The following is a 55,586-nucleotide window of genomic DNA, read 5'->3' on the forward strand; positions in this document are numbered from 1 at the left end:
CGCTCGGCCTGAAAACGGCCCGATTGGCGTGGTCGACCGTAGAAATGGCCTGACCGACGACCCTTGGCCAGTCCGCAGGCTATCCAGAAAAGTGCCGGGATAGCTGCCCGGCATGCGTAATAAATAAACCCAAAAAGCTATTTGCAGGGAACCGGGCTTGTTCAACAACCGGTTCAGATCGCGGCTCGCTTCGCGATTACGATCTAACCTTAATCGTTAGCCATTTTGCTTAAGCTTCTGAAGTTCGCCAATGACAGTTCGTAATGCGCGCCTGTAGCGAAACAGATCACCGAATGAGAGTGACACCTCGTGACCGAGCTTCGCGTCTGTAACACCTGCTTTCTCAAGAATATCGATCACGGATTTGTTGATTTTCCCTCCGTTATGGACTACCGCATTTCTGAGAGCGCAAAGCTCAAGCATTCCATTAGCGGCCCACTCGTATTTGTCTTCAATTCTCGACTTCACCCACTCGGCTTTGCTCGTCAAGTAGTTCGGCGGGGGTGTTCCAGCTTCCGCTATTAGTTGATTTAGGCATTCGTCCGCAAGAACCGCAAGATTTACGAATAGGATCTTGACGATGTTTTCAGAAAGAATGCTGAAGACCTCTCCGTGGTCCTTTCCATCCAGGTTTATTGAGCCGTCCTTGAACCTTTTCGTAGGCAGCGATGACGTAAAACCGAGGTCAGATTGGTTCCACTGCTCTGCCGCCGAAAGGCTTTCAATCAGAGCCGTGAGATTCCCAAGTTTTATTGAATTGGCGAGATGCAATGAATGAGCAACGCCATAGACAGTTTGGGACCACTGAAGCATTGAATCGTCGATATCCATGTCGCTACCTTTCGAATTGAAATGGCTAACGTGGAGGTAACCGGCGCTGCGCGGCTTTATCGCGCAGCGTCCGGGTGAGCGCAGGGTTGAACGAAGCCGCTACGCGGAGTTGGGTTCCTGCGGTATCCCAAGACGTATCCTGCACATTCACCCCTTCGTGTCGAAGGGTGGATTCTGCGATATTTCGAGAGGATAGACCGGTATGCCAAGCAATTTTTCGGCGCACTTTGCCCGGCAGTACGACAGCCATCTCAAGCACCTGAAGTTGAAGGGGCTGCAGCCCAAGACGATTGACGCCTACGCGCGGGCGATTCGTCGCCCGGGTGCGTATTTCGATTACCGCGTCGATGATCTTTCGGAAGCGCAATTGACTGAGTACTTCAGCGACCTGATCGGCACGCATTCGTGGAGCGCAGTGAAGCTTGATCTCTACGGACTGAAGTTCTTCACCGTCCATGTGCTCAAGAAGCCCTGGGCGATGCCCCATTTGATCAAGCCGCCCAAGTGCCAGCGGCTACCGGACATTGTCACGGTCGACGAGGCGCAAAGGCTGTTTTCAGCCACACGGGTACTCTTTTGTACCGGGAGGTGCTGGGCGTTGATCTGCCTTGGCTGGCAGATCTGGATCGCCCCAAAAAGCCCAAGCGGGCGCCGGTTGTGCTGTCTTGCGGCGTGGTGGAGCGGCGATTGATGGTGATTTGTACCCAAACCAAGGGGGCTGCTCCCAGTGGCTTTGTCACGCTCTTGGCCTAAAACATAGTCAATTGACCAATTAAAGGAGCTGGCGCATGCAAACCGTTCCGCTTGCAAAAGCCAAGGCCGAGCTTTCTCATCTGATTGATCTGGCGTGCCAAGGTGAGGAGGTGGTGATCACCCGGCGCGGTCAGGCGGTAGTTCGTCTGGTGGCCGAGCAGCCGGCAAAGACGGCGGCAGACGTTTTTTCGACCGTGTGGGCGCTGGGGGGGCTGGAGATTGAGGTGCCCGCCGAGGTGGCTGTGGCGCTGGATGCACCTGATCTTGACGCATGAAATACCTGCTCGATACCCATATCGTGATTGCGCTGAGCAAAGGGCGGCCCGAGGCGCGGGCGCGCCTGGCGCAGTTGCCGGCGCAGGCTTTGCTCCTTTCGCCGGTGGTGTTGTGCGAACTGGAGTTCGGGATTGCCAAGAGCCAGCGGCCGGAGGTAAATCGCGCCGCCCTGTCGCTACTGGTCGCTCACTTGCCGGTGCCTGATTTGAATGCCGAGGTTGCGGTTCATTACGGACGTATCCGGGCGGCCTTGGAAGCGATGGGGCAGCCGATTGGCCCGAACGATCTGTTGATTGCCGCGCAGGCCCTGACGCTGGGGGCGGTGCTGGTGACCGACAATGTTCGCGAGTTTTCCCGCGTGCCGGGCTTGCTCGTTGAAAACTGGCTGGCCTGAATACCGGCTGCGTGATGGGGGCGTAGCTATTCCGCCATAAAAAACGGCCTCACACAGAGGCCGTTTTTGCCTGCAGGAATGCCCTGGCCTTAGTCGGCGTAAGCGTCCATCGGCGGGCAGGCGCAGTTGAGGTTGCGGTCGCCGTACACATCGTCGATGCGGTTGACGCTCGGCCAGAACTTGTTGGCTTTGACCCAGTCCAGCGGGAAGACGGCTTCTTCGCGGCTATAGGGGCGGTTCCACTCGCCTTCGCTATCACCCAAAATCACGTCCGCCTGCGAGTGCGGGGCGTTCTTCAGCGGGTTGTTGTCGGCCGGCAGTTCGCCAGCTTCAATGCGGGCGATTTCCTTGCGGATGCTGATCATCGCGGCGATGAAGCGGTCGAGTTCGGCCTTCGATTCGGATTCGGTCGGCTCAACCATGATCGTGCCGGCGACCGGGAAGGAGACCGTCGGGGCGTGGAAGCCGTAGTCCATCAGGCGCTTGGCGATGTCGATTTCGGCGATGCCGGTGGCGGCCTTGATCGGGCGGATGTCGAGGATGCACTCATGCGCCACGCGGCCCTGGCGGCCGACGTAGAGCACCGGGTAGTGGTCCTTGAGCTGGGTGGCCACGTAGTTGGCGTTGAGGATGGCGAACTGGGTGGCTTTCTTGACGCCTTCGCCGCCCAGCATGTTCAGGTACATCCACGAAATGTTGAGGATGGAGGCTGAACCGAACGGAGCGGCCGAGACCGCGCCCTGGCCCTTGTTCACGCGGTCGGCAGCGCCGGTCGGGGTGACGGCGTGGTCGGCCATGAACGGGGCGAGGTGGGCCTTGAGACCGATCGGGCCCATGCCCGGTCCGCCGCCGCCGTGCGGGATGGCGAAGGTCTTGTGCAGGTTCATGTGGCTGACGTCGGCGCCGATGAAGCCGGGCGAGGTCAGGCCGACCTGGGCGTTGAGGTTGGCGCCGTCCATGTACACCTGGCCGCCGTACTGGTGGATGATCGCGCAGATGTCCATCACCGCCTCTTCAAACACGCCGTGGGTGGACGGGTAGGTCAGCATCAGGCAGGCGAGGTCCTTGGCGTGGGCTTCGGCCTTGGCCTTCAGGTCGGCGACATCGACGTTACCGTTGTCGTCGCAATCGACGACGACGACCTTCATGTTGCACATCTGGGCGGTGGCCGGGTTGGTGCCGTGCGCCGACTTCGGGATCAGGCAGACGTTGCGGTGGGCTTCGCCACGGCTGGCGTGGTAGCGGGCAATCGCCACCAGGCCGGCGTATTCGCCCTGGGCGCCGGAGTTCGGCTGCATGCAGATGGCGTCGAAGCCGGTCACGGTCTTCAGCCAGTCGGTCAGGCTGGCGATCATTTCCAGATAGCCGGCGGTCTGCTCGGCCGGGGCAAACGGATGAATGCCGCCGAATTCCGGCCAGGTGACCGGGATCATTTCGCTGGTGGCGTTCAGCTTCATGGTGCAGGAGCCGAGCGAGATCATCGAGTGGTCGAGCGCCAGGTCCTTGTTCTGCAGCGCCTTCAGGTAGCGCAGCATTTCGTGCTCGGTGTGGTGGGTGTTGAACACCGGGTGGGTGAGCACGGCGTCGGCGCGCAGCAGACCCGTCAGCGGGCTGTTGGCGGCAGCGGCGGCGTCGAGGGCGGCAAGATCAAACTGCTGGCCGGTGAGGCCTTGCAGCAGCGCGGCGACATCGGCGGCGGTGCTGGTTTCGTCGAGCGAAATGCCTTGCACGCCCGGCGCCACCGGACGCAGGTTGTAGCCGGCGACGGTCTTGTCGGTGCGAATCTGCACGGTGTCGAAGAAATTCACGGTCGACACGGTCACGCCGGCTTTTTTCAGGCCTTCGACCAGAATACCGGTCAGGCGGTGGACGCGCTGGGCGATGGTCTGCAAGCCTTGCGGGCCGTGATAGACGGCGTACATGCCGGCCATGTTGGCGAGCAGCACCTGCGAGGTACAGATGTTGGAGTTGGCCTTTTCGCGGCGGATGTGCTGTTCGCGCGTCTGCAGCGTCATGCGGTAGGCGGTCTTGCCGCGCGCATCTTTGGAGACGCCGATGATGCGGCCCGGCATCGAGCGGACGTTGGCTTCGCGGGTGGCGAAGAAGGCGGCGTGCGGGCCGCCGAAGCCCATCGGGATGCCGAAGCGCTGGCTGGAACCGAGGGCGATGTCGGCGCCCATCGCGCCCGGCGATTTGAGCAGCACCAGCGCCATCAGGTCGGTGGCGACGGCGACACAGGCGCCCTTGGCCTTGAGGCTGGCGATCACGTCGGTGAGGTCGCGCACTTCGCCGTTGTCGCCCGGGTATTGCAGCAGGGCGCCGAAGAATTCTTGATCTTTTTGCGCGTCGACCGTGTCGATCACCAGCTCGAAGCCGAAATAGCCGGCGCGGGTCTTGACCACGTCGATGGTCTGCGGGAAGCAGTTGGCGTCGACCAGGAAGCGGTTGGACTTGGACTTGGAGGCGCGGCGGGCCATGGTCATCGCTTCGGCGGCGGCGGTGGCTTCGTCGAGCAGCGAGGCGTTGGCGATTTCCAGACCGGTCAGGTCGACCACCATCTGCTGGAAGTTCATCAGCGCTTCCAGGCGGCCCTGGGCGATTTCGGCCTGGTAGGGCGTGTAGGCGGTGTACCAGCCGGGGTTTTCCATGACGTTGCGCAGGATGACCTTGGGCGTCAGCGTGTCGTAATAGCCCATGCCGATGCAGGAACGGGCGATCACGTTCTTGCTGGCGATGGCCTTCAGTTCGGCCAGCGCTTCGTGCTCGCGCTTGGGGGCGGGCAGCGGCAGGTCGGCCGGCAGGCGGATGGCCGCCGGGACGGTCTGGTCGATCAGCTGTTCGATGCTCTCGGCGCCGATGGCGGCCAGCATCTCGGTGGCTTCGGCAGCGCAGGGGCCGATGTGGCGGTGAATGAATTCGTCGTGCTGTTCCAGCGCGGCAAGCGGCAGGGTCGAGGAAGGCGTGCTCATGGAAATTCGGTCTCGCAAGGTGGGGCGGTAAAGGTCTGGCTAAACGGCGGGCCGGCGCGGGGGCTCAGTCTGTTTGCTGTGGTCGCGGCCTGCGCGGCGGTGTTGGCGCCGGTTCGGGCCAGCCAGCGGCGGCCGGGCAGCAGGCGCGGCCTGCCGTGGCCGGAAAAATCCCGGTGTATCGGTGATGTTCACGGTCCGCCGGGACTTTTGGCAAAAATGCAGGCAAAAACGCGGGCGAAAGCGCCGGTAAAAGCCTGGGTTTAGGCGGCGTCGGCGACAGCCTGGTAGCCGGCGGCGTCGAGCAGGGCGTCGACGTCGGCCAGGTTGTCCGGCTTCAGCTTGAACAGCCAGGCGGCGTAGGCGTCGGCATTGACCGCTTCCGGCGCGTCGGCGGCGGCCTGGTTTACTTCGGTGACGGTGCCGGCAATCGGGGCGTACACGTCGGCAGCGGCCTTGACCGATTCAACGACGGCGATTTCCTTTTCGGCGGCGTAATGCGCGCCGACTTCCGGCAGTTCGACAAAGACCAGATCGCCCAGCGCTTCTTGCGCGTGGTCGGTGATGCCGATGGTGACGGTGCCGTCGTCATTGACGAGAACCCACTCGTGCGAAGCGGCGTACTTGAGGTTGGACGGGACGTTGGACATGGTTTTCTCCTGAATGGGTGAGATTTTGTGCAAGCCTTGCGAGCTTATTGAACCGCTTTGCCGTTGCGGGCAAAGACCGGCTTGGTGACCTTGGCCTTGAGCAGTTTGCCACGGATATCGACGCTGACTTCGTCGCCGATCTGCACGCCGAGCGGCAGGCGGGCCAGCGCAATCGACTGTTGCAGCGTCGGCGAGAACGAGCCGGAGGTGATTTCGCCGTCGCCCTGGGCGGTGACCACCTTCTGGTGGCCGCGCAGCACGCCCTTGTCGAGCAGGATCAGGCCGAGGAACTGCTGTTTCTGGCCATTTGCGGTCAACGCCGCTTTACCGACAAATTCGCGGGCGTCTTTCATCGCGACGGTCCAGGCCAGACCGGCGTCGAGCGGCGAAACCGTCTCGTCCATGTCCTGGCCGTAGAGATTCATCCCGGCCTCCAGGCGCAGGGTGTCGCGGGCGCCGAGACCGCAGGGGGCGACGCCGGCATCCTTCAGCGCATTCCACAGGCCTTCGGCCTCAGCGGCCGGGAGCATGATTTCGTAGCCGTCTTCGCCGGTGTAGCCGGTGCTGGCGATGAAGTACTGGTCGACTTCGGCGGCGAAGAAGGCCTTCAGCCCTTCGGTCGCGGCCTTGGCCTGCGGCAGCACCTGCCAGACCTTGGCGCGGGCGTTCGGGCCTTGCACGGCGATGATGCCGAGATTGTTTTCACCGTCGCGGCGCTGGCTGATGCTGACATCCAGCTTCCACTCGGCGGCCTTGGCCTGCATCCAGGCCAGATCCTTCTCGGCGGTGCCGGCATTGACCACGATGCGGAACTTCGTGTCAGTCAGGAAATAGATGATCAGGTCGTCGATCACGCCGCCGGCGTCGTTGAGCATGGCCGAGTAGAGCGCCTTGCCGGAGACGGTCAGCTTGGCGACGTCGTTGGCGACCAGGCGCGAGAGGAAGGCGCGGCAGTCGGCGCCGACCAGATCGACCGGGCACATGTGCGAGACGTCGAACATCCCGCAATCATTACGCACGGCGTGGTGTTCCTCGATCTGCGAGCCGTAATTGACCGGCATGTCCCAGCCGCCAAAATCGACCATCCGGGCATTGAGCGCGCGGTGCGCGGCGTTGAGAACCGTTTTCTTCAGCATATCCATCCTTTCGCGGCCTGAAAAAGCCATTTGGGAAACGAAAAAAGGGGTGAAACGGAAACATCCGGAGCAAGCCGGATCTTTTCGTTTCACCCCTCTGTCCTCGATACCTGAGAGATTTGCCCCATCGGTGGGCGCTGTTGACGCCGCTCTCCAGAGTTTTACCGGCATGCCGGCAGTTGTGCGGTCCTTTTGCCTGAGCGTTTTCGGGTGAAATTGCGCCTTCGGCGGCGGTTGACCGTGGCGGTCTCCGCGCTCTCCCACAGAACGGGGCGCACTATAGCGGCAAAGCCGGGGGAGGGCAACCGCCCGCGCAGGCGGAGCTTGCCCGAGCACAATGGCCAGTGGCGGGCAGGGAAAAAACAGCGACTTTCACGGTCGACCGTGGCTGTCGGCCAAATTTTGCCAAAGTGATGGCCCGGCTGACGTGCGCTGTCCTGCGCACGCATTTGTAATAGACTGGCGGCATTGTAAAGAGCGGGTGGCCGGTTTCGTGGCCCCCGGAACAGAGGAGTGATCATGCAAGCGACAGCGTTGTCTCCGTGCATCATTACCGACAAGGTTGCGGCATCCCGCGATTTTTATCTGCGCCACTTTGCCGCCCGGGTCACCTTCGATTGCGGCTGGTACGTCAATCTACAGTTCGGTTCCGGCGCCTCGTTGCAGTTCATGGCGCCGCAGCCGGAGCAGCCGCCATGCAACCCGGCCGGGTTGACCTACAACTTCTGCGTTGCCGATGTCGATGCCGAATTCGCTGCCTTGATGGCCTCGGGCCTGACGCCGGTGGTACCACTCGAAGATCACCCCTGGGGTGACCGCGGTTTTGCCGTGCAGGACCCGAATGGGGTGGTTCTCTACATCTATTCCGAGCGCGAGCCGGCGGCGGAATTCAAACCCTATTTCCGCGACTGAGTGCAGCGTTTGCGGCATGGTTTACGGTCACTGGCCCGTATGCCGTTTTCCCCTTGGGGAGCGTTGGTGGCGGCGGGCTAGGCGATGTCGAAGAGACGCTCGAAGTTGGCGATCTTGAGGATGCCTTTGACCTTGGGGGGGCTGTTGATGATCCTGATTTTGCGCGGCAGCTTTTCAGCCGCAGCCCGCAAAGTCAGCAGCAATCCCAGCGCCGAACTGTCGATGTAGTCGAGTCCGGCGAAGTCGAGCGTTACTTCGGCGATCTGCTCGTTCAGCAAACCCTGAAATGACTTCCTGAATTCGCCGTGGGCCAGGAAAGTAAAGTGACCGGCGATCCGGATGGTCAGTTGGTGATTGCTGACCTGGCTGGAAATGTCGATTTTCATGGTGAGGGGGGAGTGGGTTATTCCAGGTCGGGAAAGATTTTTCTGACTGCAGCGAGCAGGGTGTCAATCCGGAATGGCTTGATAACGTAGCCATTCACCCCGAGGGCCAGTAATTCCTTGACCAGTTGGGGGTCGCCCTCGGCTGTGACCATGATGATGGGAATGTCCTTATGCCTGGCCCGGATTGCGGTGACCAGTTCGCTACCATTCATGCGCGGCATGTTCCAGTCACAGAGGACCAGATCGAAGCGTTTTTTTGCCAGCCAGTCGAGTGCGACCCGGCCTTCGCTGGCGCCCATGACTTCAAAGCCGTGGTTTTTCAGAGTCAGCATCAAAATGTGGCGAATGACGTTCAGGTCGTCAACGATCAGGGCGCGCAGTGGCCGCTGTTTCATCTGTTCGCACTCATGGCTGTTCGGGCGCCTGTGGGGCCGATGGAAGGAGCTCGGGTTTGACTTCGATTCCCAGCATGGAAAAGACCGCGCGCGCCGTGCTGACAAAATCGCGCATGGTTTCGGTAATGAACTCCTGCTTGAATTCGGCCTCGCAGGCGGCAGAAATGATCAGCGAACCGTCGCTCTCCTTGAGTACCCAGCCACGATCGATCAGCAGCCGAATCTTGCGCCGGGCGGTTTCCTGCGGGATGCCGAGGTACTGGGCGATCGAGTAGGTGTTGCACTTTCGCAGCAACTGGCTGCGGCTGCCCCCCTTCGTGGTGCATCTCCAAAGGGTGGATTACTCATTTTGGGGGTGGCTGAATGTGCTGCCGCTGGCCCCCGGTATTTGCGCCATTCGTCGCGGCTGCCGGCTGCCGGGGATGCCCGGACCTTCGTGATAAAATAAACCTTTGCCCTGCCGTGATTTTTCCGTGACGCCTGCCAATTTCGATTTCCATTGTCATTCGACCGCTTCCGACGGTTTGCTGCCGCCGGGCGAGGTGGCGCGTCGGGCGGCGGCCAATGGCGTCGATTGCTGGGCGCTGACCGATCATGACACGCTGGGCGGGCTTGCCGAGGCGGCGACTGCCGCTGCCGATTGCGGGCTGGCCTTTGTGCCGGGGGTGGAAATTTCGATTGAGTGGCGGACCACGCCGATTCATATCGTCGGTGTCGGCTTCGATCCGGCGCATCCGGATTTGTCCGGCGGACTGGAGGCTTTGCGCCTCGGGCGGGTCGAGCGGGCGCGGCGGATGGGCGAAGCCCTGGCGGCAATCGGTATCCCCGGCGTCTACGAAGGGGCACTGCGCTATGCCACCAATCCGGACCTGATTTCGCGTGCACATTTTGCCCGCTACCTGGTTTCGATCGGCATCGCCAAGGATGTTGGCGGTGTGTTCCAGTATTACCTGACGCCGGGCAAGCCGGGCTATGTCGATCATCGCTGGGCGACGCTGGAGGAGGCGGTGGGCTGGATTACAGCAGCCGGCGGCGTGGCGGTGGTGGCGCATCCGGGGCGCTACAAACTGTCCGGAGGCGACATGCGGCGCTTGCTCGATGACTTCAAGGCGCTTGGCGGGCAGGGGATCGAAGTGGTCAGCGGCAGTCACTCGCCTGACCATGTGCTGCATTTTGCCCGGTTGGCCCGGCACTACGCTTTCCACGCATCGCGCGGATCGGACTTTCATGGGCCGGAAGAAAGTTATGTCGACCTTGGTCGCGTCGCTCAATTGCCGCTTGATCTGAAGCCGGTCTGGCGCTTGTTCCGCTAGCTGCAGTACCGGTTGCTGTGTCGCATTTGTCGATCTCCGTATAAGCTTCTGGGTTTTCCTCTTTTACCTATTCCCGTTCAATGGCCCGCGTCGTCAATATCCATCCTGAAAATCCGCAGCCGCGCCTGCTGGTGCAAGCCGTCGAATTCATTCGCAACGGCGCGATCGTCGCCTTGCCGACCGACTCCTGCTATGCGCTCGGCTGCCATCTCGGCGACAAGGATGCACTCGACCGGATTCGCCTGATCCGCCAGATCGACGACCGTCACCATCTGACGCTGATGTGCCGCGATCTTTCCGAAATCGCCAACTATGCCCGCGTCGATAACGTCCAGTATCGGCTGCTGAAGGCGACGACGCCGGGTTCCTACGTGTTTATCCTTGAAGGCTCCAAGGAATTGCCGCGCCGGGTGATGCATCCCAAGCGCAAGACCATCGGCCTGCGCATCCCCGATCATCCGGTGGCGCTGGCCTTGCTTGCCGAATTGGGGGAGCCGCTGCTGACCTGTACCTTGCATTTGCCGGGCGACGAGGCGCCGCTGACCGAAGGTTGGGAAATTCAGGATCGCCTGGAGGATCAGATCGACTGGATTCTCGATGCCGGACACTGCGGCACCGAGCCGACTACGGTGATCGACCTGAGCAGCGGTACCGCCGAGCTGGTGCGGGCCGGGCGCGGGCCGTTGGCGCCGTTCGGACTGGAGTAATTTGCAATGGACTTCGATGCGCTGATCCAGATGATTGCAGTTGCCGCGTTGCCGGTGATTTTTGCAATCACCCTGCACGAAGCGGCGCATGGCTACGCGGCACGCCATTTTGGCGATCCGACAGCCTGGCAGCTGGGGCGGATCAGCCTCAATCCGCTGCGCCATATTGATCCGCTTGGCACCATTGTCCTGCCCCTGGCGATCCTGCTGTTTTCCGGCGGGTCCTTCCTGTTCGGCTACGCCAAGCCGGTGCCGGTCGACTTTGGTCGCCTGCGCCAGCCCAAGCGCGACATGCTGTGGGTTGCGGCAGCCGGGCCACTGGCCAACCTGTTCATGGCGCTGTGCTGGGCTGCCTTGCTCAAGCTGGCCTGGGTCATGCCGGAGCACGCATTTACCTTGCCGCTGACCGAGATGAGCAAGATCGGGATCGTCACCAATTGCGTTCTCATGGTCCTCAACCTGCTGCCGCTGCCGCCACTTGACGGCGGGCGGATTGCGGTCAGCCTGCTGCCGCATGCGCTGGCCTGGCGTTTTGCCCAGTTGGAGCGCTGGGGCTTTCCGATCCTGTTACTGTTGTTGTTTACCGATATTCTGGGTGCGATCATGAATCCGCTGGTGCGCTTTGCCGCGCGCGGCATCGAGTCCTTGTTCGGACTCTACTGAATCCGCCTTTCCATTTCCGGGTTTTTCGCTTTTTTACTTTTCGACCGAATTCATCATGTACGCAGAACGAGTCCTTTCCGGCATGCGCCCCACCGGCGCCTTGCACCTCGGCCACTATCACGGGGTGCTCAAGAACTGGGTCAAGCTCCAGCACGAGTATCCCTGCCTGTTCTTTGTCGCCGACTGGCACGCGTTGACTACCCACTACGACAATCCGCAGGGGATCGAGAAGTCGTCAATGGACATGTTGATCGACTGGCTGGCGGCTGGCGTCGACCCCAACAAGGCGACCCTGTTCATCCAGTCCAAGGTGCCCGAGCACGCCGAACTGCATCTGCTGATGTCGATGATGACGCCGCTCGGCTGGCTGGAGCGGGTGCCGACCTACAAGGACCAGCAGGAAAAGCTGGCTGGCAAGGACCTGACCACCTACGGCTTCCTCGGCTACCCGCTGCTGATGAGCGCCGACATCCTGATCTATCGCGCCGACAAGGTGCCGGTCGGCGAGGACCAGATTCCGCACGTCGAATTCACTCGCGAACTGGCTCGCCGCTTTAACCACATGTACGGCCGCGAACCGGGTTTCGAGGATAAGGCCAAGGAAGCAGTCAAGAAGCTGGGCGGCAAGAAGGCGCGGCTCTACGAGGAATTGCGCACGCGCTTCCAGCAGAACGGCGACAAGGAGGCGGTCGAGCAGGCCAAGGCGCTGCTCAACGAAATTCAGCATTTGTCGGCAGTCGACCGTGAGCGGCTGTTCGGCTATCTCGAAGGTACCGGCAAGATGATTCTGGTCGAGCCTGGCTACCTGCTGACCCCGGAATCCAAGATGCCGGGTCTCGATGGTCAGAAAATGTCCAAGTCGTATCACAACACGATCACCATGCGCGAATCCGAGGAATCGGTGGCCAAGAAGATCAAGTCGATGCCGACCGATACCAACCGCGTGCGCCGTACCGATCCGGGCGATCCGGCACGCTGCCCAGTGTGGCAGTTGCACCAGGTGTATACCGACGAAGCCACCCGGGCGACGCTGGAGCAGGGCTGCAAGAGCGCCGGTATCGGTTGCATCGAATGCAAGCAGCCGGTCATCCAGGGCATCCTCAAGGAGCAGGCGCCGATGCGCGAGCGGGCGCAGATGTATCTCGATGATCCGGTGCTGGTTCGCAATATCGTTGCCGACGGTTGCGAGAAGGCTCGCGAGTACGCCCGCGAGACGATGCGTGACGTGCGCGAGGCAATGGGCCTGGCTTACGACTGATGGCAACCTGGGGCGATAACGGATGATATTTGGTTACGACTGGGAGGCGCTGATCTGGATTGCTGTCGGCTTTGGCGGCCAGGGCCTGTTTATGATGCGCTTCGTGGTGCAGTGGTGGTCGAGCGAGAAGGAACGGCGGGTTGTCGTGCCGGTTGCCTTCTGGTATTTCAGCATTGCCGGCGGTGTGGTGCTGACGGTTTATGCGGTGCATCGCAACGATCCGGTATTCATTTTCGGTCAGGGGCTCGGCCTGATCATCTACTTCCGCAACCTCTATCTGCACTATCGCGGTCAGGGGCGGGGGGCTGCGAGCTGAGATGACGGCGGCTACGGTCGACCTGCTGGAAGAAGAAAATCCCGGGGAAGTGGTGCACTTCCCCGAGGGCTTTGTGCAGCCCGATTTGCTGCTGCCGGTGGCGCGCATCTACGGCCAGCCGCTTGAGCAGTTGCCGCAGGATCTTTACATCCCGCCGGATGCGCTTGAGGTCATGCTCGACGCCTTCGAAGGGCCGCTCGACCTGCTGCTCTACCTGATCCGCAAGGCCAACGTCGATATCCTCGACATTCCGATGGCGCCGCTGACCCGCCAGTACCTCGATTACGTTGAAGCGATGCGTGCCAGCAATCTCGAACTGGCAGCCGAATATCTGGTGATGGCGGCGATGCTGATCGAGATCAAGTCGCGGATGTTGCTGCCCCGGCCCAAGGCGGCAGAAGGCGAGGGAGCGGAAGATCCGCGCGCCGAACTGGTCCGCCGCTTGATGGAATATGAGCAGATCAAGCTGGCCGGGCAGAAACTGAACGAAATGCCGCAGGCCGAGCGCGAGTTCTTCTGGGTCGAAACCCTGGTCGAGAAATCGCTGCTGGTCCGTCTCCCCGAGGTGTCGCTCGACGACATCAAGGAAGCCTGGATGGCGGTGGTGCGCCAGGCCAAGCTGAGCCGCAATCACAAAATCAGCCGCGAGGAACTCTCGGTGCGCGAGCACATGGGGATCATCCTGCGCTGCCTGCAGGAGCGTGGCGGTTTTGTCCGTTTCGAGGATATTTTCGATCCGGAAATGGGCGTGCCAGGACTGGTGGTCCACTTCTTGGCAATGCTTGAGCTGGGGCGTGAAAAACTGATCAAAATCACCCAGACCGAGGCCTTTGCCCCGATCTATGTGAACGTCAGCGACGGCGAACCGGCGCCGTTGCCGGAGGACGATGATGTCAGCTGAACTCGATCTGTTGCGGATTCAGCGGGTGCTGGAGGCGGCACTGCTGGCGGCACGCGAGCCGATGACGCCGCTGGAAATGCGCAAGATGTTCGACGAGGATGTGTCGACCGACCTGCTGCGCAAGCTGCTTGACCAGTTGCGCGGCGAATACGCCGAACGGCCGGTGGAACTGGTCCAGCTGGCCTCGGGTTGGCGTTTCCGCACCCGAGCCGAGTATTTGCCGTATCTTGAACGGCTGAATCCGGAAAAGCCGCCGAAATATTCGCGGGCGGTACTGGAAACCCTGGCAATCATCGCCTACCGTCAACCGGTGACCCGCGGCGACATCGAGGAGATTCGCGGTGTCACGGTCAATAGCAATGTGATCAAGACGCTGGAGGAGCGTGGCTGGATCGATGTCGTCGGGCATCGTGAAACACCCGGGCGTCCGGCCTTGCTGGCGACGACCAAACAATTTCTTGATGATCTGGGCTTGCGTTCGGTGAGTGAGTTACCGCCGCTGGAACAGATCGCACAAAACCTGGAGCTTGAAGCATGAAGGCCAAACGTACCCCCTTCCGCCCGTCGTCGAAGACGCCCGGTAGGGAAAATCAGGGCGAAAGCCGCGTCGACCGTGAATATGTCACGGACGACGGTGGCGAGGCCGCACCTTCCACCTCGGCCGCTGTTGCTGCGCCGCAGCGTGGTAATCGCAAGCCGCCACCGACCGGACGGGCGCATCGCGGCAACATCGGCCGCAATGGCAAGCCCTTGCCGGAGGCCAAGCCAGAGCGTCTGCAAAAGATTCTGGCCCAGGCCGGGGTCGGCTCGCGCCGCGAAATGGAAGAGTGGATTGCGGCCGGCAAGGTCAGCGTCAACGGTGAGGTGGCGCACCTCGGCCAGTCCGTGGTGCCGACCGACAAGGTCAAGATCGGCGGTCGCCTGATCAATATTCGCTTTACCGGCAGTTCCCGCCCGCCGCGCGTGCTGATGTATCACAAGCCGGAAGGCGAGATCGTCTCGCGCGACGATCCGGATGGTCGTCCCTCGGTGTTTGCCGCATTGCCGCGGATGCGTGGTGGGCGCTGGATCAACGTCGGGCGTCTCGATTTCAATACTTCGGGGCTGTTGCTGTTTACCACCTCTGGTGATCTGGCCAACAAACTGATGCATCCGAGCTCGCAGTTGGTCCGTGAGTACGCGGTGCGGGTTCTGGGTGAGTTGACCATGGAGGCGCAGCAGCAATTGCTCAACGGCGTCGAACTGGAAGACGGCCCGGCCAATTTCGGCGCCCTGGTCGATGCCGGTGGCGAAGGAGCGAACAAATGGTATCGGGTGACTATTTTTGAAGGGCGCAATCGCGAAGTACGGCGGATGTTCGAGGCGGTTGGCTGCACGGTCAGCCGCCTGATCCGGGTGCGTTACGGTCCCTTCGTGCTGCCGCCGCAGCTAAAGCGCGGGCGCTGCCGCGAACTCAATGAGGCCGAGATCAAGCAATTGCTCAAGGTCCTGGCGGCAAGCCCGTCGCCGCAGAACGGCTAAGCGATGCAAGGGGGTGTGGCGGTGGTCGCAGCCCCTGTTTTCCCGCTGCAACATTTACGGAAGATTAAAAAACCGTTATAATCCGTGGGTTTGTTCCACTTGCTGCGTCCTTTGCGTGTCTGCGACGGGGTGGCAAGGCATCATCTTTTACTCTGGGGTGGGCGTTTCGCCCATTTTTTATTTGTGGCTATGGATTTGAACTCTCTGATCGAAACGACCGTGACCGGCCTGGGTTACGAGCTGGTCGACGTCGAAATGTCGCCTCGGGCGCGCACCATTCGTGTCTTCATTGACGCACCGGAGCGCGAGGGCGGGATCGACGTCGAGGATTGCGCCAAGGTGTCCAATCAGCTGACCCGCCTCTTCGAGGTCGAGAATATCGATTACGACCGGCTTGAGATTTCCTCGCCGGGGATGGATCGCGTGGTCAAGAAAGAGGCTGATTTTGCCCGCTTCGCCGGCCAGGATATTCAGATCAAGATTCGCATTCCCCAGAACAATCGCCGCAATTTCCAGGGCGAGCTGCTTGGTTGCGAGGGCGGCAAGGTTGCTTTGCGCCTGAAGCAGGACGGCAAGCAGGAAGACGTGGAACTCGAATTCACCAATATCGAAAAGGCACGTCTGGTGCCGCGTTTCGACTGAAGTACCAGGAGGTTTTAGCCCATGAGCCGTGAAATGTTGCTGCTGGTCGATGCTCTGGCCCGCGAAAAGAACGTCAACAAGGAAATCGTTTTCGGCGCGCTGGAATTGGCGCTGGCTTCGGCGACCAAAAAACGCATTCACGACGAGGCCGATGTCCGGGTCTCGATTGATCGCAATACCGGGAACTACGACTCCTTCCGTCGCTGGCAAGTCGTTGCTGACGACGAGTACGTCAACGAATATCTGCAGATTCCGCTGTCGGATGCGCAAAAGGACGACAGTGAAATCGAAGTCGGTGATTTTCTCGAAGAACCCCTGGAGCCGATTGACTTCGGCCGGATCGGTGCGCAAGCCGCCAAGCAGGTGATCCTGCAGCGGATCCGCGATGCCGAGCGTGAACAGATCCTGCAGGACTTCCTGGACCGCAAGGAGCACGTGGTTTCCGGCACGATCAAGCGCATGGAGCGCGGTAATGCCATCGTTGAAGCCGGTAAGGTCGAGGCGCTGTTGCCGCGCGACCAGATGATTCCGAAAGAGAACCTGCGCGTCGGTGACCGGGTAAAAGCCTATTTGCTGCGTGTTGACCGTGGTGCCCGTGGTCCTCAGATCATTCTGTCGCGCACCGCGCCGGAATTCGTGATCCAGTTGTTCGCGCTGGAAGTGCCGGAAATCGCCGATGGCCTGATGGAGCTCAAAGCCTGCGCTCGTGATCCCGGTCTGCGCGCCAAGATCGCCGTCAAATCGAATGACCCGCGGGTTGATCCAATCGGTACCTGTGTCGGTCTGCGCGGTTCGCGCGTTACTGCTGTGCGCAACGAAGTCGGCGGCGAGAACGTCGATATCGTGCTGTGGTCGGCCGACCCCGCCCAGTTCGTGATCGGCGCGCTGTCGCCGGCCGAAGTCTCGTCGATCGTGGTTGACGAGGAAAAGCATGCGATGGACGTGGTCGTCGACGAAGACAACCTGGCGATCGCAATTGGTCGTAGCGGCCAGAATGTCCGCCTGGCTTCCGAGCTGACTGGCTGGACGATCAACCTGATGACGCAGGATGAATCCGAGAAGAAGGCTGAGGCCGAGCACGCGGTAACCCGCGTAACCTTCATGGAAAAACTGGATATCGACGAGGAACTGGCCGATCTGCTGATCGAAGAAGGTTTCTCGACGTTGGAGGAAGTGGCCTACGTGCCGCTCGCCGAAATGCTGGAAATCGACGGCCTGGACGAGGAACTGGTCAATGAATTGCGCAATCGTGCGCGCAATGTGTTGCTGACTGAAGCTATTGCCACCGAAGAACAGTTGGAGAATGTCTCCGAAGACCTGATTGGTCTGGAGGGGATGAGCAAGGAAATCGCGGCCAAGCTGGCCGGCCACGAAGTCAAGACGCGCGACGACCTCGCCGAACTGGCCGTGGATGAACTGATGGAAATCACCGGGATCGACGAGACCCGCGCCAAGGAATTGATCCTCAAGGCACGTGCTCATTGGTTCGAGTGAGGGGGAGGTAACGAGCATGTCAGCAACAACCGTTTCACAATTTGCCGTCGAACTCAAAATGCCGGTTTCGGCCCTGCTTGAGCAATTGAGCAAGGCCGGTGTCGGCAAGTCGGGAGCCAGCGACACCCTGACCGACCAGGATAAAGCCAAGCTGTTGGACTACCTGCGCCGCGCCCATGGCGATCAGTCGCCGAACAACAAGATCACGCTGACGCGCAAGCAGACCTCGGAGATCAAGGCGACCGATGCGCATGGTCGGGCTCGTACGGTGCAGGTCGAAGTGCGCAAGAAGCGCGTGCTGATCAAGCGCGATGTGGCTGAGACCGGCGCAGCTGCCGGCGAGCCGGTTGACGAATTGAATGTCGAGGCGGTGGAAGCTGTGCTGGCCGATGCCCCGGAAGTCCTGGCGGTGGAAGTGCAGCCTGAGCCGGTGGTCGAGGCGATTCCCGAGCCGGTGGTCGAAATCGAGCCGGAACCCGAGCCGGAACCCGAGCCTGAGCCGGAACCGGAAGTTGAGCCGGAGCCTGAGCCTGAGCAAGTCGTCGAGAATTCCGAAATGGTTGAGGCGGCGGATGCTGCCGACGCTTCTGCCGAAGCGCCGGCACGCCCTCGTGTGTTGGATCGCGCTGCGATTATCGGCGAAAAGGAATTGAAGTCCCGCGAAGAGGCTGCCCGCCGGGCCAGCCGTCTGCGTGAAATCCAGGAGCGTGAGCTGGCCGAGAAGAAGGCCCGTGAAGTCCAGTTGGCGGCGATGCGCCTGCAGGCAGAAGCCGCTTCGGCTGCGGCCAAGGCGGCCGAGTTGGCCAAGCAGCAGGCTGCGGCTCAGGCCAAGGCTGCGCCGGCTGGCGAAAAGGGTACGCTGCACAAGAAGCCCGACGCTGTCGGCAAGGATGGCAACAAGAAGGACAAGGCCCGTTCAGCCGATGACGGCAAGAAGAAGGGCGGTCTCAAGACCAAGAGTTCCGATGTTGGCAGTTCCTGGAAGGAAGGTCGTCACGGCAACAAGAAGCAGAACAAGGGCGACGATGGTCAGGGCAGCTTCCAGGCGCCGACCGAACCGATCACCCGCGAAGTGCACGTGCCGGAAACCATTTCCGTTTCTGATCTCGCCCACAAAATGGCCGTCAAGGCCACCGAAGTGATCAAGGCGATGATGAAGATGGGCTCGATGGTGACCATCAATCAGGTGATCGACCAGGAAACGGCGATGATCGTGGTCGAGGAAATGGGCCACAAGGCGGTTGCAGCCAAGCTGGACGACCCGGATGCCTTCCTCGAAGAGCACGCCGAGCACAAGGATGCGGAGCAGTTGCCGCGCGCCCCGGTGGTGACCGTGATGGGTCACGTCGACCACGGCAAGACCTCGCTGCTCGACTACATCCGTCGCGCCAAGGTGGCCGCTGGCGAAGCTGGCGGGATTACCCAGCACATCGGTGCCTACCACGTCGAAACCGAGCGCGGCATGATCACCTTCCTCGACACCCCGGGTCACGAAGCCTTTACCGCGATGCGTGCACGCGGCGCCAAGGCGACCGACATCGTGGTCCTGGTGGTTGCCGCCGACGACGGCGTGATGCCGCAGACCAAGGAAGCGATCCACCACGCCAAGGCGGCCGGTGTGCCGCTGGTGGTGGCGGTGAACAAGATCGACAAACCCGATGCCAATCCCGACCGCGTCAAGCAGGAACTGGTTGCCGAAGGCGTGATTCCGGAAGAGTACGGCGGCGATTCGCCGTTTTGCCCGGTTTCGGCCAAGAAGGGTCTGGGCATCGATGAACTGCTGGAGCAGATTCTGTTGCAGGCCGAAATTCTTGAACTGACCTCGGCCAAGGAAACGCCGGCCAAGGGTCTGATCATCGAAGCCCGTCTCGACAAGGGGCGTGGTGCCGTAGCGACCATGCTGGTTCAGTCCGGCACGCTGCGCCGCGGCGATGTGGTCCTTGCCGGCCAGGTCTTTGGCAAGGTGCGCGCCATGCTCGACGAGAACGGCAAGCCGATCAACGAGGCCGGCCCGTCGATTCCGGTCGAAATTCTCGGTCTGTCCGATGTTCCGGCGGCTGGCGAAGAGGCCATCGTGCTTGCCGACGAAAAGAAGGCGCGTGAAATCGCCTTGTTCCGTCAGGGCAAGTTCCGCGACGTCAAGCTGGCCAAGCAGCAGGCGGCCAAGCTCGAAAGCATGTTCCAGCAGATGGAAGAGGGCGAGGTCAAGACCCTGCCGCTGATCGTCAAGGCCGACGTGCAAGGTTCGCAGGAAGCGCTGGTGCAGACCCTGCAGAAGCTGTCGAACGAGGAAGTCCGGGTCAACGTCATCCACGGTGCGGTCGGTGCGATTTCCGAATCCGACGTCAACCTGGCGCAAGCCTCGGGCGCTGTCATCATCGGCTTCAACACTCGTGCCGATGCCAGTGCCCGCAAGCTGGCCGAAGGCTTCGGCGTCGATATCCGTTACTACAACGTGATTTACGACGCAGTCGACGAGGTTAAGGCTGCCCTTTCCGGCATGTTGGCGCCCGAAAAGCGCGAGCAGGTCACCGGGATGGTTGAGATTCGTCAGGTCTACACCATTTCGCGCGTCGGCACGATTGCCGGTTGTTACGTGCTCGAGGGGATCGTCAAGCGTGCTTCGCGCGTTCGCCTGATCCGCAACAACGTGGTCCAGTGGGACGGCGAGCTCGATTCGCTGAAGCGCTTCAAGGACGACGTCAAGGAAGTGCGTTCCAACTTCGAATGCGGTCTGTCGCTGCGTGGCAATAACGATATCGAAGTCGGCGATCAGCTCGAAGTGTACGAAATCCAGGAAGTGGCACGGTCGCTGTAATGAGAAAGCAAGCTCCTCGCGGTTTTCAGCGGAGCGAACGGGTCGCGGAGCAGGTGCGCCGCGACCTCGCCGACCTGATCCGTACTGAATTGAAAGACCCGCGCGTCGGCATGATCAGCCTGACCGAGGTTGAGTTGACCCCGGATTACGCGCACGCCAAGATTTTCTTCACGACGCTCAATGCTGAGCATCTGGAAGAAATCCAGCGTGGTTTGAAGCGGGCCTCCGGTTTCCTGCGCCGTGAATTGGGGCGGCGCATCCATATTCACACCCTGCCGGAATTGCATTTTGTCTACGACAATTCCCTGGAGCGCGGTGCCAGCCTGTCGCAACTGATCGACCAGGCCAACGCGGTTTCTGCGGCCGACGCGGAAGACGGCGACGCGACCCCGCAGTCCTGAGTCGTTTTGATGCAGCCTAAAGTCAAAAAGACCTGGAAGCAGGTCGACGGCGTCCTGTTGCTCGACAAGCCGATTGGCTTGTCGTCCAACGATGCCTTGCAAAAGGCTCGCCGGCTGTTTTCTGCTGCCAAGGGGGGACATACCGGGACGCTCGATCCGCTGGCTTCCGGCCTGTTGCCCTTGTGTTTTGGCGAGGCGACCAAGTTTTCGGCCGACTTGCTCGATGCCGACAAGACTTACGAAGCCGAACTGAAGCTTGGAGTCGAAACCGACAGCGGCGATGCTGAAGGTCTGGTTATCGCAACGGCCACGGTCGACGTCGAAAAATCCCGATTTCTCGCGCTTTTGCCGCAATTCACCGGGGCGATCGAGCAGGTACCGCCGATGCATTCGGCGCTCAAGCGCGATGGCCGGCCGCTCTACGAACTAGCCCGTCAGGGCATTGAGGTCGAACGACAGCCTCGGGCGGTGACCATTCATGCTCTGGAGTTGCTTGAGCTTGCCGGCGATCTGGCGCGGATTCGCGTCAGCTGCAGCAAGGGGACTTATATCCGGGTGTTGGCCGCCGATCTGGGGCGAGCATTGGGTTGCGGCGCGCATCTGACCGCGCTGCGGCGGACTCGGGTCGGTGATCTGGAGTTGACCGGTGCAGTGACTCTGGCCGAGCTTGAGGCGCAGGCCGAAGAGGCGCGGCCATCCCGCCTGGCACCGGTCGATGCGCTGCTTTCCAGTTTGCCTCGGGTCGAGCTCGACAGTGCGGCCGCCGAACGTTTCAGCCACGGTAATCCGGTGGCCTTGGCGGCTGGTCTGGCCGGGAAAATCCGCGTCTATGCCGCAGGCCGTTTGTTGGGCGTTGGTGAGCCTGGGAGCGACGGGCGTTTATGGCCCAAGCGGCTGGTGCAATTGGCTGTCTGATCTGCTATAATCTATTTTTTCCGCGCTGTGCGGTTTTTAACCTGGCGTCTGCTCTATCAAACTGGGGCGACGTCGTTTCAATGAAAGTGAGTTTGACATGTCCATGAACGCCGCTGTCAAGGCAGCAATCGTTGCCGATTTCGCTCAGTCCAAGGGTGACACTGGTTCTCCCGAAGTTCAGGTCGCCCTGCTGACCGCCCGCATCAACGACCTGCAGCCGCACTTCAAAGAGCACACCAAGGATCACCACTCCCGCCGTGGTCTGCTGCGCATGGTTTCCCAGCGTCGCAAGCTGCTCGACTACCTGAAGGGTACCGATGTCGAGCGCTACCGCAACCTGATCACCAAGCTGGGTCTGCGCAAGTAACAAGGCGCACGCCAAGCCACGAAAAAGCGGCCCGGAAAATTCCCGGCCGCTTTTTTGCTTTTTGTTGTACCGTTGTTCTTTGTTGTGTAGTAAATCGTTGTTATTGTTGATAAATGTGTTGAGTGAGAAAGGACGTTATGTTTAATGTCGTGAAAAAGACTTTTGCCTACGGCGAGCATCAGGTCACCCTGGAAACCGGTGAGATTGCGCGTCAGGCCGGCGGCGCCGTGATGGTGTCGATGGAAGAGACGGTTGTTCTGGTGACCGTCGTCGGTGCCAAGAGCGCCAAGCCGGGTCAGGATTTCTTCCCGCTGACCGTTGATTACCAGGAAAAGGTTTATGCTGCCGGCCGTATCCCCGGTGGCTTCTTCAAGCGCGAAGGTCGTCCTTCGGAAAAGGAAATCCTCACCTGCCGCCTGATCGATCGTCCGATCCGTCCGCTGTTCCCGGAAGGCTTTTATAACGAAGTCCAGATCGTCGCCACCGTGCTCTCGCTGAATCCGGAAATTGACTCCGATATTCCGGCGATGATCGGCGCTTCCGCCGCGCTGGCGATTTCCGGCATTCCGTTTGCTGGCCCGATCGGTGCTGCCCGCGTCGGCTACATCAACGGCCAGTACGTGCTCTGCCCGACCGCGACCCAGCTCAAGGAAACCCAGCTGGATCTGGTGGTTGCCGGTACTGAAGCTGCCGTGCTGATGGTTGAATCCGAAGCCCAGGAACTGCCGGAAGACGTGATGCTCGGCGCCGTGGTCTTCGGTCACACCGAAATGCAGAAGGCGATCAACGCGATCAACGAGCTGGTCGAGGAAGCCGGCAAGCCGGAGTGGGAATGGCAAGCCCCGGCCAAGGACGAAGCCCTGCTTGCCCGTCTCAAGGATCTGGTCGGTGCCAAGCTCGAAGAGGCTTACAGCATCACCTCCAAGCAGACGCGTAGCCAGACCGTCAAGGCCATCGCTGCCGACGCCGTTGCTGCACTGTGTACCGGTGAAGAAGGTGCGCCGGACGCTAATACCGTCGGCAACCTGTTCTTCGAAATGGAAGCCGCCATTGTTCGTGGTCGCATCCTCAGCGGCGCCCCGCGTATCGACGGTCGCGACACCCGCACCGTGCGTCCGATCACCATGCGTTCCGGCGTGCTGCCGCGCACCCACGGTTCGGCCCTGTTCACTCGTGGCGAAACCCAGGCGCTGGCTGTGGCTACCCTGGGCACCAACCGCGACGAGCAGATCATCGACGCGCTGGCCGGTGAATACCGCGACCGCTTCATGCTGCATTACAACATGCCTCCGTACGCCACCGGCGAATGCGGTCGCGTCGGTTCGCCGAAGCGTCGCGAAATCGGTCACGGCCGCCTCGCCAAGCGTGCGCTGCTGGCCGTGCTGCCCAAGCCGGAGGATTTCTCCTACTCGATGCGTGTCGTTTCCGAAATCACTGAGTCCAACGGCTCTTCGTCGATGGCTTCGGTCTGCGGCGGCTGCCTGGCGCTGATGGATGCTGGCGTGCCGCTCAAGGCGCACGTCGCCGGCATCGCCATGGGTCTGATCAAGGAGGGTAACCGCTTCGCCGTGCTGACCGACATCCTCGGTGACGAAGATCACCTCGGCGACATGGACTTCAAGGTGGCCGGTTCGACGACCGGTATCACCGCCCTGCAGATGGACATCAAGATCCAGGGGATTACCAAGGAAATCATGCAAGTCGCCCTGGCCCAGGCCAAGGACGCCCGCATGCACATCCTCGGCCTGATGCAGGAAGCTGCTGCCGGCCCGCGTGAGGAAATGTCCGCCTACGCACCGCGCCTCTACACCTTCAAGATCAATCCGGAAAAGATTCGCGACGTGATCGGCAAGGGTGGTGCGGTGATCCGTTCGATCACCGAAGAAACCGGCACCACCATCGACATTCAGGACGACGGCACGATCACCATCGCGGCCACCTCTGGCGATGCTGCCGCTGCTGCCCGGGCCAAGATTGATGCAATTACTGCGGAAGTCGAGATCGGCAAGATCTACGAAGGCACCGTGCTCAAGATTCTCGACTTCGGTGCCATCGTTCAGGTGCTGCCGGGCAAGGATGGTCTGCTGCACATTTCGCAGATTGCCAAGGAGCGCGTCAACAAGGTTGAAGACTACGTCAAGGAAGGCCAGGTCATCCGCGTCAAGGTCCTCGAGACCGACGAGCGCGGTCGCGTCAAGCTGTCGATGAAGGCTGTAGCCGAGGAAGAAGCGGCGGCGGCTCCGGCTGCGCAGTAATCGGGCCTGTTTGGTGACCCCGGCAGGGGTTGCCAGGCGAGTTCCTGGGCGCCCTGCGGGGCGCTTTTTTATTACCGTGCCTTCTCGTTGCCACCAAAAGAAAAAAGCGCCGTACAGGCGCTTTTTTATGGATTTGGGCGATTTTCACGGTCGATCGTGAAATACCCTAAGGGCCGTTGGCTTACTTGGCCATCTGCTTTTCCTTGAGTTCTTCAAGGGTCTTGCAGTCGATGCACAGGGTGGCCGTCGGGCGGGCTTCCAGGCGCTTGATGCCGATTTCGACGCCGCACTTGTCGCAGTAGCCGTAATCGTCGCCGTCAATGCGTGCGAGCGTCTCGTCGATCTTCTTGATCAGCTTCCGTTCGCGGTCGCGGTTGCGCAGTTCGATCGCCATGTCGGTTTCCTGGCTGGCCCGGTCGTTGGGGTCGGCAAAGACCGTTGCTTCGTCCTGCATGGTATGGACGGTGCGGTCGATGTCCTCGCTCAATTCCTTTTTCAGGGTTTCGAGAATCTTCCGGAAATGTGCCAGCTGCTTGGCGCTCATGTAGTCTTCGCCCGCCTTTGGTTCGTAGGGGGTGAAATGCTTGTGGAGCAGGTCTTCTGCCATTTCTGATGCGTCCTGGTGACGAAAAACCCGATTAAATATCAGAAAAGCGATTGCCTGGCAACCGCACTTTTACTGCTCGCGCCATTGCCCTGTTTTGTATGGGATTTGTCCTTATCGCGGCGATCCCTTTCGGGGGGCGAACGAATCAAAAAAGGCGCCCCGCAGGGCGCCAAACCTTGGAAGCGGCAGGTGCTTCCGCAGCTAGGGAGAAGTTCTCCGGATGGTCGGCGGCCGCTTCAGAAGAAGAGAATGCCGCCGATCGAGAGTGTCCGGCTGCGACTGTCCTTGTTGCTGTCGAGAATGTTGCTGACCCGTTCCTGATTCACCTCGCCGACCAGCGTCACCATCTTGTTGAGCGCGTGGTAGACCCCGAAGGTGTAGGCACGATTACGGATTTCATTGCTGCTGCCGGCTCCGGTCAAGGCGAAGCCGTCCTTGTCGCGGTTTTCGCCAAAATTCAGGCCAACCTTGGTTTTGCCCCATTGGTAGGTGCCTTGCAGAAAATAGCCGCGGGAATCGGTCTTGTTGCCGGCATTGTTGCTGCCGCCGAAGAACTGTGCGCCGACCGTGGATAGGCCCAGCCCCTTGCCGTTGAATGCATAGGCCAAGGTTTCGAAATTACCCATTTTGACCTTGCCGCCGAGTTCGAATCCGGTTGCAGTGAAGGATTGGGTTGCGCAGGGCGTCTGGGTGCACTGCGTCGATTGCGAGACCAGTCCGGTCCACACCTTGCCGGGCAGTTGGCCGCCCCAGTCGTAATCGACTTTAGCCTGGAAGCCAGGGGTCCTGGTCTGGTCTCCGGCGAAATTCGAGGGCTGGAAAATTCCGGCAGCAGCTTGCCAGCCACCCAGTTTTGGCGTGCTGTAGGTGATTTGCGGCTGGAAGCCGGTGTACATGTAGCCGTGGCCGATCATGCCGAAGGTGGTGTTATAGGGAATCCCGGCATTGCTGGTGCCGCCGACGCCGAGCAGGGTCATGTCGGAGAGGATCACGTTCTGGCCGAACAGGCCGATGTCACGCCCGAATTTGAGCGTGCCCCACTGTGCATTGCCGAACTGGAAATACACGTTGCGGGTATCGATCTGGCTGTAGGGGTTGATGTTCCCGGCGCCGTTGGCGTTGTTGCCGATCGGTAGGCCGACTACTTGCGAGTTGTTGTTGATTCCCGGCGCGAAGCTGAAATGCGCTTTGATTTCCTGCTCATCAATTTGCGTCGTGGCGACAAAATTGATCCAGCCTGGCAGCAGGCCATTGGATAGGGCACTGTTGGTCTTGGTGGTGCTGGCGCCGGTGCGTCGGTCGGTGGTCTTTTCCTCCCGATTGACGTAGAAGCCGTTGACCGTGCCATTGATGTCGAGGGTTACCCCCTCGTGCGTGAAGCTGACTGCCTGAGCGCCGGGGCTGGCGAGGCCGGCAAGCAGTGCCATACTCAGGGGGGAAAGAAGGGATTTGTGCATGGAATGTCTCCTGGTTGGTTTTTGAGTGGCGAGCCGCGCAGCATGCAAGCAGCGCGGACCCGCCGGCGGGGAGGGGGTGCGAATCCCGTGCCGGCTCATTTCCAGGTTTTATTTTTTAGGTTAAATTATTTGAAATCATTGGGTTGTGTATATTTTGCGTACGGTCTGCTTCGTGCTTTTGCTGCTCAGCGATGCAGCATCTCCGGGCAGGTTTGCTTTAGTCTTGAGCACTGGTGCAGGGCAGCGGCGGGTGGCGGCGAGCATGGTCTGGCTGGGTCGCAGCCCGGATTGCCGGGAGTTGGTGTACCGAACATTCAGCTTATTGAATTTGTTCTTGGTCTTTTTGCAGAATCAGACTATAATGCGCGCCTTGTGTCGGGGCGTAGCGCAGTCTGGTAGCGCATCTGCTTTGGGAGCAGAGGGTCGTGAGTTCGAATCCCACCGCCCCGACCAAAACTTTCCGAAATCGGTTTTCGGAGCCCAAGCAAAAAGCGCCCTGGAGGCGCTTTTTTGTTGTCCTAACGTTGTCGAGCTTGAGGCTGGGGTCGGGCGGCAGTTGTCCGGGGCCGCGCTGGCTCGCAGCGGACAGGCGCTGCGAAATTGCTGGCGCGCCCGGAGGGACTCGAACCCCCGACCTGCTGCTTAGAAGGCAGCTGCTCTATCCAGTTGAGCTACGGGCGCCGGCTTGAGAGTGGCGGCGATTGCCGTCAGCACTTGCAGGCCGCGGATTCTACCCGATATTGCCAGGGCCAGCCAGCACCGTCCGGGCAGCGCGCAAGCCGCTGCGCACTGCGCCTTCGAGTGTTGCCGGGTAGTCGCTCCAGGTGTGGTCGCCGGCGAAAAAAAGGCGAGGGTGGGAGCTGGCGCAGCTTTGAGCGAGCTGGCCGGGGCGACAGCTGAAAGTGGCGCGTTTTTCGCGAACAATCTGCAGGCAGGCGGCGCTGGCGGGCAGGCCGGGGAGGCTGGCCAGTTCGGCGCAGACCGCCGCATGCAACTGCGCATCGCTCAGTCGGCACCAGTCGCCGTGGCCACTGAGGACGGCCGCGATGATCCCTTGTTCTGCCGGGTTGAGTGCCTGACTACGGTCGACTGCCCAAAAGGCACCGATTTCCTGGCCCGCTGTGCTTTGTCCGAGCAGGCTGTGCAGCGGGTAGGGCAGGCGGGTTTTTGCCGGATAACGGAGGTAGACCGTGGCAATCGGCTCCCAGGCTTGGGGGACGCGGGTTTCCGGCCACAACTTGGCCGCGTGCTGGGCGGCGGTCGCCACGATCACCTGCGCGAAAGGCTCGCCATCGACGGCAATGCTCCCATCCCCAGGGTGAAGTTGGCTGATCCGTCGGCCGAGGCGGATTTGTGCACCGTGCGTTTGCAGCCAATGCGCCGCCGGTTCCGGCAGCAATTCACCAAACGGTACGCGCGGCAGCAGCAGGTCGGTAGCGCCGCGCTGCGTACTGCCCAGGCTGTCGCGCAGCACCTTGGCAAAGCGTTGCGCCGAGGCGCGTTCGGCCGGCGTATTGAGTGCTGCCAGGCAGAGCGGTTCCCACAGATGGCGGCGCAGGCGGCCGTGCTGGCCGGCGGCATCGAGCCAGGTGGCAACGCTTTGCTCGGGTTCGACGCGAAAGCCGCGCAGTTGTACCCCGAGCATCCAGCGAGCGGTGCGCAGTTTTTCAGCCAGGCTGACCGGGCTGCAGCCGAGCAGGCCCCAGGCGGTGGCCAGCGTCGCCGGCAGCGGGGCCGGCAATTGCGGCAGGCGCAGGCTGAAGCCAGTATTGTCGAGTACTTGCAGCGGCCGGCGCAGCAACAAGCGCTCGGGGTCGGCGCCAACCCGGCGCATCAAGGCCAGGGTGTCGCGGTAGGCGCCAAGCAGGATGTGCTGGCCGTTGTCCAGCGTCAGCGGGCCGTCGGCGGTGGCCAGTGGCAGTGAGCGGGCGCGGCCGCCAAGGCTGCGCCCGGCTTCGAACAAGGTGACCTCCGCGCCGGCCGCCGTCGCTTCAACGGCGGCGGCCAAGCCGGCCCAGCCGCCGCCGATTACCGCGATCCGCAGTCGTGGGCTGCCGGACGGTCGACTGCCGTTGCTCAACTTAGCCCTTGATCCAAGTTTTGGCCGCCAGCCACAGCTTGCGCGTTGGCGGCAGCGAAATCCGCTGGTGCAGGACCTGGAATTTCTCGCGGCGGATTTCGTCGAGCAGGGTGCGATAAATCGCGGCCATGATCAGGCCCGGACGCTGACTTTTACGGTCAACCTTGGGTAAATGCGAAAACGCCTGCTCGTAGTAGTGCTCGGCGCGCTCGTACTGGAACTGCATCAGCGCGCTGAAATTGTCCGAGTAGCGGCCATTGAGGATGTCGGCGGCGGGGACGTTGAATTGCTTCAGTTCGTCCATCGGGATATAGATCCGGCCACGCCGCGCATCCTCGCCAATATCGCGGATGATGTTGGTCAGCTGGAACGCCATCCCGAGATCGTGCGCGTATTTCTGCGTCTGCCGTTCGCTGTAGCCGAAAATCTGCGCCGCGAGCAGGCCGACGACGCTGGCGACCCGGTAGCAGTACAGCGACAGGCCCTTGAAGTCGAGATAGCGCGACTGCAGCAGGTCCATCTCCATGCCGTCGATGATTTCCAGCAGTTGTTCGCCCGGCAGCGGAATGCTGCGGTTGACTGCCTGCAAGGCCAGCCCGACCGGATGCTGCGGCTGCCCGTCGGTGATCCGGGCAACTTCCTGGCGCCACCAGACCAGCTTGGTCGAGGCCAGCGCCGGGTCGTTGCATTCGTCAACCACGTCGTCGACCTCGCGGCAGAAGGCGTAGAGCGCCATGATCGCGCGCCGGCGCTCCAGCGGCAGAAAGAGGAAGCTGTAATAGAACGACGAGCCGCTGGCGGCGCATTTATCCTGGCAGTACTGGTCGGGCGTCATGGCTTACATTCCGAAAGTGCGAACGGCAATCACCAGCCAGTCGCGAGCCCCCAGTTTGGGGCGTTGGGTGAAAACGTCGCCGCGCACGCGGCGGATGCGTTCGAGGATGCGCAGCCCGCCCTGGATGGTCAGGCGGATTTCCCAGCCGAGGCGGCCGGGCAGTGCATGCACCAGCGGCAGGCCGCGCCGCATCAGCGCTGTGGCGCGGTCGATCTCGAAATCCATCAGCGCCGACCACGCCGGGGTAACCCGGCCGGCGGCGATCTCGGCTTCGCCGACACGAAAATGCGGGAAATCGGTTTGCGGGATGTAAACCCGCTCTTTTTCCCAGTCGACCGCAACGTCCTGCCAGAAATTGATCAGTTGCAAGGCGGTGCAGATACAGTCCGACTGTTCCAGATGCTCAGGCTCGGTGCGGCCAAACAGATGCAGCACCAGGCGCCCGACGGGGTTGGCCGAACGGCGGCAGTAGTCGAGCAACTCCGGATAATCGGCGTAACGCTTTTTCACCACATCCTGGGCAAAAGCATCGAGCAGATCACGAAACAATTGCAGCGGCAGCGAGAATTCGCTGATCACTCCGGCCAGATCGCGAAACAGCGCCGTCTCGGGCATCTCGCCAGCACCAATCAGGTCCAGTTCCGCACGGTAGGCGGCCAGTGCCTGCAGCCGCTGCTCGGGGCCGGCATCGCCCTCGTCGGCCAGGTCATCGGCGCTGCGTGCAAAACGATAGATTACCTCGATCGGCCGACGCAGACGCGCCGGTACCAGCAAGGAGGCAACGGGGAAGTTTTCGTAGTGATCGACCGGCATGGGTCGGCAAGTATAGAGGTGAAGCACGATCAGTGCTAGAATCCGGCCCGCCTGCCCAGGTGGCGAAATTGGTAGACGCACCAGATTTAGGTTCTGGCGCCGCAAGGTGTGGGGGTTCGAGTCCCTTCCTGGGCACCATCAGGCATTCCAAAGCAGTTCAAAGAGAGCCGGAAACCCAAGCAAATTCAAGGGTTCCGGCTTTTTTGTTGTTCGCAGTAACCCGGAGGCGCTTTGGCAATCTGGCGGTGCTAGGGGGATATCACGGGGGGTGTATCGCTTTCTTTCCGAGGGAGGTACCCCCAATGCGTTTGCAGATAGCGTGGCGACTCAAAGGCGTTGAATCAAATTCTGTAAGCAGAAATGATCGCCTGCATCTTGTCCGCATTAGTTGCCAGTTCAAAAGCCGAATCGGCCGTGGCGCTGGCCGCTGCGCTGTTCTCTTCGGCCATCTGGGCGATCCGCTCGACCTGCTGGGCGATTGATGTGCTGGCCATGCTCTGCTCGCGGATCGCGTCGGTGATTTCGCCCACCAGTTCGACCGCCTCGGACGAGCCGGTACCGATCTGCTGAATCGCCTGGTTGGCTTGTTCGGCACTGCCCACCCCGGTCTCGACATCGCCGACCACCGCACGGACGCCGCTGACTGCCGCCTTGGCGTTGTGCTGCATGGCGCTGATGGTGGCGGCAATTTCCTGCGTTGATAGTGCGGTGCGTTCTGCCAGCTTGCGCACCTCGTCGGCTACCACCGCAAACCCGCGTCCCTGCTCGCCGGCCCGGGCAGCCTCAATCGCGGCATTGAGCGCCAGCAGATTGGTCTGCTCAGCCACTTCCTTGATCACTGCCACCACGTTATTGACTTGATCGCTCTGCACTTCGAGTTCGGCAATCTGTACCGAGGCCTGCTCAACCCGGGCGGCGACCTCGTGGATGCTGGCTACCGTGGAATTGATGATGCGCTCGCCGTCGCGTGCCAGATTGCCGGCGCTTGCCACCTGCTGGTTGGCCGACTGCGCGCGGTCTGCGACATGGTTGATGCTGACCGTCATTTGCTCGATCGTCGCTGCCATGCTCGATGCCGATTCACTCTGCTGCGCGGAGGCCTGCGACATCTGTCCCGCCGCCGTTGCCACCCGGGCGGCGGTGCCATGCACTTGCTGACTGTGCGCAGCAATTTCGCGGAAGCTCTCCTGAATCCGCCCGATCAGGCGATTGAAGGCGCTAATGGCCAGCGCCACTTCATCCCGCCCCGAGGCATCGGCACGCTGTGTGAAATCGAGATTCTTCTCAACCTGCCCCATGGTATCGACCATCTGCGCCAGCGCCCCGGTCACCTGCCGGTACATCAGGAATCCGATCCCGGCGACCAGCAGCCCAGCGACCAGCAGCCCGCCTCCGACAACCCACACCGCCTGGCGGCCGATCTTTTCCGACAGGGCGGCTTGTTCGTTGGCCAGGTGATGGTTATACGCCGAGTGATCCATCAGGTTTTTTGAAATGCTGTCGATGACTGTACGCTGTGCAGTGACGGCCTGGGTAGCGGCTGCCAGATTTCCCTGGCGAGATAATTCCAAAACTTTGTCTGCGCCAATTAAATATTCTTGGACAAGTTTCCGGCTGTTCTGCAGGTAGCGTCGATCCTCATCCGAAACCAGATGCTTTTCATAGTCCAGAAAGGCTTGCTCAAGCTCGGCAACCCGTCCCCGGAAGCGTTTCTCATCGGCCGCCTTTTCTTCTTGCGAAATTTTGATCAAATGGGTGAGCAAAGGAGGGCGGGCACGCAGGAACGCAACCTGCATTTTTTCCAGCTGTTGAAGGCTGGGCAAAAAATTATGATTGGTGATCTCAACCCCGGTATTGATCCTGGCAATCTGAGCCAGACTGAACACCCCAAGGCCGAGCAAGCTGATTAAGGAAACAAGCACCAACAGCCCCAGGCGTTTGGCAATAGTCATGGCGATCCTTTTTCAATGATTGATGAATGGGTAAGCAATAACAGCTCGATCAGGCTTGCAGCGGGCAATGGGCCGGGCTCTGCCTGCAAACGGCTGTGTGCCTGCTTTCTTTGGCGATAGCGACGTGATTTTTCAGCGGCACTGAACGGCGCCGGCGGTACCGCTGCGGGGCCGTCGCCAATGGCATAGATTGCCTGCATCGGGCCGCGTTGGCTGCGTTGCCAGGCCTGGATGTGTATCCGCCGCTGGACAAGCAAGGCCTCCAGATAACCACCGTTTTTGAGCGTGCTGCAGGACAGTCCGGTGGCGCTGGCCAAGGCGCGGTAGCCCATCGCGCCTTGCGTGGTCAAAACCTGCTCGATCCGTCTGAGGCCAGCCGAATCGAGTGTCCGCAACGGTATCTTCGGCCGGGGTAAATCGGTCCCGGGGCCCGCACGGTATATCGGCTGAAACCGACCGCTTTCGGTTCGTTGCCAGCCGCCAATATGAATCTGCTGCAATTGCTTCAGCTGCCCCAGGTATCCGCCGTAGAGCAGGCGCCGGCGGCTAATTCCGCTGGCTAGCGCCAGGGCGTCCAGGCTCAAGCCCCGTGGGGCCTGCAATGCGGCGAGTATGCTCTGCATGCAGAGGGTCCGTTGCGCCATCACGGAAAATGCTTCTGGCACTTCTGGCCTCTGACGAAAGTAATAAATAAGAGCTCGGTATTTTACTAATCAAGGGTATGAGCACCTTGCTACTCTGCCCATTTTGGGCAGCCCGGCGGAACTTTGAGCAATACGTCTGCCGCAAGCCTTTGCGACCGGTGCCGAGCGGCTTGCCGGCTTACTCCCTGAGCATGATTCCCAGTCGTTCCGGCCAGGGGAGGTGAGTCCACCAGTCCTGAAACTTCAGGTAGTAGGCATAGCCCAGTTCCGTCAGCTGAAACACGGCCAGGTTGGGAACCCAGTGAGTGTTTGGGCAAGGGGCGCAGCAGCCGGCGGCAATCAGTAACCGACCGATGATTGCCGGATGATGCGTGCCGGGAACGACCAGAATGTCGAGTCCGGGCTCCTCTCCGGGGCCTTGTGCGGCCTGCTCCCGGGGCCGCAGTGAGGAGGTCGGGGCCGGCGTGGGAGGCGGCAGTTTGACCAGCATCGGCTCACCTCCCGCCAGCCCGCGCAGGGCGTTGAGGAGTTGAAAACGCAGGCCGTCGACCTGGCAGCGTTTGCTTGGGGCTCCTGTGCCGTATTCCGGAAATGCCGGGATCGGGACTGCTTGCGGGACGGATGCCGGGCGCGGTCGGGTCAGCTGGCGGTGGGCGTATTCGGTGGCGGCAAGCAGCAGCATGATCGACCCCTCCCTGAACTGGCGCTTGCCGGAGCCGCGCGGCACAGCAGGCGGCAGATGCGCGTGAAAAACGACACTGACCAGAATTTGACGGGAGAAGCCGGTAAAAGGTTCAGCCAAGGTGGCGGCATGGTTGCCGTTTTTTTTGATTTTCACGGTCGACCGTGGCCAGTGGCAAAAACTCCGGGGCTTGCCTGTATTTCTCCGGTAACACGGCTTGCCTACCCTGTGGTCTGTTCTGGCCAGGGGAGAAAGACGATGCAGCAAGCAGATCGGGTGGGTGGGATGCGTTTGGCGCTTGTCAGCGAAACCTGTGCGCCGGAAGTCAATGGCGTCGCCCTGACTCTTGGCCACCTGCTGTATGGCTTGCGTCAGCGCGGGCATTGGGTCGAACTGGTGCGACCCCGGCAACTGCGCGGCGATCGCGGCGGGCATGGCGAATTCACCGTTGCCGGCTTGCCTCTACCCGGTTACGCGGGTTTGCGCTTTGGCCTGCCGGCCGGCCGGATCTTGCTGCAACGCTGGCGCGAACAGCGTCCGGACCTGGTCCATGTGGTCACCGAGGGGCCGCTCGGCTGGTCGGCGGTATCGGCCGCCCGGCGCTTGGGAATTCCGGTGACTTCCGGCTATCACACCAATTTTGCCCGCTACAGCCTGCATTACCGGCTTGGCTGGTTGCGTCCGGCGGTGGCCAGCTATTTGCGGGGGTTTCATCGACGAACGCAGGCAACACTGGTGCCGACCGCAGCCCTGGCGGCAGAACTCGCCGGCGAGGGGGTGCCCGGCGTGCAGGTGGTCGGGCGTGGGGTCGATAGCAGCTTGTTCGGCCCGCAGCGCCGCAACCCCGGTTTGCGCCACTTGTGGGGAGCCGGTCCGGACGATCCGGTCTGCCTGTTTGTCAGTCGTCTGGCGCCGGAAAAGAACCTGGCCGACGTGGTCCGCGCCTTTGTCGCGCTGCGTCAACAGCAGCCGGCAGCCCGCATGGTCTGGGTCGGTGATGGGCCGGCCCGGGCGGCACTGCAGCGGGCGCATCCCGAGCACGTGTTTTGTGGTGAGCAGCGGGGTGAAAAACTGGCCGAGCACTATGCCAGTGCCGACCTGTTCCTCTTTCCCAGCCTCAGCGAAACCTGGGGTAACGTGGTTGGTGAAGCCATGGCCTCCGGTTTGCCGGTGCTTGCCTATCGCAGTGCCGCAGCGGCCGAACTGATTGTGGATGGCACTAACGGGCGGGTGGTCGCCCCTGGCGACAGCGCCGCTTTTGTTACCGCTGCCGGCCAGCTGGCCGCCGATCCGGTGGGGCGCCGCCGGATCGGGCAGGCTGCGCGGGAGAGTGTCCAGCAGCGTGGCTGGTCGGAGGTGGTGGCGCGTTTTGAGGGCATTCTGCGCCAGGTGATCGGGGGGGGCTGAAATGCCGCGCCAGAGGAGGGGGCCGGCGCGGTGACCGGTCCTCGTTGTCATCTGATGGTCATCATTTTTGCGGCCTGAACTGTGTATATTGTTTATACGGTTTTATTGAAAGGATGAATCATGGCCGAGCAGAATTCGACAACTCCCGCCGCTCCCGCCGCTCCCGCCGCTCCTGCCGCTACCGCAGGCCCCGCGACCGAGGCCCCGGTGACAGCGACCGCCAAGCCGGCAGCACGCAAGGCGGCTCGCCGCCCTGCTGCTCGTATCCAGTCTGCCGCTGCGGTACCGCCTGTTGCGGCGGCGGTCGAGGTGGCGCCGCTTACTGCCGCCGAGCCGGTGGCGAGCGACACCCTGGCTGCCAACCCGGTGAGCAAGACAGTTGCGGGCAAGGCGGCCAAGTCGGCCAGGAGTGACAAGACCGAAAAGCCGGAAAAGACCGAGAAACAAGTCAAGGCGCGCAAGCCGGCCAAAGCCGATAAAAGTGAAAAGCCCGAAAAGCCTGAAAAGCCACGTAAGGCGCGGCTGGTCCGCGACAGTTACACGATTCCGCAAAACGAGCATGAGCGTCTGGACACGATGAAGAAGCGGGCGCTGGCCTACGGGGTCAGCATCAAGAAAAGTGAATTGCTGCGTGCCGGCCTGCTGGTTCTCGATGCGCTCGACGACGCCCGTTTCAAGGCGGCGATCGAGCGGGTGGAAGTGATCAAGACCGGGCGTCCGCGCAAGGGCGACTGAAGCCGGCATCGATGCGGCGCGGCGCCGGCCGCGTGCGCCAGGGCCGCCGTTGCAAAGACGGCGGCCTTTTTTGTGCACTGCGGCAGCGTGTCATCGGCCTGCAATCATCGCCGGCGATAGTGGGACTATTGCTTCGAGGAACTGCACGATGAACGCCTTTGATCCCGCCGACCAACCGCCCTGTAACCCCTTCGCCGAGGCGCTGCCGGCCGGTCTCGCCGATCCCTTCCGCCGCCGCCTGTTGTCGGCGGCCTTGCTCGGCAGCGGTGCCGCCGCACTGAGCGCCGCCGGGATTCCTTTGCCGGCGCTGGCTGGCAGCGCCGGGCGAGCCGCCGGGTCGCTGGCGGCTTTCGGCGGCGTGCCGGTGAGTCAGGACGACCAGGTGCACCTCGGCGCCGACTATGTCGCGCAGCTCCTCTATAGCTGGGGCGATCCGGTTTCCAACGGGCCGCGCGCGGCGGCCGATGCTGCCGACAATGAAAATGCCCAGTTGCAGCAGGCCGGGATGCACCACGACGGGATGCATTTCTTTCCCTTCGTCGAGCGCGGCAAACCGTCATCGACGCATGGCCTGCTCTGCGTCAATCACGAATACACCGACGAAGGCCTGCTCCACGCCGATGGCAGCGCCAACCCGAGCCCGGCCAAAGTCGCCAAGTCCAAGGCGGCGCACGGCGTGTCGGTGATCGAGATCCGCCGTGATGCCGAAGGTGCCTGGCAGGTGGTGCGACCCTCGCGCTGGGCGCGGCGCATCACGGCGGATACCCCGTGCCGGGTGGCCGGGCCGGCGCGCGGCATTGCCGCGATGCAAACGGCCGCCGACCGCCGTGGCGAGGTGGTACTCGGCACCTTCAACAATTGCGCGATGGGGGTGACGCCGTGGGGCACCTACCTGACCTGCGAAGAAAATTTCAATAATTACTTTAAAGGCCCGGCGACGCCGAATGCCGATCAAAAACGCTACGGCTTGAGCGCCAAGGGCGGCGGTATCGGCTGGCATCGCTTTGACGAGCGTTTCGACAGCACCCTGCATCCCAACGAGCCCAACCGCTTCGGCTGGGTGGTCGAGATCGACCCGCAGCGGCCCGATTTGCCGCCGGTCAAGCGCACCGCGCTCGGCCGCTGCAAGCACGAGGGGGCGACCGTGACGCTGGCCCGCGACGGGCGGGTGGTGGTGTACATGGGCGACGACGAGCGTTTCGAGTACGTCTATAAATTCGTTTCGCAGCGCCGCTACATTGCCGGCGAGCGCGACCCCGGCAGCCTGCTCGACGAGGGCACGCTCTACGCCGCGCGCTTCGACGAGGACGGCAGCGGCCGCTGGCTGCCGCTGCGCCACGGCGAAAAATACCCGCGCGGCGGGTTGACCGTGGATCATGGCTTTGCCAATCAGGGCGAGGTCGCGATCCGCTGCCGCCAGGCCGCCGACCTCGCCGGGGCAACGCCGATGGACCGTCCCGAATGGATCGCGGTGCATCCGCACAGCGGCGAGGTCTACGTCACGCTGACCAACAACGACCAGCGCGGCAGCCCCGAGCGGCCCGGGATCAACGCTGCCAACCCGCGTCCCCGCAACGTCTTCGGCCAGATCGTGCGCTGGCGCGAGCAGGGCGGCGACGCGGCAGCGGAAAGCTTCAGCTGGGACATTTTCGCCCTCGCTGGCGACCCGCAGCATCCCGAGCCGGCGCAGCAGGGCACGGTGCGCGGCGACGCCTACGGCAGCCCGGACGGCCTGTGGTTTGATCCCAGCGGCCGGCTGTGGATTCAGACCGACGTGTCGACCAGCGCCATGCATCGGGGCGACTACCAGCGCCTGGGCAATAACCAGATGCTGGTGGCCGACGTTGCCAGCGGCGAAACCCGGCGCTTTCTCACTGGCCCGCGCGGCTGCGAATTGACCGGGATCAGCGCGACGCCGGATGGGCGGACGCTGTTCGTCAATATCCAGCATCCCGGCGAGCCAGCCAACGAACAATCCGACCCGCAGCGGCCAACTGCGGTCTCGGCCTGGCCGGCCAATCAGTTTCCCGAGGCCGTCGGCGGTCGGCCGCGCTCCGCGACGCTGGCAATCCGCCGGCGCGACGGGCGGCCGGTGCTGGATTAAGCCCCGGGCCGGATGGGCGGAAAGGGCTGGCTGGATGCCGCAGCGCTGCCGCCGCCACTATGGCTCGCTGGCCGCCTGGTGCGGCGCTGGTTCAAGGGGGCTACGGCTAGGGGGACGCCAGCGGAGATGGGTGTCCGAATCAAGGTTTTCAGGTTCTCAGCAGGAGTTTTAGGCATGCAGAAATCGAATCGCAGCGAGATTGCCGCTTTTCCCGAACTGTTTACCGGGCTCGATCAGTTTGTTGCTGAACAGGCTGGTCGCTGGCTGAAAGGCGGCGGCGTGGTTTTTGTCCTGGCGCTGGCCCTGAGTGCGGCCAGTTGTGCTGCCTGATGCGTGGCTGCTGGCAGTGGCCGGCCGCTCGCCGGCCAGGGCGGGCGATCCTGTGCGCGGCTTTGCTGCTGGCACTGGGCGCCTGTTCGCCGCGCCAGTTGATCGTCGGCAGTCTGGCAGACGAACTGGCGGCACAGGGTGCAGGGGCCGAGGATGACCTGGAACTGGCGCGCGACGCCGCGCCGTATCACCTGAAATTGTCCGAGGCCGTGCTCGCCCGCCAGCCGCAGCACGCAGCGCTGGCGCAGGCGGTGGCGGCCGGGTTCACGCAGTACGCCTGGGCCTTTGTCGCCTTCGACGCCGAGCAGATCGAGGAACGCGACGCCGCTGCCGCCGAGCGCCTGCGCCAGCGGGCGGCGGCGCTCTATCTACGGGCCTGGCGACACGCGGCGACGGCGCTGGCCGGCGCCCCCGAGGCTTTACCGGCCTTGCTCGCCGGCGACTGGCAGCCGGCCCCGGCGCAGGTCGGGCTGGCCTATTGGGCGGCCGCCGCCTGGGGCGCGCGGATTGCCTTGAGCAAGGACCAGCCCGAAATCGTCGCCGACCTGCCGCTGGCGATCCGCCTGGCCGAGCGCGCGGCGCAGGTCGAGCCGGACTGGGGGCGGGGGGCCTTGCACGGCCTGCTCGCCAGCTTCGAGGCCGGGCGGCCGGGCGGCGATCTGCGACGCGCCGCCGCCGGTTTCGAGCGGGCGATTGCACTGGCGCAGGGGCAACTGGCTGCGCCCTACGTTGCCAAGGCTGAGGCGATTGCACTCGCCGCCGGCGACCGCGCCGGCTTCGAGGCCTTGCTCCGGCAGGCGCTGGCGGTGCGTGAGCGTTCCGCTGGCGGCGACGGGAGCCAGGAGGGCGATGCGCTGGCTAACGAAATCATGCGTCGGCGCGCGCGCTGGCTGCTCGGGCGCGCTGACGATCTGTTTTGAGCTGTGCCGGCAGTGGCCGGGCGGCGTTTTTTGGTCTTTTTCACGGTCGACCGTGAATTTGGGGGATTTTCGATGTTGAGGAAGCTTTGGCCGTTGCTGATCTGCGCCTGTTTGGCCTTGGGCAATGGGGCGGCGGGTGCCGCCGACAAGCAGTTGCGGATCGGCACGCTGGCGCCGAAGAATTCGCTCTACCACCGGCAATTGCTCGAAGTCGGCGAGGCCTGGCGGGCGGCGCAGGGCGGCAGCGGCAAGTACCTGGTTTATCCTGACGGCAGCCAGGGCGGCGAGACCGACATGGCGCGGCGGATGCGTATCGGCCAGTTGCAGGGGGCGTTGCTTTCGGTGGTCGGGCTGCGCGAGATCGAACCGTCGATTGCCGCCTTGCAGGCGCTGCCGCTGCTCTTCCGCTCGTGGGAAGAAGTCGATTACGTGCGCGAGAAAATGCGCGCCGGGATGGAGCAGAAATTCCTCGACAAGGGTTTCGTCGTCCTCGCCTGGGGCGATGCCGGCTGGGTCCGCTTTTTCTCGAAGGAGGCGGCGCTGCGCCCGGACGACTACCAGCGAATGAAGTTTTTCGCCTGGGCCGGCGAAAACGAGCAGCAGGCGATCATGAAGAGCCTGGGCTATACGCCGGTGCCGCTGGAAACCAGCGACATCCTGCCGGCGATCCAGACCGGGATGATCAATGCCGTGCCATCGACGCCGTATTTCGCGCTGGCGACGCAGATTTATACCAGTGCGCCGCACATGCTCGACATCAACTGGGCGCCGATTGTCGGGGCCCTGGTGATCACCAAGAAAGCCTGGGATGAGAGCAGCCCCGAGGCACAGGCCGCCTTGCGCAGTGCCGGCGCCAAGGCGGGAATGCAGATGCGGGCCAAGGCGCGGCAGGAAGTCGACGAGGCGGTCGCAGCGATGAAAAAGCGCGGACTCACGGTTAACACCCCGAATCCGGCACAAATGCAGGAATGGCAGGCGCTGGCCGAAAAACTCTACCCGCGCATTCGCGGCAAGATGGTGCCGGCCGAGACCTTCGACGAGGTCATGGGCCATCTCAAGGACTTCCGCAGCGGCAAGGCGAAGTAAGCGATGGCTGCCCGCGAACTGGAAGGGCGCCCGCTGCACATGCGCTGGCCTCGTCGTGTCGCTGAGGCGCTTGGCCACGGCAGCGAGCGTCTCGCCGAATTCTTCGCCAGCGGCGCGCTGGCGCTGATGCTGCTGTTGCCGCTCGCCGAGATCGCGGTCCGCCCGCTGCTCGGCGAAGGCATCCAGAACCAGCCGCTGCTGGTGCAGCACTTTGGCCTGATCCTGGCGATGGCCGGTGCCGTGCTTGCCGAGCGTGGCGGCCACCTGACCACGCTTGGCCCCGGCCTCGCCGCCTTGCCGCAGCCCGGGCTCAGGACCTTCGCCGGCTGGGCCGGGGCAGGCGGCACGGCGCTGCTCTGCGGCGTGCTGGCGCAGGCCAGCTGGACCTTCGTCGCCAGCGAAATGGCCGGCGGCCGGCTGCTCGCCTACGCCTTGCCCGGCTGGCTGATTCAGCTGGCGATGCCGCTCGGCTTTGCCGCGCTCGGCATCCGCTATGGCAGCAAACTCGGCGGCCTGGCCGGCGGGGGCGCGGGTGGCAGTCTCACGGTGCGCATTGCTGGCGCGCTGCTGCCGCTGGTCGGCTGGTTGCTGGCGGCGCAATTCGACGGGACGAGCCTGCCGCTTTTACCGCTGTTATTGCTGTTGACCGTGGTGCTGCTCTGCGGCGCGCCGATTTTTGCCGTGCTCGGCGGGCTGGCGCTGGCGCTGTTCTGGGCCGAGGGCCAGCCGCTGGCGGCGATCCCGCTCAGTCATTACCAGATCACGGTCAATCCTTCGCTGCCGGCGCTGCCGCTATTCACGCTGGCCGGGCTGATCTTTGCCCGCACTGGTGCCGCCGCCCGGCTCGGCGCCTTGTTCACCGCGCTCTCTGGGGGCGGGGCACGCGGCACGGCGATTGCGGCGGCGGTGCTTTGTTCGGTATTCACCGCCTTCACCGGCGGCAGCGGCGTCACCATCCTGGCGCTCGGTGGGCTCTTACTGCCCTTGCTGACCCAGGCCGGGCTGCCGCAGCGGCGCGGTATTGGCCTGGTGACCAGCGCCAGCGCCCTCGGCGTGCTGCTGGCGCCGTCGGTGCCGCTGATCATGTACGCGATCATCGCCCGCGTGCCAATCAACACCATGTTCCTCGCCGGGCTGCTGCCGGCGGCGCTGATGGTCGCCTGCCTGCTCGTGGTCGGCGGGTTTCTGCGCCGCGACGGCCTGGCGCCGGCAGCAGCGAGTGCCGCGCCGACCGACTGGGCGGCGGTGCGCCGTGCGGCCTGGTGCGCGCGTTGGGAAATCGCCGCGCCGCTGGTTGCCATCGGCTCGCTCGCCGGCGGTCTGGCGACGCCGACCGAGAGTGCGGCGCTGACCGCCGCCTACGCGCTGCTGACCCAGGCCTGGGCGCAACGCGAGGTCGATGCCGCCTTGCTGCGCCGCTGTCTGGCCGATTGCGCGCAGGTGATCGGCGGCATCATGCTGATCCTCGGTATGGCGCTGGGCCTGACCAATTACCTGGTCGATGCCGGGATTCCCGACGCCGCGATTGAAACCGCGCAGGCCTGGCTGCCGAACAAGTGGGCTTTCCTGCTCGCGCTCAACGTCTTCCTGCTGCTGGCCGGCGCCTTGATGGAGATATTTGCGGCGATTGTCGTGCTGGTGCCGCTGCTGCTGCCGGTAGCCACCAGCTACGGAATCGACCCGGTGCATTTCGGGATCATCTTCCTGGCCAATATCGAAATGGGCTTTCTCTGCCCGCCGGCCGGGATGAATCTCTATTTCGCCTCGGCGATGTTCGGGCGGCCGCTACGCGAGGTCGCGGTTTCGGTGCTGCCCGCCGTCGCCGCAATTTTTATCGGGGCGCTGGCGATTTCGCTGCTGCCTTTTCTCGCTACCTGGCTGCCGGGCTTGCTGCTGCCCTGAGCCGGGCAAAAAACGCAATTTTCACGGTCGACCGTGAATTCGGCCGAAAAGCCGCGCTTCAGCGGCTTTCGACCGGTGCCGGGGGGCTTGCGGGCGGCGGCGCGTGGCGGCGCAATTCGGCGTCACTGAGGATTTCGAACAGGCTGACGACGCGGCGCACGCCATCGGTGGTGCGGGCGATTTCAATCGCGATCTTACTTTCGCGCTCGCCGACCAGGCCCATCAGGTAGGTCGTGCCGCGCTCGGTGACGACCTTGATATGGTTGGCCGAGAGTTGCTTGTCCTCGATCAGCCGCGCCTTGACCTTGGCGTCGGTCAGCGAGTCCCGGCTGCGGGCAGCCAGCGACGAGGGCGGCATGACCGCGCTTTCGTCGTGAATCTGGCGGATACCTTCGATTCCCCGCAGGCTGGCCTGGATTTCCTGGCGCGCCTGTTCGTTCGGCACTTCGCCGGTGATCAGCAGCTTGCGGTTGTAGGACGTGAAATTGAGGTGAGCGCTGTCGCGGTATTTTTCCGGCAGACGGGCGGCTGCCTTCCACTCGGTGCTTTCATCGTCGGTCAGGGTGCCAAAACTGCGCCGGTCATGCAGCGCCAGCGCGCCAACCCCGCCGGTGGCAACCACGGCGGTGGCGCAACCTGATAGCGACGGGAGCAGGCTGACGAGGCCAAGGGCGAAAGAGAGGCCGGAAAGCAGTCGGGGCTTGAGCATGACGGTGCGGAATAAAGGTGGGATCAGAACCGCGATTATCCCGCATCCGGATGATGTTTTCTCTAAGCAAACATGACACTAGACCCGGTACTCCCCGATGATTGCCTGCATTTCCTCGGCCAGGCGGGCAAGTTCGCCGGCCGTGTCTGAGGTCGATTCGGCTGCCGCGCTGTTTTCCTCGGTCATCTGGGCAATACTTTCGACCTGCTGGGCGATGGTCGTGCTGGCTTCGCTCTGTTCGCGGATCGAGTCCGAAATGTCGCTGACCATGCCAACGGTGCGGGTCGAGCCGCTGCCGATTTCCTGCATCGCGCTGCTGGCGCGCTCGGCATGGCCGACGCCGGCGTCGACACTGCCTTCTACCGTCTGCATGCTGTGCACCGCAGCCTGCGCGCTATTCAGCATCTCCTGAATGGTGCTGGCGATTTCCTGGGTCGACAGCCCGGTGCGCTCGGCGAGTTTGCGCACTTCGTCGGCAACCACGGCGAATCCGCGCCCCTGCTCGCCGGCGCGGGCCGCTTCGATGGCGGCGTTGAGCGCGAGCAGATTGGTCTGGTCAGCAATTTCGCGGATCACCTGGACCACGCTGCTGATTTTTTCGCTCTGCGTTTCGAGATCGCTGATTTGCTGCGAAGCATTGCCTACGCTCTGGGCAATGCTGTTGATGGCGCCGACCGTGTTGCCAATGATGCCTTCCCCGTCGCGGGCCAATTGACCGGCGCTGCGGGTCAGCTTGGCGGTTTCGTCGGCGCGGTCGGCCACATGGTTGATGCTCACCGTCAGTTCTTCGATCGAGGCGGCCATGCTGGCCGCCGAGTCGCTTTGCTGGCTGGAGGCGATGGACATTTCGTGGGCGGCGGTCGACACCCGGTTGGCTGCGGAATTGACTGCGGCCGCCCGCTCTGAAATCTGGCGGAAACTGCTCTGCAACCGCTCCAGCAACTGATTGAAAGCGCGGCTGGCAGTTGAAATCTCATCTTTGCCGTTGGTCGGAATCCGGGTCGTGAAGTCCAGGTCGCGCTCGATCCGGGTAAAGGCAGCAATCATTTGTTGCAGCGCATGGCTGACCTGGCGATAGACGAAGTAGCCGATCGCAATCAGCAGGACGGTGGTGGCCAGGGCAACGCCGATGATGAAACTGCGGGTCTTGCGGTAGTCTTCCTCGGCGGTCCTGGCGTGCTGGGTGGCCAGTTCCTGGTTGTATTTGCCGTGGTCGCTCAGTGATTTGGCCAGTCCGTCGATGGTTGCGCGCTTGGCCGCCAGCAGTCGGGTAGCTTCCTCAATATGACCATCGCGCGAGGCCTTGAAAATATCCCGGCTGGCTTGCTTGTAGTCCTGCAGCAGGCGTTTGCTGTTTTCCAGCATTTCCCGGTCTTTGGCGTCGACAACCAGTTTTTCGTAGTCGGCGAGGGATTTTTCGGCTTGCGCAATGCGCTCGTCAAAACGTTTTTCAAAGGCAGCTTTTTTCTCCGGGTCGCTTTCCAGCATGTGACTCAGCAACGGAGGGCGGGCACGCAAGTAGGCGGTTTGTGCGTCGCCGAGGATGATGATGCTGGGGATACTGTTGGTGTCGGTTTCCACGATCCCGTCGTGGATGGCGACCAGCTTGTACAGGGTGCTACCGACCAGTACGACCAGCGAAAGAACTGCGACCAGAATCAGCAGCAGCAGGCGTTGTGCGATGCTCATGTGACTTCCCCCTCGGCGATCCCCAATGTCAGTGTCGGGTAATGGTATCACTTAGGTGATGCCCCGATCTTTTGGTTCAGTTCGGCCATCTGGCTTGCCCATGGCTTGAGCACGGGCGAGGGAAAAACGAAGGCCCCGGGATCGGCATTCGATCCCGGGGCCTTCGGTGGCCTGCCGTTGTCTGCCTTGCGTTTAGCCGCAGGTACCGACCGCGCCGCAGGCGGTACAGAAGTCGCAGCCGTCCTTGCGGATCACGGTGTGGTTGCCGCACTCGCTACACAGCTTGCCCTGGGTCGGCAGCACCTTGTTGCTGGTGGTGTCTTCCGGGGCTTCGAGGATGCCCATCTGCTGCAGCGGGAAGCCGGCTTCGTCGAGGATGCCGAGCATCGCGTAGCGATGAATGATCAGGTGGGCGATGTAGGCGACGGTGGACGGATAGGTCTGCTGTTTGCGTGAGCCGGGAACGAAGGCCATGAAATCGCCGAGCGGCTCGGAGTAGTCGAGCAATTTGCGCAGCTTCATGCCGATCCAGGCCGGGTCGAGCACGCGCATGTCGAGCGACAGCAGCTTGCACAGGCCGTCGAGGGCACGCGGGTAGTTACCGGCCAGCCACATCGAGTAGGGACGGGTAACGCCGTCGGGCAGGGTGATTTCCTTGAGGCCGAGGACGAAGTCTTCGCCGGTCGAGGGATTGCTGACATCGACTGTCCAGGACAGCGTGCCGTCGGTACCGGTCTTCGGCTCCTTGGCGCTGAACAGCGCATCCTTCACTGGCGTCGGGCCTTCGTGCTTGAAGGCGCCGAGCTGTTCGCAACGCCAGCGGATGATCTGGGCCATCGCCGAGACTACCGACGGCTGGCGCTTCTTCTCGCCGTGCGGGGGCATGGCGATATCGACCGCATCGCCGGGCGTTTTGGCCAGGGCTTCGAGCTTCATTTCCAGCCAGCCGTGGTCGTTGGCGCGCATGTCCATCGACAGCGTCTTGGCGACGGCGCCGAGGCCGCGCGGTTCGGCCGGGCCGTTGGTCCACACTTCGAACGGCCAGGCACGGCCTTCAGGTTCGACATGGCCGACGAAGAGCGCGAACTTGCCGATCGCCGAATCCAGCATGTAGGTCCAGCACAGATTGCCTTCCGGCAGGTTCGGGCGGCCAGGCCAGCGCAGGCTGGCCAGCACTGGCGCTGGCAGGTGCTTGATTTCAAGACGGCGGTTGGCGTCGGAGATGAAATCCTGCGGCGATTTGGCATCGGCGGCAGCAGGTGCTGGTTCGGTCTTGGCCGGTTCGACCGAGAGGACGGAGCCGAGCACGCTGTTCGGGCGATAGGTGGCCAGGCCTTTGAGGCCGGCCTTCCAGGCTTGCATGTAGAGGTCCTGGAAATCCTCGTAGGGATAGTCGGCAGGCACGTTCACCGTCTTCGAAATCGAGGTGTCGATGTACGGTGCGACGGCGGCGACCATGTCGGCGTGGGCCTTGGCCGAGATTTCGAGGGCAGTGACGAAGTAGTCAGGCAACTTGGCGACATCGCCACCCTGGTGCTTGTACAGGCGCCAGGCGTAGTCCTCGACCGCGTATTCCTTGAGCGTGCCGTCCGGCATCCTTTTTTTGCGGTTGTAGGTCCAGGAGAAGGGGGGTTCGATCCCGTTCGAGGCGTTGTCGGCGAAGGCCAGCGAAATGGTGCCGGTCGGGGCAATCGACAAAAGGTGTGAGTTGCGCAGGCCGTGCTTGCGGATTTCGTTCTTGACCTCGTTGGGCAGACGGGAGGCGAAGTTGCCGCCCGACAGATACAGTTCGGCGTTGAACAGCGGGAAGGCGCCGCGTTCCTTGGCCAGTTCGACCGAGGCGAGGTAGGCGGTGTCGCGCATGAATTCGCTGATGCGGCTGGCCAGGGCGCGCGCTTCCGGCTTGTCGTAGCGCAGGCGGAGCATGGCCAGGGTGTCGCCCAGGCCGGTAAAGCCGAGGCCGACGCGACGCTTGTTGGCGGCTTCTTCTGCCTGGCGTTCGAGCGGCCAGTGAGTCGCGTCGAGGACGTTGTCGAGCATCCGGATCGAGACGCGGACGGCTTCGGCAAAGCCTTCGAAGTCGAAGCTGGCCTTGTCCGAGAAGGCATCGCGGACGTACAGCGTGAGGTTAAGCGAACCCAGGCAGCAGCAGCCGTAAGGCGGCAGGGGCTGTTCGGCGCAGGGATTGGTGGCTTCGATCAGTTCGCAGTAGTTGAGGTTGTTGTCCTTGTTCATCCGGTCGAGGAAGAGAATCCCCGGCTCGGCGTGATCGTAGGTGGACTTCATGACCTGGTCCCACAGGTCGCGGGCGCGCAGCTTGCGGTAGACCCACAGGCCATCCTCGCGCTGATAGGCGCCGGCAGAACGCATGTCGGTGTTGGGTTCGCTGCGATGCAGCAATTCGACGTCGCCGTCCTGATCAACCGCTTCCATGAAGGCATCGGTGACGCCGATGGAAATGTTGAAGTTGGTCAGGTCGCCGTGGTCCTTGGCATGGATGAATTCCTCGATGTCCGGGTGGTCGCAGCGCAGCACGCCCATCTGGGCGCCGCGACGGGCACCGGCGGATTCGACGGTTTCGCAGGAGCGGTCGAAAACGCGCATGTAGGAAACCGGGCCGGAGGCGCGCGATTGCGTGCCCTTGACCAGCGCGCCCTGCGGCCGGATCGACGAGAAGTCGTAGCCGACGCCGCCACCGCGGCGCATGGTTTCTGCGGCCTGGGCCAGCGCGGTGTAGATGCCGGGGCGGCCATCGACGGTTTCGACGATCGAGTCGCCGACTGGCTGGACGAAACAATTGATCAGCGTCGCCTGGAGATCGGTTCCGGCGGCAGAGTTGATCCGGCCGGCCGGGATGAAACCGTTTTCCTGGGCCCACAGGAATTTTGCTTCCCAGTGGGCGCGGTCCTTTTCCTGCTCGACCTGAGCGAGCGCCCAGGCCACCCGCTTGCGCACGTCGTGGACGTTCGTTTCCTTGCCTTTGGCGTATTTTTCGATCAGGACTTCGGCCGAAATTTCCTGTTCGGGCAAAGGCGCGAACTCCGGCGGTGCCGGGATTTCGGTCAGGGAAAGTTGTTCAGCTAAAGGGGCCATCGCTTGCTCCTTGGGAGATTTTTTGTTAGAGGGTATTTTGGTGTGTCTGAGGAAGGAATCTACTATATCTAGTGGTGAGTGGCAATCCGTTGACTAGATACAGTGGGTTGTGCCTTGCCTCTCCAAGATGCCCTTGTCTTCGAGGAAGGCCAGAAAAAACAAGGCCCCGGCCACTTCTGCGACCGGGGCCGGAAGGTGCGCGGAGGGCTTACAGCGCCAGGACGGCGCAGGCATGCTGCGCGATCATCCATTCTTCGTTGGTCGGGATCACCAGGACATCGACCCGGCTATCGGTGGCGGCAATGCGGGTCTGGTCATCGGTATTCGCCTGCTCGTTGAGGGCCAGCCCGAGCCAGGCCGATTGTTCGCAGACCCGGCGGCGGACTTCGGCGGCGTGTTCGCCGATGCCGCCGGTGAACACCAGCGCGTCGAGGCCGCCGATGGCTGCGGCGAGCGAACCGATTTCACGGACGATGCGGTAGCAGTAGAGCGCAATCGCTTCCTCGGCTTCCGGCTGGGCGGCGGCGAGCAGGGTGCGCATGTCCTGGCTGATCCCGGAGACGCCGAGCAGGCCGGATTCCTTGTAGAGCAGCCGGGTCAGCTCCTTGGAGCCCATCCCCTTGTTGTCGATCAGGTAGAGCAGCACGCCGGGGTCGATGGCGCCGGTGCGGGTGCCCATCATCAGCCCGTCGATGGCGGTGAAGCCCATGGTCGAGGCGATGCTCTTGCGTCCGATCATGGCGCAGGCCGACGAGCCGTTGCCGAGGTGGCAGACGATCACCCGGCCGTCGGCGCGCTCGCTGTGTTCGGGCAGGACGCGGGCGATGTACTCGTAGGAGAGGCCGTGGAAACCGTAGCGCTTGACGCCTTCGGCCGACAGTGCGCGGGGAATCGCGAAGGCCTGGGCGACCGGCGGATTGCTGCGGTGGAAGGCGGTATCAAAGCAGGCGACCTGTGGCAGTTGCGGCAGGGTTCGGGCGATGGCCTTGATCCCGTTGAGGTTGTGCGGCTGGTGCAGCGGCGCCAGGTTGATGAATTGTTCGAGTTGCGCGAGTTTTTCACGGTCGACCGCCATCGGGGCCGAAAACAGTTCGCCGCCATGCACCACGCGGTGGCCAACGGCAGCGATCTCGACGCCGCTGAGGTGTTCGCCGATCCACTTGAGCAGGAAGTCGAGCGAGGCGGCGTGTTGCGCTTCCTGCTCGCCGCTCAGCGGCAGGGCGATTTCGTGCTTGCCGCTGCGGTCCTTGGCGACCAGCCTGGCGGCGGCGCCGATACCGTCGATCTGACCGGAGAGGGCCGGTGTGGCGGCCAGCTGGCCGTCGTGTTCGTAGAGCGAAAACTTGATCGACGACGAACCGGCGTTGATGGTGAGAATTCCACGAGCCATGAGTTACTGTGCTCCCTTGTTGCGATTGGCGTGGGCGACCAGCGCGGCGATCACGCACGAGGCAGTCCGCGTTTCGGCGGTGTCGGCGCGGCTGGTCAGGACGATGGGTACCTTGGCGCCGAGGACGATGCCGGCCGTCAGCGCGTTGGCGAGATATTCAAGTTGCTTGGCAACCATGTTGCCGGATTCGAGGTCGGGGACGACCAGGATTTCGGCGTGGCCGGCGACCGCCGACTTGATTCCCTTGGTTTTGGCGGCGACGATCGAGACTGCGTTGTCGAAGGCCAGCGGACCGTCGAGCAGGCCGCCCTTGATCTGGCCACGGTCGGCCATTTTGCACAGGGCGGCGGCATCGAGCGTGGACTGGATCTTGGGATTGACTGTCTCGACGGCCGAAAGGATGGCTACCTTGGGTTCGGCGATGCCGATCACGTGGGCGAGGTCGATCGCGTTCTGGATGATGTGCACCTTTTCTTCCAGCGTCGGTGCGATGTTGATCGCCGCATCGGTGATCAGCAGCGGCCGGTGATAGGTTGGCACGTCCATCAGGAAGACGTGGCTGATCCGGCGCGAGGTACGCAGGCCGGCGGCCCGGCTGACCACTTCGCCCATCAGTTCGTCGGTATGCAGACTGCCTTTCATCAGCGCTTCGGCATCGCCGGTCCGGACCAGTGAAACCGCCAGCGCAGCGGCATCGTGACTGTGCGCGGCATGCACGATGCGGATGCCGTGCAGGTCGATGCCGAATTCCTCGGCCACCGCGCGAATCTTGTTTTCCGGGCCGACCAGGATGGGTTCGATGATCCCGGCCTGAAAAGCCTGCACCGGGCCTTTGAGCGACTCCTTGTCGCACGGGTGGGCGACGGCGGTCGGGATCGGCTCCAGGCCCTTGACCCGTTGCAACAGGTGGGTGTAACGCTCGTGCTTGTCGTCAATGTGGATTTCCGGCAGATACACTTCCTGCAGGTGGCTGACCTTTTCGCTCGGGGCGAGTACTTCGACGCTACCGCGCACGACCTGCAGGCCTTCCTGGTTGGTGCATACGCAGTCGAACAGGACATGCTGGTTGTGCGCGAATTTCTGCTTGGCGGTGACGGTGATGGTCACTGTGTCGCCGATGCTGACCGGGCGGGCAAAGTGCAGCGACTGGTCGATCAGGATGGTGCCCGGGCCGGGAAACTGGGTGCCGAGGATGGTCGAAATCAGCGAACCGCTCCACATCCCGTGCGCCATCACCTCGCGGAACAGGCCGCTGTGCGAGTACTCGGGGTTGGCGACACCGGGGTTGATCTCGCCGGTGAGGACGGCGAACAGCTTGACGTCCTCGGGCATCAGCGTCTTGGTCAGCGAAGCACTTTCGCCGACGTGAATTTCGTTGAAGGTCTTGTTGACCACATGGCGTTGTTCGCCGTTGTTGCTGTGCATGTGCTTTCTCCCTGCAATGAACGGATTCAGGCGCGGGTTGCGACGCGTCGTTCGTGGGCGGCGGTGGCCGCCGGAATGTCGATGTCGAGGTCAGGGCAGAGGGCTTGCAGCCTTTCAATCACCCAGGGATTGGCCTCGTAGGTGAACTCCCGCGCCTCCAGCGGTGCGCCGCTGAAGGCTTCGACAAACAGTGCGACGGCGGCTGAGCGGCTGACCCCGTACTCGCAATGCACCATTACCGACATGGCAAACGGAGCGCGATGGATTTCGTCGACGAAATCGCGAATCCGGCGCGCCATCATCTGGTCGAACAGTCCGGGCAGCGCCGGCATGAATTCGTCGGCCGGCACTGCGTCGAAGAAGGAGAGGCGCAGGACATGCCGGAATAGCGGATCGAGCCGGGCTTCCGGCGTGGTTGGATCGGTGATCGAAATCACCGCCATGTACGGGTTGCCGGCCAGCGATTCGGCGAGCTTGCGCGAGGTGTAAAAGACGTGGTTGATGGTCATGTCACGGTCGACGGAAAAAATGCCGGTTTTTCATTCCATGAATACCGGATCGGAAAAAACCAGGGTGCCGTCCTTGCGCATCATCAGGTTATCGGCCTTGATCAGGTCGGGCAGCGCGTCGTATTCGGCAGAGAATTCCTCCAGTGCCTTCAGCGACTCCTGCAGGGCATCGCTCCATCCCATCGGCGTCACTGCCAGGTGGTGCAGCGCGATGCGGCCCATGTCGTGGGCAAAATTGCGCCAGGCCATGCAGGCATCAAAGTACGAGGTGGAAATCTTGGTTGCCAGTTCGACCGCGTCGCCCTGGCCGGGCAGTGGATAGAGCCGTTCAACCTCGACGATGTGGAAGGGGAAACCACGGCTCGACTTGCCGACTGTGCCGTGATCGGCAAAAACCACCGGGAAATGGCGGCCGGTCGGGCGGTCGGGGGCGGTGTAATAGGCGTAGTCGGTCGGTGACGAGAGGATCTTGAAAACACGTTCCTGGCCGTCGACGGTATCGGCTTCGACGACGATGGTGCTTTCGCCGCGCCCGATTTCACGGCGCCCCTTGAGCAGGGGGTGGTCCGGAACCGGATCGGCAATGATCGGTGTGGCGTTGCTGTCCATGGGCGACTCCACGAGCTGGAAATGAAGGCGGATGACACCGGCAGGCGCCATCCGGACTCCCTATTGTGCGCCCAAGCCCGATACCAGCGCCAGCCGGCGTCGGGCCTGGGACGGGATCAGGCGACGATATGGGCGCCGGCGTCGACGTAGATGGTCTGCCCGGTCATCCCTGACGAACCCGGGGTGCACAGGAAAGCAGTCAGCGCGCCGACTTCCTCGATGGTCACGGTGCGGCCGAGCGGCGCCTTCTGCGCGTCGGATTCGAGCAGGTTGTTGAAGTTGGCGATCCCGGAGGCGGCGCGGGTCATGATCGGGCCGGGCGACACGGCGAAGACGCGGATGCCCTTGGGGCCGAGGTCGTAGGCCATGTAGCGGACAGCCGATTCGAGCGCCGCCTTGATGATGCCCATCACGCCGTAGTTGCGGACCACGCGCTCGGCGCCCAGATAGGACATGGTGATCAGCGAGCCGCCGTGCGCCATCAAGGGCTCCAGCGCCTTGGCCATGCGCAGGAAGCTGTGGCAGGAGACGTTCATCGCGGCGTCGAAACCGGCTTCGGTGGCGTCGATGACGCGGCCGTGCAGGTCGTCGGCGTTGCAGAAGGCCATCGAGTGGATCGCGAAGTCGATTTCGCCGAAGGCGGCGCCGCATTCGGCGATCACGTTTTCCAGGCAGCCCGGTTCGGATACGTCGAGCTTCAGGAAGCGCTTGGCACCGAGGGCTTCGGCCAGCGGCTGGGTGTACTTGGCGGTCTTGTCGTTCTGGTAGGTCACGGCGATTTCGCCGCCCAGTTCGACGATGGCCTTGGCAACTGCATAGGCGATCGACTTGTCGTTGGCAATGCCGGTGACAATGCCTTTTTTGCCGGCGAGCGGCAGGGCCTGGTTGGTGAGGTTCATGCTGTTCTCTTCCCTGTGCTTGGTTTGCAAAATGCTGCTGTGCATCAATTGAACTCCTGTTGTGCTCTTGCGGCAAGGGGTTTTCGATGCTGTAGTGCAACAAGATTGTGTCACAAGCAGGTTGCAGCGGGATGACGTGGCGGAGTGCTTCTGCCGCAGTCAGCCGGGTTTTCTCGGCGTCGTTTGATCTGGCGCAAAAAAACACCAGGTCCGGCTGCTAACCTGTGGGCATCGAGCGGGCACTCATGGGGGAGATGATGATGCAGGCGAACGATAGACAGTCCGAAGCGGTGGCCGGGGTTGTCGACCGGGTGGTGGCGCATTACCGTGGCGATCCGAGTTGCATGGTCCAGATTCTGCGCGAAATTCAGGAGGCGCGGGGCTGGATTGAGCCTGCGGCGATTGACCGGTTGCAGACGGTGCTGGCGGTGCCGCGCACCAAGATCGAGGGCGTCGCCGGGTTCTATTCCTTTTTCCACACCCGGCCGGTGGGTCGCTACCGGCTGCTCTTCTCCGACAACATCACCGACCGCATGCAAGGCTCGGCGGCGTTGCTCGAACGCCTCTGTTCGGCGCTGTGGATCGAGCCGGGCAAGGTTTCCGAGGACGGGCTGGTCAGCGTCGACCGCACTTCCTGCACCGGTTTGTGCGATCAAGGGCCGGGCCTGCTGGTCAATTTGCGTGCCATCGGCCGGTTGACCGTGGAACGCATCGACCGCATCGTCGAACTGGTGCGTGACGAGGTGCCGCTGGCCGACTGGCCGGCGGAGTTCTTCGTGATCGAGGACAACATCCGCCGCGCCGATATCTTGCTCGCCACCCCCTTTGCTCCTGGCGATGCCTTGCGTGCGGCGCAGGCGCGGGTACCCAGCGACGGCCTCGCCGCCGCCAACCTGCGCTCCTGGCGCGAAGGCTTGCCGACTGGACTCGGCGGCCCGGCGGCGATGCTCGACGAAATCAAGCGCGCCAACCTGCGTGGGCGCGGCGGCGCCGGCTTCATGACCGGGCTCAAGTGGGAGGCTTGTCGCAACGCGCCGCTCAAGGCTGGGCAGCAGCGTTTCGTGGTCTGCAATGCCGACGAGGGCGAGCCCGGCACCTTCAAGGACCGGGTGTTGCTGACCACACGCGCCGATCTGGTATTCGAGGGGATGACCGTCGCCGCCTACGCCATCGGCGCCCAGCGCGGCTTTCTCTACCTGCGCGGCGAATATCGCTACCTGCTCGACGACCTCAACGCGGTGCTTGAACGCCGCCGTCGCGACGGCCTGCTTGGCAGTGACATCGGGGGGATCCCCGGTGCCGATTTCGAGATCGAAATTCATGTTGGAGCAGGGGCCTACGTCTGTGGCGAAGAGTCGGCGCTGATCGAGTCGCTCGAAGGCAAGCGCGGCACGCCGCGCAACCGTCCGCCCTTCCCGGTGACCAACGGCTATCTCGACCAGCCGACGGTAGTCAATAACGTCGAAACCTTCGCCGCCGCAGCCCTGATCGCGCTAAAAGGCGGTGACTGGTACGCGGCCATCGGCACTCGTCATTCGGCCGGGACCAAGCTTCTGTCGGTGGCCGGCAATTGTTCCCGACCCGGCATCTACGAATATCCTTTCGGCGTCAGTATCCGTCAGGTGCTGGCCGACTGCGGTGCGACCGATCCGCAGGCGGTGCAGGTCAGCGGTCCCTCCGGGGTCTGCCTCGGTGATGCCGAGTTCGACCGCTGCATCGGCTTCGAGGACATTCCTACTGCCGGCGCCTTCACCGTCTTCGACCGGAGCCGCGACATGTTCGAGGTGGCGCGCAATTACGTACATTTCTTCCAGCACGAGAGTTGTGGCTTCTGCACTCCGTGCCGGGTTGGTACCTCGCTGTTGAAGAACCTGATGGACAAACTGCACCAGGGCTGCGGCTCGCCCTACGATTTCGGCGAAATCGAAAAGCTCAACCAGTTGCTGCAGACGATGAGCCATTGTGGCCTCGGCCATACCGCCTGCAACCCGGTGCTCGACACCATCGCCCGCTTCCGCCCGGCCTACGAGCGGCGGATGCGGCAGCAGGAGTTCGCCCCTGCCTTCGACCTTGACCGGGCGCTGGCGGCGGCGCGGCAGATGACCGGGCGCGACGATGCCGGCGCGCACTTCCTCGATCAGGAGGCATGAGATGAGCCAGACCTTCACCCTCGACGGACTGAGTATTCCCTTTACCGAAGGCGAAACCATCATCCAGGCGGCGACGCGGGCCGGCGTCTTCATTCCGCACCTGTGCTACCACCCGGAGTTCAAGCCGCACGGTTCGTGCAAGCTGTGCACGGTCAAGGTCAATGGCCGCCATACCGCGTCGTGCACCTTGCGCGCCGCCGCCGGCATGGTGGTCGAGAACAATACCGAGGAACTCAACGCCGAGCGGCGGGCGCTGACCCAGATGCTGTTCGTCGAAGGCAACCATTTCTGCCCCTCGTGCGAAAAGAGCGGCCACTGCCAGTTGCAGGCCACCGCCTACCACCTCGGGATGATGAGTCCGCACTACGACCACTTTTTCCCCGACCGGCCGGTCGACGCCTCGCACCCGGAGGTGCTGCTCGATTTCAACCGCTGCATCCTTTGCTCGCTGTGCGTGCGCGCCAGCCGCGACGTCGATGGCAAGAACGTGTTCGCGCTGTCCGGGCGCGGAATCCGCACCCAGCTGATCGTCAATGCCAAGTCCGGCCGGCTGGCCGACACCGATTTCACGGTCGACGACAAGGCGGCGCACATTTGCCCGGTCGGCGTGATCCTGAAAAAGCGTCGCGGCTTCGCTGTGCCGATCGGCGAGCGACCGTACGACCGTGCCCCCTTGTCTGAAACCGCACTGGCCGAGGCTGTTTCGGCCCGGGAGGAGGGCGCATGAACACCACCGCACCGCGCAAACTCAAGGTTGCAACCACCTCGCTGGCTGGCTGTTTTGGCTGCCACATGTCCTTCCTCGACATCGACGAGCGCTTGTTCGCGCTGCTCGAACACATCGAATTCGACCGCTCGCCGCTGACCGACATCAAGAGCGTGAGCCCGGATTGCGATATCGGGATCGTCGAGGGCGGGCTGTGCAATGCCGAAAACGTGCACGTCCTGCGCGAGTTCCGCAAGCAGTGCAAGGTGTTGATTGCCATCGGTGCCTGCGCGATCAACGGCGGCCTGCCGGCGCAGCGCAACCATCTGCCGCTGCCGGTGATCCTCGAAGAGGTCTATCACACCAGCCCCGGCCTGGCCAACGGCCTGATCCCGAACGACCCGGAACTGCCGCTGCCGCTCAACCAGGTGCACCCGATCCATGAAGTGGTCAAGGTCGATTACTTCATCCCCGGTTGTCCGCCGTCCGGCGACGCGATCTGGAAGGTGCTGAGCGACCTGCTGGCCGGCCGCGAGCCCGAGCTGGGGCACGGCCTGCTGCACTATGACTAGGATTGGGCGCG

Annotated in this window: 52 protein-coding genes, 3 tRNA genes and 2 riboswitches; of the genes, 31 read left to right on the plus strand and 24 right to left on the minus strand. The window is 62.7% G+C overall.

The annotated features are described in order from the left end of the window. Positions 1 to 216 precede the first annotated feature (216 nt). Positions 217 to 831 (minus strand): hypothetical protein, encoded by a 615-nt coding sequence (locus VX159_RS06245; protein ID WP_371325112.1) that lies wholly within the window; start codon positions 829 to 831, stop codon positions 217 to 219. A gap of 202 nt (positions 832 to 1,033) precedes the next feature. Between VX159_RS06245 and VX159_RS06250 the strand changes: the two genes are divergently transcribed. The 3 genes from VX159_RS06250 (at position 1,034) to VX159_RS06260 (ending at position 2,254) form a co-directional block, all read left to right on the plus strand. Further along, positions 1,034 to 1,522 carry a site-specific integrase gene (locus VX159_RS06250; protein WP_371325113.1) on the plus strand — a complete coding sequence of 163 codons (489 nt, stop codon included), beginning with the start codon at positions 1,034 to 1,036 and terminating at the stop codon, positions 1,520 to 1,522. Positions 1,523 to 1,619: 97 nt separating this feature from the next. After that, the gene (locus VX159_RS06255; protein WP_371325114.1) at positions 1,620 to 1,859 is read left to right on the plus strand and encodes a type II toxin-antitoxin system Phd/YefM family antitoxin; all 240 of its coding nucleotides are present in this window, start codon (positions 1,620 to 1,622) and stop codon (positions 1,857 to 1,859) included. Then, positions 1,856 to 2,254 (plus strand): type II toxin-antitoxin system VapC family toxin, encoded by a 399-nt coding sequence (locus VX159_RS06260; protein ID WP_371325115.1) that lies wholly within the window; start codon positions 1,856 to 1,858, stop codon positions 2,252 to 2,254. The genes VX159_RS06255 and VX159_RS06260 overlap by 4 nt, the downstream gene beginning before the upstream one ends. 89 nt (positions 2,255 to 2,343) lie before the next feature. Here the strand turns inward: VX159_RS06260 and gcvP are convergent, their stop codons facing one another. The 3 genes from gcvP to gcvT all read right to left on the minus strand — a co-directional run bounded on the left by gcvP (position 2,344) and on the right by gcvT (position 7,006). Continuing rightward, complete coding sequence (gene gcvP / locus VX159_RS06265; RefSeq protein WP_371325116.1) at positions 2,344 to 5,223, minus strand: aminomethyl-transferring glycine dehydrogenase; 2,880 nt, start codon at positions 5,221 to 5,223, stop codon at positions 2,344 to 2,346. A gap of 260 nt (positions 5,224 to 5,483) precedes the next feature. Next, positions 5,484 to 5,870, minus strand: coding sequence for a glycine cleavage system protein GcvH (gene gcvH, locus VX159_RS06270; RefSeq protein WP_290896156.1), 387 nt, complete (start codon positions 5,868 to 5,870; stop codon positions 5,484 to 5,486). 44 nt (positions 5,871 to 5,914) lie between these two features. Then, positions 5,915 to 7,006, minus strand: coding sequence for a glycine cleavage system aminomethyltransferase GcvT (gene gcvT / locus VX159_RS06275; RefSeq protein WP_371325117.1), 1,092 nt, complete (start codon positions 7,004 to 7,006; stop codon positions 5,915 to 5,917). 87 nt (positions 7,007 to 7,093) lie between these two features. Further along, positions 7,094 to 7,173, minus strand: a riboswitch (glycine riboswitch). Between the two features lie 7 nt (positions 7,174 to 7,180). Continuing rightward, positions 7,181 to 7,279, minus strand: a riboswitch (glycine riboswitch). Positions 7,280 to 7,525: 246 nt separating this feature from the next. On the opposite strand from gcvT, the gene VX159_RS06280 reads away from it, so the two are divergent. Then, positions 7,526 to 7,918, plus strand: coding sequence for a VOC family protein (locus VX159_RS06280; protein WP_371325118.1), 393 nt, complete (start codon positions 7,526 to 7,528; stop codon positions 7,916 to 7,918). A gap of 77 nt (positions 7,919 to 7,995) precedes the next feature. On the opposite strand, the gene VX159_RS06285 is transcribed toward VX159_RS06280, so the two are convergent. Genes VX159_RS06285 through VX159_RS06295 form a run of 3 tightly spaced genes read right to left on the minus strand, consistent with a single transcriptional unit; the run spans position 7,996 to position 8,994 of the window. After that, positions 7,996 to 8,304 carry an STAS domain-containing protein gene (locus VX159_RS06285; protein ID WP_371325119.1) on the minus strand — a complete coding sequence of 103 codons (309 nt, stop codon included), beginning with the start codon at positions 8,302 to 8,304 and terminating at the stop codon, positions 7,996 to 7,998. Positions 8,305 to 8,321: 17 nt separating this feature from the next. Then, positions 8,322 to 8,699, minus strand: a complete 378-nt coding sequence (locus tag VX159_RS06290) for a response regulator (RefSeq protein ID WP_371325120.1) — start codon at positions 8,697 to 8,699, stop codon at positions 8,322 to 8,324. Between the two features lie 10 nt (positions 8,700 to 8,709). After that, positions 8,710 to 8,994, minus strand: coding sequence for a hypothetical protein (locus tag VX159_RS06295; RefSeq protein ID WP_371325121.1), 285 nt, complete (start codon positions 8,992 to 8,994; stop codon positions 8,710 to 8,712). A gap of 178 nt (positions 8,995 to 9,172) precedes the next feature. Between VX159_RS06295 and VX159_RS06300 the strand changes: the two genes are divergently transcribed. The 15 genes from VX159_RS06300 (at position 9,173) to pnp (ending at position 24,270) form a co-directional block, all read left to right on the plus strand. Beyond that, entirely contained in the window at positions 9,173 to 10,012 is an 840-nt protein-coding gene (locus VX159_RS06300) for a 3',5'-nucleoside bisphosphate phosphatase (protein ID WP_371325122.1), read from the plus strand. Positions 10,013 to 10,092: 80 nt separating this feature from the next. Beyond that, positions 10,093 to 10,719, plus strand: coding sequence for an L-threonylcarbamoyladenylate synthase (locus VX159_RS06305; RefSeq protein WP_371325123.1), 627 nt, complete (start codon positions 10,093 to 10,095; stop codon positions 10,717 to 10,719). A gap of 6 nt (positions 10,720 to 10,725) precedes the next feature. After that, on the plus strand, positions 10,726 to 11,382 hold the full coding sequence (locus tag VX159_RS06310; protein WP_371325124.1) for a site-2 protease family protein: 657 nt from the start codon (positions 10,726 to 10,728) through the stop codon (positions 11,380 to 11,382). Between the two features lie 55 nt (positions 11,383 to 11,437). Continuing rightward, the gene (locus VX159_RS06315; protein ID WP_371325125.1) at positions 11,438 to 12,640 is read left to right on the plus strand and encodes a tryptophan--tRNA ligase; all 1,203 of its coding nucleotides are present in this window, start codon (positions 11,438 to 11,440) and stop codon (positions 12,638 to 12,640) included. Positions 12,641 to 12,662: 22 nt separating this feature from the next. Next, positions 12,663 to 12,956 carry a lipid-A-disaccharide synthase N-terminal domain-containing protein gene (locus VX159_RS06320; protein ID WP_371325126.1) on the plus strand — a complete coding sequence of 98 codons (294 nt, stop codon included), beginning with the start codon at positions 12,663 to 12,665 and terminating at the stop codon, positions 12,954 to 12,956. Between the two features lies 1 nt (position 12,957). After that, positions 12,958 to 13,857 carry a ScpA family protein gene (locus tag VX159_RS06325; protein ID WP_371325127.1) on the plus strand — a complete coding sequence of 300 codons (900 nt, stop codon included), beginning with the start codon at positions 12,958 to 12,960 and terminating at the stop codon, positions 13,855 to 13,857. Next, positions 13,847 to 14,395: an SMC-Scp complex subunit ScpB gene (gene scpB / locus VX159_RS06330; protein ID WP_371325128.1), complete on the plus strand. Its 549-nt coding sequence runs from the start codon at positions 13,847 to 13,849 to the stop codon at positions 14,393 to 14,395. Before VX159_RS06325 ends, scpB begins: the two co-directional genes overlap by 11 nt. Then, positions 14,392 to 15,378 (plus strand): 23S rRNA pseudouridine(2605) synthase RluB, encoded by a 987-nt coding sequence (gene rluB / locus VX159_RS06335; RefSeq protein ID WP_371325129.1) that lies wholly within the window; start codon positions 14,392 to 14,394, stop codon positions 15,376 to 15,378. The genes scpB and rluB overlap by 4 nt, the downstream gene beginning before the upstream one ends. 189 nt (positions 15,379 to 15,567) lie before the next feature. Next, positions 15,568 to 16,020 (plus strand): ribosome maturation factor RimP, encoded by a 453-nt coding sequence (gene rimP, locus VX159_RS06340; protein WP_371325130.1) that lies wholly within the window; start codon positions 15,568 to 15,570, stop codon positions 16,018 to 16,020. Between the two features lie 21 nt (positions 16,021 to 16,041). After that, complete coding sequence (nusA, locus tag VX159_RS06345) at positions 16,042 to 17,514, plus strand: transcription termination factor NusA (RefSeq protein ID WP_371325131.1); 1,473 nt, start codon at positions 16,042 to 16,044, stop codon at positions 17,512 to 17,514. 16 nt (positions 17,515 to 17,530) lie between these two features. After that, entirely contained in the window at positions 17,531 to 20,332 is a 2,802-nt protein-coding gene (infB, locus tag VX159_RS06350; RefSeq protein ID WP_371325132.1) for a translation initiation factor IF-2, read from the plus strand. After that, entirely contained in the window at positions 20,332 to 20,733 is a 402-nt protein-coding gene (gene rbfA / locus VX159_RS06355) for a 30S ribosome-binding factor RbfA (RefSeq protein WP_371325133.1), read from the plus strand. Before infB ends, rbfA begins: the two co-directional genes overlap by 1 nt. A gap of 9 nt (positions 20,734 to 20,742) precedes the next feature. Beyond that, the gene (gene truB, locus VX159_RS06360; RefSeq protein ID WP_371325134.1) at positions 20,743 to 21,648 is read left to right on the plus strand and encodes a tRNA pseudouridine(55) synthase TruB; all 906 of its coding nucleotides are present in this window, start codon (positions 20,743 to 20,745) and stop codon (positions 21,646 to 21,648) included. Between the two features lie 97 nt (positions 21,649 to 21,745). Further along, positions 21,746 to 22,015 carry a 30S ribosomal protein S15 gene (gene rpsO, locus VX159_RS06365; protein WP_371325135.1) on the plus strand — a complete coding sequence of 90 codons (270 nt, stop codon included), beginning with the start codon at positions 21,746 to 21,748 and terminating at the stop codon, positions 22,013 to 22,015. Positions 22,016 to 22,152: 137 nt separating this feature from the next. Continuing rightward, a complete protein-coding gene (gene pnp, locus VX159_RS06370; protein ID WP_371325136.1) occupies positions 22,153 to 24,270 on the plus strand; it encodes a polyribonucleotide nucleotidyltransferase in 2,118 nt (705 codons plus the stop codon). A gap of 181 nt (positions 24,271 to 24,451) precedes the next feature. On the opposite strand, the gene dksA is transcribed toward pnp, so the two are convergent. Together dksA and VX159_RS06380 are read right to left on the minus strand one after the other, a co-directional pair. After that, positions 24,452 to 24,877 carry an RNA polymerase-binding protein DksA gene (dksA, locus tag VX159_RS06375; protein ID WP_371325137.1) on the minus strand — a complete coding sequence of 142 codons (426 nt, stop codon included), beginning with the start codon at positions 24,875 to 24,877 and terminating at the stop codon, positions 24,452 to 24,454. Between the two features lie 236 nt (positions 24,878 to 25,113). After that, complete coding sequence (locus VX159_RS06380; protein WP_371325138.1) at positions 25,114 to 26,334, minus strand: porin; 1,221 nt, start codon at positions 26,332 to 26,334, stop codon at positions 25,114 to 25,116. A 376-nt stretch (positions 26,335 to 26,710) separates the two neighbouring features. On the opposite strand from VX159_RS06380, the gene VX159_RS06385 reads away from it, so the two are divergent. Beyond that, a tRNA-Pro gene (locus tag VX159_RS06385) sits at positions 26,711 to 26,787 on the plus strand. Positions 26,788 to 26,938: 151 nt separating this feature from the next. On the opposite strand, the gene VX159_RS06390 is transcribed toward VX159_RS06385, so the two are convergent. From VX159_RS06390 to hpnC, 4 genes are all read right to left on the minus strand, one after another. After that, positions 26,939 to 27,015: transfer RNA gene (locus VX159_RS06390), tRNA-Arg, on the minus strand. Between the two features lie 49 nt (positions 27,016 to 27,064). Continuing rightward, on the minus strand, positions 27,065 to 28,414 hold the full coding sequence (gene hpnE / locus VX159_RS06395; RefSeq protein ID WP_371325139.1) for a hydroxysqualene dehydroxylase HpnE: 1,350 nt from the start codon (positions 28,412 to 28,414) through the stop codon (positions 27,065 to 27,067). Between the two features lies 1 nt (position 28,415). Next, positions 28,416 to 29,249: a presqualene diphosphate synthase HpnD gene (gene hpnD, locus VX159_RS06400; protein WP_371325140.1), complete on the minus strand. Its 834-nt coding sequence runs from the start codon at positions 29,247 to 29,249 to the stop codon at positions 28,416 to 28,418. Between the two features lie 3 nt (positions 29,250 to 29,252). After that, entirely contained in the window at positions 29,253 to 30,062 is an 810-nt protein-coding gene (gene hpnC / locus VX159_RS06405) for a squalene synthase HpnC (protein ID WP_371325141.1), read from the minus strand. 53 nt (positions 30,063 to 30,115) lie between these two features. Here hpnC and VX159_RS06410 point away from each other — a divergent pair. After that, a tRNA-Leu gene (locus VX159_RS06410) sits at positions 30,116 to 30,200 on the plus strand. Between the two features lie 203 nt (positions 30,201 to 30,403). Here VX159_RS06410 and VX159_RS06415 read toward each other — a convergent pair. From VX159_RS06415 to VX159_RS06425, 3 genes are all read right to left on the minus strand, one after another. After that, positions 30,404 to 32,014 (minus strand): methyl-accepting chemotaxis protein, encoded by a 1,611-nt coding sequence (locus VX159_RS06415; protein WP_371325142.1) that lies wholly within the window; start codon positions 32,012 to 32,014, stop codon positions 30,404 to 30,406. Further along, positions 32,011 to 32,658 carry a hypothetical protein gene (locus tag VX159_RS06420; RefSeq protein ID WP_371325143.1) on the minus strand — a complete coding sequence of 216 codons (648 nt, stop codon included), beginning with the start codon at positions 32,656 to 32,658 and terminating at the stop codon, positions 32,011 to 32,013. Before VX159_RS06420 ends, VX159_RS06415 begins: the two co-directional genes overlap by 4 nt. 178 nt (positions 32,659 to 32,836) lie before the next feature. Further along, complete coding sequence (locus tag VX159_RS06425; RefSeq protein WP_371325144.1) at positions 32,837 to 33,496, minus strand: hypothetical protein; 660 nt, start codon at positions 33,494 to 33,496, stop codon at positions 32,837 to 32,839. 102 nt (positions 33,497 to 33,598) lie between these two features. Here VX159_RS06425 and VX159_RS06430 point away from each other — a divergent pair, with 102 nt between their 5' ends. The 7 genes from VX159_RS06430 (at position 33,599) to VX159_RS06460 (ending at position 41,824) form a co-directional block, all read left to right on the plus strand. Next, entirely contained in the window at positions 33,599 to 34,747 is a 1,149-nt protein-coding gene (locus VX159_RS06430) for a glycosyltransferase family 4 protein (protein WP_371325145.1), read from the plus strand. Positions 34,748 to 34,867: 120 nt separating this feature from the next. Next, positions 34,868 to 35,482 (plus strand): hypothetical protein, encoded by a 615-nt coding sequence (locus VX159_RS06435; RefSeq protein ID WP_371325146.1) that lies wholly within the window; start codon positions 34,868 to 34,870, stop codon positions 35,480 to 35,482. Between the two features lie 148 nt (positions 35,483 to 35,630). Next, positions 35,631 to 37,586 carry a PhoX family phosphatase gene (locus VX159_RS06440; RefSeq protein WP_371325147.1) on the plus strand — a complete coding sequence of 652 codons (1,956 nt, stop codon included), beginning with the start codon at positions 35,631 to 35,633 and terminating at the stop codon, positions 37,584 to 37,586. Between the two features lie 174 nt (positions 37,587 to 37,760). Further along, positions 37,761 to 37,916 carry a hypothetical protein gene (locus VX159_RS06445; RefSeq protein WP_371325148.1) on the plus strand — a complete coding sequence of 52 codons (156 nt, stop codon included), beginning with the start codon at positions 37,761 to 37,763 and terminating at the stop codon, positions 37,914 to 37,916. Beyond that, positions 37,916 to 38,836, plus strand: a complete 921-nt coding sequence (locus VX159_RS06450) for a TRAP transporter TatT component family protein (protein WP_371325149.1) — start codon at positions 37,916 to 37,918, stop codon at positions 38,834 to 38,836. Before VX159_RS06445 ends, VX159_RS06450 begins: the two co-directional genes overlap by 1 nt. 72 nt (positions 38,837 to 38,908) lie before the next feature. Then, positions 38,909 to 39,922: a TRAP transporter substrate-binding protein DctP gene (gene dctP / locus VX159_RS06455; RefSeq protein WP_371325150.1), complete on the plus strand. Its 1,014-nt coding sequence runs from the start codon at positions 38,909 to 38,911 to the stop codon at positions 39,920 to 39,922. Positions 39,923 to 39,925: 3 nt separating this feature from the next. Then, the gene (locus tag VX159_RS06460) at positions 39,926 to 41,824 is read left to right on the plus strand and encodes a TRAP transporter large permease subunit (protein WP_371325151.1); all 1,899 of its coding nucleotides are present in this window, start codon (positions 39,926 to 39,928) and stop codon (positions 41,822 to 41,824) included. A gap of 58 nt (positions 41,825 to 41,882) precedes the next feature. On the opposite strand, the gene VX159_RS06465 is transcribed toward VX159_RS06460, so the two are convergent. The 8 genes from VX159_RS06465 to fabI all read right to left on the minus strand — a co-directional run bounded on the left by VX159_RS06465 (position 41,883) and on the right by fabI (position 52,147). Continuing rightward, entirely contained in the window at positions 41,883 to 42,533 is a 651-nt protein-coding gene (locus VX159_RS06465; protein ID WP_371325152.1) for a BON domain-containing protein, read from the minus strand. A gap of 78 nt (positions 42,534 to 42,611) precedes the next feature. Next, positions 42,612 to 44,222, minus strand: coding sequence for a methyl-accepting chemotaxis protein (locus VX159_RS06470; RefSeq protein WP_371325153.1), 1,611 nt, complete (start codon positions 44,220 to 44,222; stop codon positions 42,612 to 42,614). Positions 44,223 to 44,414: 192 nt separating this feature from the next. After that, on the minus strand, positions 44,415 to 47,315 hold the full coding sequence (locus tag VX159_RS06475; RefSeq protein WP_371325154.1) for an adenosylcobalamin-dependent ribonucleoside-diphosphate reductase: 2,901 nt from the start codon (positions 47,313 to 47,315) through the stop codon (positions 44,415 to 44,417). Between the two features lie 208 nt (positions 47,316 to 47,523). After that, positions 47,524 to 48,705: an acetate/propionate family kinase gene (locus tag VX159_RS06480; RefSeq protein ID WP_371325155.1), complete on the minus strand. Its 1,182-nt coding sequence runs from the start codon at positions 48,703 to 48,705 to the stop codon at positions 47,524 to 47,526. 3 nt (positions 48,706 to 48,708) lie between these two features. Then, entirely contained in the window at positions 48,709 to 50,130 is a 1,422-nt protein-coding gene (locus VX159_RS06485; RefSeq protein ID WP_371325156.1) for a bifunctional enoyl-CoA hydratase/phosphate acetyltransferase, read from the minus strand. 26 nt (positions 50,131 to 50,156) lie between these two features. Beyond that, a complete protein-coding gene (locus VX159_RS06490) occupies positions 50,157 to 50,639 on the minus strand; it encodes a hypothetical protein (RefSeq protein ID WP_371325157.1) in 483 nt (160 codons plus the stop codon). Between the two features lie 30 nt (positions 50,640 to 50,669). Continuing rightward, positions 50,670 to 51,248: a hypothetical protein gene (locus VX159_RS06495; RefSeq protein WP_371325158.1), complete on the minus strand. Its 579-nt coding sequence runs from the start codon at positions 51,246 to 51,248 to the stop codon at positions 50,670 to 50,672. Between the two features lie 116 nt (positions 51,249 to 51,364). Next, complete coding sequence (gene fabI / locus VX159_RS06500; protein ID WP_371325159.1) at positions 51,365 to 52,147, minus strand: enoyl-ACP reductase FabI; 783 nt, start codon at positions 52,145 to 52,147, stop codon at positions 51,365 to 51,367. A 254-nt stretch (positions 52,148 to 52,401) separates the two neighbouring features. Between fabI and VX159_RS06505 the strand changes: the two genes are divergently transcribed. Genes VX159_RS06505 through VX159_RS06515 form a run of 3 tightly spaced genes read left to right on the plus strand, consistent with a single transcriptional unit; the run spans position 52,402 to position 55,575 of the window. Further along, the gene (locus VX159_RS06505) at positions 52,402 to 54,297 is read left to right on the plus strand and encodes an NAD(P)H-dependent oxidoreductase subunit E (protein WP_371325499.1); all 1,896 of its coding nucleotides are present in this window, start codon (positions 52,402 to 52,404) and stop codon (positions 54,295 to 54,297) included. Position 54,298: 1 nt separating this feature from the next. Then, entirely contained in the window at positions 54,299 to 55,024 is a 726-nt protein-coding gene (locus VX159_RS06510; protein ID WP_371325160.1) for a 2Fe-2S iron-sulfur cluster-binding protein, read from the plus strand. Further along, a complete protein-coding gene (locus VX159_RS06515; protein ID WP_371325161.1) occupies positions 55,021 to 55,575 on the plus strand; it encodes an NADP oxidoreductase in 555 nt (184 codons plus the stop codon). Before VX159_RS06510 ends, VX159_RS06515 begins: the two co-directional genes overlap by 4 nt. The last annotated feature ends 11 nt before the right edge of the window (positions 55,576 to 55,586 follow it).

The organism is Dechloromonas sp. ZY10 (assembly GCF_041378895.1).
In the GTDB taxonomy this organism is placed as follows: Bacteria; Pseudomonadota; Gammaproteobacteria; order Burkholderiales; family Rhodocyclaceae; genus Azonexus; species Azonexus aquae.

Coding starts and splice junctions, on each gene's coding strand:
- VX159_RS06245 (WP_371325112.1), bottom strand. CDS start 831: ATGGATATCGACGATTCAATGCTTCAGTGGTCCCAAACTGTCTATGGC.
- VX159_RS06250 (WP_371325113.1), top strand. CDS start 1,034: ATGCCAAGCAATTTTTCGGCGCACTTTGCCCGGCAGTACGACAGCCAT.
- VX159_RS06255 (WP_371325114.1), top strand. CDS start 1,620: ATGCAAACCGTTCCGCTTGCAAAAGCCAAGGCCGAGCTTTCTCATCTG.
- VX159_RS06260 (WP_371325115.1), top strand. CDS start 1,856: ATGAAATACCTGCTCGATACCCATATCGTGATTGCGCTGAGCAAAGGG.
- gcvP (WP_371325116.1), bottom strand. CDS start 5,223: ATGAGCACGCCTTCCTCGACCCTGCCGCTTGCCGCGCTGGAACAGCAC.
- gcvH (WP_290896156.1), bottom strand. CDS start 5,870: ATGTCCAACGTCCCGTCCAACCTCAAGTACGCCGCTTCGCACGAGTGG.
- gcvT (WP_371325117.1), bottom strand. CDS start 7,006: ATGCTGAAGAAAACGGTTCTCAACGCCGCGCACCGCGCGCTCAATGCC.
- VX159_RS06280 (WP_371325118.1), top strand. CDS start 7,526: ATGCAAGCGACAGCGTTGTCTCCGTGCATCATTACCGACAAGGTTGCG.
- VX159_RS06285 (WP_371325119.1), bottom strand. CDS start 8,304: ATGAAAATCGACATTTCCAGCCAGGTCAGCAATCACCAACTGACCATC.
- VX159_RS06290 (WP_371325120.1), bottom strand. CDS start 8,699: ATGAAACAGCGGCCACTGCGCGCCCTGATCGTTGACGACCTGAACGTC.
- VX159_RS06305 (WP_371325123.1), top strand. CDS start 10,093: ATGGCCCGCGTCGTCAATATCCATCCTGAAAATCCGCAGCCGCGCCTG.
- VX159_RS06310 (WP_371325124.1), top strand. CDS start 10,726: ATGGACTTCGATGCGCTGATCCAGATGATTGCAGTTGCCGCGTTGCCG.
- VX159_RS06315 (WP_371325125.1), top strand. CDS start 11,438: ATGTACGCAGAACGAGTCCTTTCCGGCATGCGCCCCACCGGCGCCTTG.
- VX159_RS06320 (WP_371325126.1), top strand. CDS start 12,663: ATGATATTTGGTTACGACTGGGAGGCGCTGATCTGGATTGCTGTCGGC.
- VX159_RS06325 (WP_371325127.1), top strand. CDS start 12,958: ATGACGGCGGCTACGGTCGACCTGCTGGAAGAAGAAAATCCCGGGGAA.
- scpB (WP_371325128.1), top strand. CDS start 13,847: ATGTCAGCTGAACTCGATCTGTTGCGGATTCAGCGGGTGCTGGAGGCG.
- rluB (WP_371325129.1), top strand. CDS start 14,392: ATGAAGGCCAAACGTACCCCCTTCCGCCCGTCGTCGAAGACGCCCGGT.
- rimP (WP_371325130.1), top strand. CDS start 15,568: ATGGATTTGAACTCTCTGATCGAAACGACCGTGACCGGCCTGGGTTAC.
- nusA (WP_371325131.1), top strand. CDS start 16,042: ATGAGCCGTGAAATGTTGCTGCTGGTCGATGCTCTGGCCCGCGAAAAG.
- infB (WP_371325132.1), top strand. CDS start 17,531: ATGTCAGCAACAACCGTTTCACAATTTGCCGTCGAACTCAAAATGCCG.
- rbfA (WP_371325133.1), top strand. CDS start 20,332: ATGAGAAAGCAAGCTCCTCGCGGTTTTCAGCGGAGCGAACGGGTCGCG.
- truB (WP_371325134.1), top strand. CDS start 20,743: ATGCAGCCTAAAGTCAAAAAGACCTGGAAGCAGGTCGACGGCGTCCTG.
- rpsO (WP_371325135.1), top strand. CDS start 21,746: ATGTCCATGAACGCCGCTGTCAAGGCAGCAATCGTTGCCGATTTCGCT.
- pnp (WP_371325136.1), top strand. CDS start 22,153: ATGTTTAATGTCGTGAAAAAGACTTTTGCCTACGGCGAGCATCAGGTC.
- dksA (WP_371325137.1), bottom strand. CDS start 24,877: ATGGCAGAAGACCTGCTCCACAAGCATTTCACCCCCTACGAACCAAAG.
- VX159_RS06380 (WP_371325138.1), bottom strand. CDS start 26,334: ATGCACAAATCCCTTCTTTCCCCCCTGAGTATGGCACTGCTTGCCGGC.
- hpnD (WP_371325140.1), bottom strand. CDS start 29,249: ATGACGCCCGACCAGTACTGCCAGGATAAATGCGCCGCCAGCGGCTCG.
- hpnC (WP_371325141.1), bottom strand. CDS start 30,062: ATGCCGGTCGATCACTACGAAAACTTCCCCGTTGCCTCCTTGCTGGTA.
- VX159_RS06415 (WP_371325142.1), bottom strand. CDS start 32,014: ATGACTATTGCCAAACGCCTGGGGCTGTTGGTGCTTGTTTCCTTAATC.
- VX159_RS06420 (WP_371325143.1), bottom strand. CDS start 32,658: ATGGCGCAACGGACCCTCTGCATGCAGAGCATACTCGCCGCATTGCAG.
- VX159_RS06430 (WP_371325145.1), top strand. CDS start 33,599: ATGCAGCAAGCAGATCGGGTGGGTGGGATGCGTTTGGCGCTTGTCAGC.
- VX159_RS06435 (WP_371325146.1), top strand. CDS start 34,868: ATGGCCGAGCAGAATTCGACAACTCCCGCCGCTCCCGCCGCTCCCGCC.
- VX159_RS06440 (WP_371325147.1), top strand. CDS start 35,631: ATGAACGCCTTTGATCCCGCCGACCAACCGCCCTGTAACCCCTTCGCC.
- VX159_RS06445 (WP_371325148.1), top strand. CDS start 37,761: ATGCAGAAATCGAATCGCAGCGAGATTGCCGCTTTTCCCGAACTGTTT.
- VX159_RS06450 (WP_371325149.1), top strand. CDS start 37,916: ATGCGTGGCTGCTGGCAGTGGCCGGCCGCTCGCCGGCCAGGGCGGGCG.
- dctP (WP_371325150.1), top strand. CDS start 38,909: ATGTTGAGGAAGCTTTGGCCGTTGCTGATCTGCGCCTGTTTGGCCTTG.
- VX159_RS06460 (WP_371325151.1), top strand. CDS start 39,926: ATGGCTGCCCGCGAACTGGAAGGGCGCCCGCTGCACATGCGCTGGCCT.
- VX159_RS06465 (WP_371325152.1), bottom strand. CDS start 42,533: ATGCTCAAGCCCCGACTGCTTTCCGGCCTCTCTTTCGCCCTTGGCCTC.
- VX159_RS06470 (WP_371325153.1), bottom strand. CDS start 44,222: ATGAGCATCGCACAACGCCTGCTGCTGCTGATTCTGGTCGCAGTTCTT.
- VX159_RS06475 (WP_371325154.1), bottom strand. CDS start 47,315: ATGGCCCCTTTAGCTGAACAACTTTCCCTGACCGAAATCCCGGCACCG.
- VX159_RS06480 (WP_371325155.1), bottom strand. CDS start 48,705: ATGGCTCGTGGAATTCTCACCATCAACGCCGGTTCGTCGTCGATCAAG.
- VX159_RS06485 (WP_371325156.1), bottom strand. CDS start 50,130: ATGCACAGCAACAACGGCGAACAACGCCATGTGGTCAACAAGACCTTC.
- VX159_RS06490 (WP_371325157.1), bottom strand. CDS start 50,639: ATGACCATCAACCACGTCTTTTACACCTCGCGCAAGCTCGCCGAATCG.
- VX159_RS06495 (WP_371325158.1), bottom strand. CDS start 51,248: ATGGACAGCAACGCCACACCGATCATTGCCGATCCGGTTCCGGACCAC.
- fabI (WP_371325159.1), bottom strand. CDS start 52,147: ATGAACCTCACCAACCAGGCCCTGCCGCTCGCCGGCAAAAAAGGCATT.
- VX159_RS06505 (WP_371325499.1), top strand. CDS start 52,402: ATGATGATGCAGGCGAACGATAGACAGTCCGAAGCGGTGGCCGGGGTT.
- VX159_RS06510 (WP_371325160.1), top strand. CDS start 54,299: ATGAGCCAGACCTTCACCCTCGACGGACTGAGTATTCCCTTTACCGAA.
- VX159_RS06515 (WP_371325161.1), top strand. CDS start 55,021: ATGAACACCACCGCACCGCGCAAACTCAAGGTTGCAACCACCTCGCTG.